Here is a 57,117-nt window from a genome sequence, read left to right as displayed (position 1 = left end):
AGCGTGGTCAGAACGGTCAAAGCCGTGACTGTACGGGCAAACGCGGTAAAGACGTGACCATTAAGGTTCCGGTCGGTACGCGTGTGATTGACCAGGGGACGGGCGAAACCATGGGCGATATGACCAAACACGGTCAGCGTCTGATGGTGGCGAAAGGCGGCTGGCACGGTCTGGGTAACAGCCGTTTCAAATCGTCCGTAAACCGTACCCCGCGTCAGAAAACGATGGGTACGCCGGGCGACAAGCGCGATCTGCAGCTGGAGCTAATGCTTCTGGCCGATGTCGGGATGCTGGGTATGCCAAACGCCGGTAAATCGACGTTTATTCGCGCGGTCTCTGCAGCCAAGCCAAAAGTGGCGGATTATCCGTTTACCACGCTGGTACCAAGCCTGGGCGTTGTCCGTATGGATAACGAGAAGAGCTTTGTGGTTGCTGATATCCCGGGTCTGATTGAAGGTGCTGCAGAAGGTGCCGGTCTGGGTATCCGCTTCCTGAAACACCTTGAGCGCTGCCGCGTACTGCTGCATCTCATCGATATCGATCCAATCGACGGTTCCGATCCGGTAGAAAATGCCCGCATCATTATCGGCGAGCTGGAAAAATACAGCGAAAAACTGGCGAACAAGCCGCGCTGGCTGGTCTTTAACAAGATCGATCTGATGGATAAAGCCGAAGCGGAAGCGAAAGCGAAAGCCATTGCTGAAGCGATGGGCTGGGAAGATAAATACTACCTGATCTCCGCGGCAAGCCAGGTTGGCGTGAAAGATCTGTGCTGGGATGTGATGACCTTTATCATCGAAAACCCGGTTGTTCAGGCTGAAGAAGCGAAACAGCCAGAAAAAGTCGAATTCATGTGGGATGACTACCACCGCCAACAGCTCGAAGAGCTGGAAGTGGAAGAGGAAGAAGACTGGGACGACGACTGGGATGAAGACGACGAAGAAGGTGTCGAGTTCATCTACAAGCACTAATCGCAGTTTAAAGCCCCCGGAAGGGGGCTTTTTTATTGCAGGCTGGACGGCAACCAGCAGCTGGCGATTAAGCCGCCCTCAGCACCATTCTCCAGCGTCAGCTTGCCGTGGTGGAGCTGCACGATACGTTGCACAATGCTCAGCCCCAGGCCGCTGCCACCGTAGCGCTGGTCAAGACGACGGAACGGTTCAGTAATCGACTGGCGGTGCGCTTCATCTATCCCCGGCCCCTGATCGATAACGCTGACCTGTGTCCCCCCGTCAACGTCGGCCAGAGTCACGCGAATCGTTGTGCCTGACGGACTGTAGCGCCCGGCGTTCTCAAGCAGATTGCGCAGCATCAAACGCAGAAGCACCGCATCTCCCTGCACCGTGAGCGGACTTTTGTCCGGCCATATTACCGTATGCTCTTTGGCTTCATGTCCAAGACCGAGCGGCATGATGATATCGTCTGTCCAGTTGACGGTTTCATAGTGACCGCTCGCCATCGCCTGTCCGGCACGGGACAACATCAGCAGTTGCTCAACCGTGTGCATCAGCTGATCGATACGGGTAATTAACGTCGTGGCCTGTGGAGAGCCAGACTGTGCCATCAGTTCCAGATGCAGCCTGATCCCCGCAAGCGGCGTTCGCAGCTCGTGAGCGGCGTCCGCGGTGAAGAGACGTTCCTGTTGAATGGTGTGATCCAAACGGGCGAGGAGCTGGTTGAGCGAGGTTGTGACGGCACCAATTTCTTCCATGTCGGAATAGACAGGGAGTGGGGTTAAGTTATCCGCCGAGCGGTTCGCCAGGCTGACGCGCAGTTGATTCAGCGGCCGGGTTATCCAGGTGACCGCCCAGAATGAGAAGCACAGCGTAAAACCGACCATCACCAGAGAGGGGACCAGCAGCGAGGCAATCGCTTCACGGATCTCTTTCTCGACATGATTATTGCGCGATTTCGCCGAGAGCGTTTCGTTGACCAGAAAACCAATCTGTTCACGGCTTTCATGCCAGAGCCAGATCACGCTTATCAGCTGGAAAAATAACAGAATGACCGCCAGCAGAACCATCAATCGCCGACGCATGCTGTTCATTTCTGGCTCTCCAGACGATAGCCTACGCCACGGACAGTTTTAATCCGGTCTTTACCCAGTTTGCGACGCAGATTGTGAATATGCACTTCGAGGGTATTTGAGCCGGGATCGTCCTGCCAGGAATAAATATCCTGCTGCAGGGTTTCGCGGTGTACCGTTTGTCCGCTGCGCATAATCAGGCGCGTCAGCAGCGCGAACTCTTTAGGGGTTACTTCAACCGGCAGGGACTGGCACAGCACCTGCTGGGTTTGCAGATTCAGCGTAATATCGCCGTCGGTCAGTAAGTTATCGCTGTGTCCCTGATAACGACGAATCAACGCCCGTACCCGCGCCTGAAGCTCCGCAAGGGCAAACGGTTTCACCAGGTAATCATCAGCGCCAGAATCGAGGCCGTTGATACGATCTTCAATGGCATCCCGTGCCGTCAGGATCAATACTGGATTGGCGATACCCCGGCGGCGCCACTGACTTAGCTGCGTAGCGCCGTCTTTATCCGGTAAGCCTAAATCGAGGATCACCAGACTGTATTCGCCGCTCTGGATCAGGGCATCCGCCTCAGCCGCCGTGGCGGCGCAGTCGAGGGCATATCCTTCATTGGCCAGCGCCAGAGCCAGCCCTTCCTGCAATAACAGATCGTCTTCAACTATGAGTAGTTTCATCGCTAGTTATTCTGGTAGATGTCCTTATAAAGCCTGCTTTCGAAGCGAACCAGTGGAATACGACGATTACGCTGGTCGGTCGGTTCGACGGCATAGCCGGAAAGATACTGCACGAATGCCATGCGTTGCCCGCTGGCGGTAGTGATGAAGCCTGCAAGGTTATAAACCCCCTGCAGTGAACCTGTCTTGGCTGAAACTTTTCCATCCACCCCGGCCGCATGAAGGCCGGCACGGTACTGGAGTGAACCGTCATGCCCGGCGAGTGGCAGCATCGAAATAAAGTTTAGCTCAGTGTCATGTTGTGCAATGTACTGAAGTACTTGCATCATCGTTGCCGGGGAGATCAAATTATGTCGCGATAACCCGGAGCCATCGACGGCAATGGTGTTGCCAAGATCGATCCCCGCCTGTTGGCGCAGGATCTGACGCACGGCGTCGGAACCCGCACGCCAGGTTCCTGGTACGCCGAAACGCGCGTGACCAATCATGCGGAACACCGTGTCAGCAATCATGTTGTCAGACTTTTTCAGCATAATCCGTAGCAAATCGTGCAGCGGCGCAGATTGTTTGCTGGCGATGACCGTACCGGGTTGATTAACCTGCGTCTGGCGCAGCAGGGTACCGGAATAGGTTATTCCCGCCTGCTTCAGTTCATCCTTGAGAATGGCACCCGCATAGCTTGCGCCATCCTGTATCGCAAAGGCCAGCGGCAGCGGGTCGGCGCGCTGTGTCAGGCACCCGGTCAGCGTGAAGCGGTTGAGATCGCCTGGCACCACGTCCAGCTCGCAATACTGCGCATCCGGGGAGCCTTTTGCGAGGGTACGAACCTGGCTGAACATCGTCACCGGGTAGTAAGACGCCACGCGAATAAACGCTAAGTCATCCGGTTTTGGCGCGCTGTAAAGTGAAATGGAGAAGCAGTTACGATCCACAATCGCGGCGGCTGGCGGAGCGCTAAAGCACTGCGTCATGTCGTTCCACGGCCATCCTGGTGCTTTATCGTGGCTGGCAAAAATAGAGGTGTCGATTAACACATTGCCATCAATCTTCTGCACGCCAGATTTTTTCAGCGACGCGACCATGTTGCGGATATCCTGGCGTTTAAACGTAGGATCTCCCCCGAAACGAGCGATAAGATCGCCTTTCAGTTCGCCACCCTCGATGTTGCCTTTGGTCTCGAGCGTGGTGGTAAAACGGAAGTCAGGTCCAAGCTGAAGCAGGGCGGCGAGTGCGGTGATCACCTTCTGGGTACTGGCAGGCAGCGCCATCTGTTGACTGTGATAGTCAATCTCTGGCGACTGCGCCCCGACCTTCTGCACCATCAAGGCAAGGTTGGCACCTGCGGGTAGCTGATTAATGTACTCATCAACATTCGCGGCCTGAACGCTGAACGCTATACTGGTAGTCAATCCGATGATAAATCTGGAAAATCGCATAATCTCGCGCTAACAACCCGAAAACAAACCGTCATACTACGGTGCATAGCACTGCAAAGTAAACGATGACCCATAGTGAACTTCGCGGTAAAATGCGTATCAAATTGAAAATTGTTGCTGACCTGGGGCTTCGCTCCCGGGTCGGTTTTCTTTTTGCTTCTGGCCCGCTCATGGGGGCCGGGGCAGGGAACACTGCTCCCAACAGGAATGTTTAAGAGGTATAACAAATGCAAGCTATTCCGATGACCTTACGTGGTGCCGAAAAACTGCGCGAAGAGCTGGATTTTCTGAAATCCGTTCGTCGCCCTGAAATCATCGCCGCTATCGCGGATGCGCGTGAGCATGGCGACCTGAAAGAGAATGCTGAATACCACGCGGCGCGTGAGCAGCAGGGCTTCTGTGAAGGGCGTATTAAAGATATCGAAGCAAAACTGTCCAATGCGCAGGTTATCGATATCACCAAAATGCCTAACAATGGCCGCGTCATTTTTGGTTCAACGGTTACCGTGCTGAACCTGGACAATGACGAAGAGCAGACTTATCGCATTGTGGGTGATGATGAAGCGGACTTTAAACAGAATCTGATTTCGGTGAACTCCCCGATTGCTCGCGGCCTGATTGGCAAAGAGCAGGATGATGTTGTCACTATCCGCACCCCGGGTGGCGAAGTGGAATACGAAATTATTAAGGTTGAATACCTGTAATTCGCATCTCGACTAAGATGTTGATACATTGTAAAGAAAAGAAAAAGGCCGCATAGCGGCCTTTTATCAACTCAAGGAGCGTGGCATTTTGCTCACCTGCTGACAGAAATCCCTCGTTTTACACAGAAAATGTGTTCGATTCAGGATATCCTTAGCGTGGCAGCGAGATTTTACGCTCTTTAGATGGGCGATAGAGCACCAGCGTTTTACCGATGACCTGTACATTACAGGCACCCGTTTCACGCACGATGGCTTCCACGATCAGGTTTTTAGTGTCTCGGTCTTCAGAGGCGATTTTCACCTTGATCAGCTCGTGGTGTTCCAGCGCTTGTTCAATCTCGGCAAGCACCCCTTCGGTCAAACCATTGTTGCCAAGCATGACTACAGGCTTGAGCGGATGTGCCAGACCTTTAAGGTGCTGTTTTTGTTTAGTACTCAGATTCATCGTATATTTTTGCTTACGTTGGGATTGAAAACGGTTCATTCTACCGCCATCTCCCTTATATCGCCAAATAGCTGCGTAGAAATTTACGTCACAGGCAAGTAACGATGAACCAGGACGGAAATGTTAAATGACAGGTAAAAAGCGTTCTGCCAGCTCCAGCCGCTGGCTTCAGGAACACTTTAGCGATAAATATGTTCAACAGGCACAGAAAAAGGGGTTGCGTTCCCGTGCCTGGTTTAAACTTGATGAAATACAGCAAAGTGACAAACTTTTTAAGCCGGGAATGACGGTTGTCGATCTCGGTGCAGCACCTGGCGGATGGTCCCAGTATGCGGTTACGCAGATCGGCGGAACGGGCCGAATCATCGCATGCGACCTTTTACCAATGGATCCCATCGTCGGTGTCGACTTCCTTCAGGGCGACTTTCGTGATGAATTAGTGCTGAAAGCGCTACTTGAGCGTGTAGGTGATAGTAAGGTCCAGGTTGTCATGTCAGATATGGCACCAAATATGTGTGGAACACCGGCGGTGGATATCCCCCGCGCCATGTATTTGGTGGAGCTAGCGTTAGAAATGTGTCGTGATGTACTAGCGCCTGGTGGTAGTTTTGTTGTGAAGGTGTTTCAGGGCGAAGGTTTCGAGGAGTATCTTAAGGAAATTCGCTCCCTGTTTGCGAAGGTTAAAGTTCGTAAGCCGGACTCTTCCCGGGCCCGTTCCCGAGAAGTGTATATTGTAGCGACCGGGCGAAAATGATAACCCGCGTCTTTCAGACGAAAGTTTGAATGACACGGGATATAGAGTATCCTGACGCTGTTTTTAACACAGTTGTAATATGAGGTTAATCCCTTGAGTGACATGGCGAAAAACCTAATACTCTGGCTGGTCATTGCCGTTGTGCTGATGTCAGTATTCCAGAGCTTTGGGCCCAGCGAGTCGAATGGCCGCAAGGTGGATTATTCTACCTTCCTGCAGGAGGTCAATCAGGACCAGGTTCGCGAAGCGCGTATCAACGGACGTGAGATCAACGTTACCAAGAAAGATAGTAACCGTTACACGACTTACATCCCGGTGAACGATCCTAAGCTGCTTGATAACCTTCTGACCAAAAACGTCAAGGTGGTAGGCGAGCCGCCAGAAGAACCAAGCCTGCTGGCTTCTATCTTCATCTCCTGGTTCCCGATGCTGCTTCTTATTGGCGTCTGGATCTTCTTTATGCGCCAGATGCAGGGCGGCGGTGGCAAAGGTGCCATGTCGTTCGGTAAGAGCAAGGCGCGTATGCTAACGGAAGATCAGATCAAGACCACATTTGCCGACGTTGCAGGTTGCGACGAAGCAAAAGAAGAAGTGGGCGAACTGGTTGAATACCTGCGCGAGCCGAGCCGTTTCCAGAAACTGGGCGGTAAGATCCCGAAAGGCGTTCTGATGGTGGGGCCTCCGGGTACCGGTAAAACCCTGCTGGCGAAAGCCATCGCGGGTGAAGCGAAGGTGCCGTTCTTTACTATTTCAGGTTCTGACTTCGTTGAAATGTTCGTGGGTGTTGGTGCATCTCGTGTGCGTGACATGTTCGAGCAGGCCAAGAAGGCAGCACCGTGCATTATCTTCATCGATGAAATCGACGCCGTAGGCCGCCAGCGTGGCGCAGGCCTGGGCGGTGGTCACGATGAACGTGAACAGACGCTGAACCAGATGCTGGTTGAGATGGATGGCTTCGAAGGTAACGAAGGTATTATTGTTATCGCGGCGACTAACCGTCCGGACGTTCTTGACCCTGCGCTGCTGCGTCCAGGCCGTTTCGACCGTCAGGTTGTGGTTGGTCTTCCGGATGTACGTGGTCGTGAACAGATTCTGAAAGTTCACATGCGTCGCGTACCGCTGGCACCTGATGTCGACGCGGCAATCATCGCGCGTGGTACGCCGGGCTTCTCCGGTGCTGACCTGGCAAACCTGGTCAACGAAGCTGCACTGTTCGCTGCTCGCGGTAACAAACGCGTTGTGTCGATGGTGGAGTTCGAGAAAGCGAAAGACAAAATCATGATGGGTGCGGAACGTCGCTCCATGGTGATGACGGAAGCGCAGAAAGAGTCCACGGCTTACCACGAAGCCGGTCACGCGATTATCGGTCGCCTGGTGCCGGAACACGATCCGGTGCATAAAGTGACGATTATTCCGCGCGGTCGTGCGCTGGGTGTGACGTTCTTCCTGCCGGAAGGCGATGCCATCAGCGCCAGTCGTCAGAAGCTGGAAAGTCAGATTTCAACCCTTTACGGCGGTCGTCTGGCTGAAGAGATTATTTACGGCGCGGAGCATGTTTCGACCGGTGCGTCCAACGACATTAAAGTCGCGACCAACCTGGCGCGTAACATGGTGACCCAATGGGGCTTCTCCGAGAAGCTGGGTCCCCTGCTGTATGCGGAAGAAGAAGGCGAAGTGTTCCTGGGCCGCTCCGTGGCGAAAGCGAAACACATGTCCGATGAAACCGCACGTATCATTGACCAGGAAGTGAAGCTGCTGATCGAGCGTAACTACAATCGCGCCCGTCAGATCCTGAACGATAACCTGGACATTCTGCATTCGATGAAAGATGCGCTCATGAAATATGAGACCATCGATGCTCCGCAGATTGACGACTTGATGGCTCGCCGCGAAGTGCGTCCGCCAGCGGGTTGGGAAGACCCAGGCGCTTCCAACAATTCTGACAACAATGGCACACCGCGTGCGCCGCGTCCGGTCGATGAACCGCGTACGCCGAACCCGGGCAACACCATGTCAGAACAGTTGGGCGACAAGTAAGTCACTGCTGTTGAAATCTATGTTTGCACCTCAAACCCTGGAGCTTGCTCCGGGGTTTTTCTTTTCTGTAAAACCATATTGATACCAGGGATTTGACCATGAAACTATTCGCCCAGGACTCGCATCTCGATCTCTCACATCCGCATGTGATGGGTATCCTGAATGTCACGCCTGACTCCTTCTCTGACGGCGGCACGCATAACACGCTTATCGAGGCTGTGAAGCACGCAAATTTGATGATTAACGCGGGCGCCACCATCATTGACGTAGGCGGGGAATCGACGCGCCCTGGGGCGGCAGACGTTTCGGTGGAAGAAGAACTGGCGCGCGTGGTGCCTGTGGTTGAAGCTATCGCACAGCGGTTCGAGGTGTGGATCTCCGTCGATACGTCTAAACCTGAAGTGATCCGTGAAGTCGCGAGAGTGGGTGCTCACATCATCAATGATATTCGCTCGCTGACGGAGCCTGGCGCACTGGAGGCGGCCGCGGAGACCGGGCTACCGGTTTGCCTGATGCACATGCAAGGACAGCCGAAAACCATGCAGGAAGCGCCAAAGTATGACGATGTTTATGCCGACGTAAATCGCTTCTTTATTGAGCATATTGCACGTTGTGAACGTGCGGGTATCGCAAAAGAGAAATTGCTGCTCGACCCGGGGTTCGGTTTCGGTAAAAATCTCTCTCACAATTATGAGCTGCTTGCGCGCTTATCGGAATTCCATCATTTCGACCTGCCATTGCTGGTTGGTATGTCGAGAAAGTCGATGATTGGTCAGTTACTGAATGTAGGGCCGAGCGAACGTCTGAGCGGAAGTCTGGCCTGCGCTGTAATTGCGGCGATGCAGGGCGCGCACATTATTCGTGTCCATGACGTTAAAGAAACAGTAGAAGCCATGCGTGTAGTGGAAGCTACACTGGCAGCGAAGGAAAACAAACGCTATGAGTAATCGTAAATATTTTGGTACCGATGGTATTCGTGGGCGCGTGGGTGATGCGCCAATCACCCCTGATTTTGTACTGAAACTGGGCTGGGCAGCGGGTAAAGTCCTTGCGCGTCATGGCTCCCGTAAAATCATCATTGGTAAAGATACCCGTATCTCCGGGTATATGCTGGAGTCAGCGCTGGAGGCCGGTCTGGCTGCCGCGGGGCTTTCCGCTTCCTTCACTGGCCCAATGCCAACGCCTGCTGTGGCATATCTGACGCGTACTTTCCGTGCTGAAGCAGGGATTGTGATTTCGGCCTCGCATAACCCGTTTTATGACAACGGCATTAAATTCTTCTCCATCGACGGCACTAAGCTGCCGGATGAAGTGGAAGAGGCGATCGAAGCGGAGATGGAAAAAGAGATCACCTGTGTCGACTCCGCCGAGCTGGGTAAAGCGAACCGCATTGTCGATGCCGCGGGTCGTTACATCGAATTCTGCAAAGGTACTTTCCCGAACGAACTGAGCCTGGCCCATCTTAAAATTGTGGTGGACTGCGCCAACGGTGCGACCTATCACATTGCGCCGAATGTTTTCCGCGAACTGGGTGCGAACGTGATTACCATCGGCTGCGAGCCTGATGGCCTGAATATTAACGAACAGGTGGGTGCGACTGACGTTCGTGCTCTGCAGGCGCGCGTTCTGGCGGAAAAAGCCGATCTGGGCATCGCACTGGATGGCGACGGCGATCGCGTGATCATGGTCGATCACGAAGGTAATAAGGTCGACGGCGACCAGATCCTCTATATCATTGCGCGTGAAGGTCTGCGTCAGGGCCAGTTGCGCGGCGGTGCAGTAGGCACGCTGATGAGCAACATGGGTCTCGAGCTGGCGCTGAAACAGCTGGGTATTCCGTTTGTCCGTGCAAAAGTGGGCGACCGCTATGTTCTGGAAAAACTGCAGGAAAAAGGCTGGCGCATCGGGGCTGAAAACTCAGGCCACGTGATCCTGCTGGATAAAACCACCACCGGAGACGGTATCGTCGCTGCGCTGCAGGTTGTTGCCGCCATGGCGCGCAACCATATGAGCCTGCACGATCTCTGCAGCGGCATGAAAATGTTCCCGCAGATCCTGGTGAATGTGCGTTTCACCGCCGGTAAAGGCGATCCGCTGGAAAATGAAAATGTGAAAGCGGTGATGGCTGACGTTGAAGCAGCCCTGGGCAACCGTGGGCGTGTGCTGCTGCGTAAGTCTGGAACTGAACCGCTGATCCGCGTAATGGTGGAAGGCGAAGACGAGGCGCAGGTGAATGAATTTGCGCACCGTATTGCGGATGCCGTAAAAGCTGCATAGTTTTTCACGTTAAGTGATTAAAAAGGCGGCGCTTGCCGCCTTTGTTTTAAGCAATTGATGGCTTTTTGCTGTTTTTTTCCGCAGTTGATACAATGCGTCAAAATTGCCCTTGCGAAGCACATTCGCTTTGGTTAGTATTCACACCCGCTTCAGTGGGAAACAAAAATCCTGCTAATTGGTCGAAGCATTGGTATGCGGCAAATCCGCAAGGAACAGGTTGATTATGTACGAAGCTCTTTTAGTTATTTTCCTTATTGTAGCCATCGCTCTCGTAGCGCTGATCATGCTGCAGCAAGGTAAAGGCGCTGATATGGGAGCCTCCTTCGGAGCAGGCGCTTCCGGTACGCTGTTCGGTTCAAGTGGTTCTGCGAACTTCATGACCCGCACAACGGCGATTCTGGCTACGCTGTTCTTCATCATCAGTCTGGCGCTTGGCAATATCAACAGCAACAAGACCAGCAAAGGAAGCGAGTGGGAAAATCTGAGCGCGCCAGCGAAAACTGAGCAGACTCAGCCAGCTGCACCGGCTAAGCCGACCAGCGATATCCCGCACTAAGTATTCAGTACCGAGGTGGTGGAATTGGTAGACACGCTACCTTGAGGTGGTAGTGCCCTAACGGGCTTGTGGGTTCGAGTCCCATCCTCGGTACCAATATTCCAGAAGAAAGACGTCGAAAGACGTCTTTTTTTTCGTCTGTAGATTTCGTCTGTAGAAGGAGCGTTTTCGTCGGCAGGTACGTTCGTGCCAGCGGGACCGGTTCTGCAGCGATCGTAAAAAAGGCGCCCACTGGGCGCCTTTTGCATTTCTGCGTAAGCCTTACTTCTTAACGCTGTGCTCCAGGTTTTCAACCTGCGGCAGGCCATTACCGGCGCTTGCGGAGAGCAGGCCATTCTCAACGTAGTTGAACAGCTTCTCACGGGTATCGGTGATGTCCAGGTTACGCATGGTCAGCTGGCCAATACGATCGTCCGGAGAGAACACGGATTCACCTTTCTCCATGGTCAGACGCTCTGCTTTATAAGTCAGGTTGTCGGACACGGTGTTCAGAATCGAGTAGTCATTCCCGCGACGCAGCTCCAGCGTCACTTCGCCGGTGATCGCGCTTGCCACCCAACGTTGCAGTGCATCACGCAGCATCAGGGCCTGTGGGTCGAACCAACGGCCCTGGTACAGCAGTTTACCCAGCTGACGACCATGGGAGTGATACTGCTCGATGGTGTCTTCATTGTGAATACCGGTCAGCAGACGCTCATAAGCGATGTGCAGCAGCGCCATCCCTGGGGCTTCATAGATGCCACGGCTTTTTGCTTCAATAATACGGTTTTCAATTTGGTCGCTCATGCCCAGACCGTGACGGCCACCGATACGGTTAGCTTCCAGCATCAGTTCCACATCGTCAGAGAAGGTCTTGCCGTTCAGGGCAACCGGATGGCCGCGCTCGAAACGCACAGTAACTTCTTCCGCCTGGATTTTGACGTTTTCGTCCCAGAACTTCACGCCCATGATCGGGTTAACGATCTTCACGCTGGAGTTCAGGAATTCCAGGTCCTTCGCTTCGTGCGTCGCACCCAGCATATTGGAATCGGTAGAGTAGGCTTTCTCAACGGACATCTTATAGTCGAAGCCACAGGCGATCATAAACTCGGACATTTCATGACGGCCGCCCAGCTCGTCGATAAAGTCGGTATCGAGCCACGGTTTATAAATCTGCAGCTCGGCGTTGGTCAGCAGGCCATAACGATAGAAACGTTCGATATCGTTTCCTTTATACGTACTGCCATCACCCCAGATGTTTACGCCATCTTCTTTCATGGCGGCAACCAGCATGGTACCGGTCACTGCACGGCCCAGCGGGGTGGTATTGAAATAGGTCAGGCCGCCGGTAGTGTTATGGAAAGCACCACACTGAATAGCAGCAATGCCTTCAGCGACCAGTTGCTTACGGCAGTCAATCAGGCGCGCGTTCTCTGCGCCATACTCTTTAGCGCGACGAGGGATTGCATCATAATCGTCCTCATCCGGCTGACCCAGGTTCGCAGTATATGCATACGGAACCGCTCCCTTCTGGCGCATCCACAGCAGTGCAGCGCTGGTATCCAGGCCGCCTGAAAAAGCGATGCCAATACGTTGTCCTACCGGAAGATGCTTGAGAATCGTCGTCATAAAATAAAACCCTGCTTGATTGACTGATTAAGAGACCGCTTTCGCTCTCGATGCATGTTTATGCAAAATAAGTGAGTATTCATTTAATCATCTTTTGTCGATGACCGGAAGAGACTCGTGCGTTTTTTGTAAAATTTTCCCTTTGTTTGACCTGGCGGAAACTGGCTTGACAGGTGGGGTTCACTATCAATATACTAAACGCCGATTTTACGTCCCGTCTTCGGTACCAAATCCCAGCATTATTTGCAAATTCTCTCCAAAACGCGTAGAATTTGCCACGTTTCAGGCGCGGGGTGGAGCAGCCTGGTAGCTCGTCGGGCTCATAACCCGAAGGTCGTCGGTTCAAATCCGGCCCCCGCAACCACTTTCCCATAAAGTTCTTTTTCAAATATACTGTGAAGACTTAGAGCCTTCGTAGCTGGATTTGAAAAAATTCTTTCGGAGAGTGCTCCAGGCCGCAGTTGCGGCTATAGGGTTCAGTTATCTAAAGCCCCGATTTATCGGGGTTTTTTGTTATCTGACTACAGAATAACTGGGCTTTACGCCCTTTTTTTATGTCTTGGGGGTGGGCTTGTCCACATTAGAGCAAAAATTAACAGAGATGATTACTGCACCGGTCGAAGCACTGGGCTACGAACTGGTCGGCATCGAATTCGTTCGCGGCCGTACATCGACGCTGCGCATCTATATTGATAGTGAAGATGGCATCAATGTTGATGATTGTGCTGATGTTAGCCACCAGGTGAGTGCGGTTCTTGATGTTGAAGACCCGATTACCGTTGCGTACAACCTGGAAGTTTCCTCACCCGGCCTCGATCGCCCGATGTTCACGGCCGAGCACTATGTGCGCTTTACCGGTGAAGAAGTGGCTCTCGTTCTGCGTATGGCCGTACAGAACCGCCGTAAATGGCAGGGAATTATCAAAGCCGTTGATGGTGAAATGATCACGGTTACAGTCGAAGGCAAAGATGAAGTGTTCGCGCTGAGTAATATCCAGAAGGCGAACCTGGTTCCCCACTTTTAACAGTCTGGATTGAGGTGAAAAGCCCGCGATGAACAAAGAAATTTTGGCTGTTGTTGAAGCCGTCTCCAACGAGAAATCACTGCCGCGTGAGAAGATTTTCGAAGCGCTGGAAAGTGCACTGGCTACAGCAACCAAGAAAAAATACGAACAAGAGATCGATGTTCGCGTAGAAATCGATCGTAAAAGCGGTGACTTCGATACATTCCGTCGTTGGGTAATCGTTGAAGAGGTGACCCAGCCGACGAAAGAGATCACCCTGGAAGCGGCGCGTTTTGAAGACGAAAGCCTGAACGTGGGTGACTATGTTGAAGATCAGATTGAATCTGTCACCTTCGACCGTATCACCACGCAAACCGCAAAACAGGTTATCGTCCAGAAAGTCCGTGAAGCTGAGCGCGCGCTGGTTGTCGATCAGTTCCGCGATCAGGAAGGTGAGATCATTACCGGCGTGGTGAAGAAAGTAAACCGCGACAACATCTCTCTGGAAATCAAATCTGAAGGGCTGCCAGGTAACGCTGAAGCCGTTATCCTGCGTGAAGACATGCTGCCGCGTGAAAACTTCCGCCCGGGTGACCGTATTCGTGGCGTTCTGTATGCCGTACGCCCTGAAGCGCGTGGTGCACAGCTGTTTGTGACCCGTTCCAAGCCAGAGATGCTGATTGAACTGTTCCGTATCGAAGTACCGGAAATCGGCGAAGAAGTTATCGAGATTAAAGCGGCTGCCCGCGATCCGGGTTCACGCGCGAAAATCGCGGTGAAAACCAACGACAAGCGTATCGACCCGGTCGGTGCTTGCGTAGGTATGCGCGGTGCGCGTGTTCAGGCGGTTTCTACCGAACTGGGCGGCGAGCGTATCGATATCGTCCTGTGGGACGACAACCCGGCGCAATTCGTGATTAACGCAATGGCTCCGGCGGATGTGGCGTCTATCGTTGTTGACGAAGACAAACACACCATGGATATCGCTGTTGAAGCGGGCAACCTGGCGCAGGCAATCGGCCGTAACGGTCAGAACGTACGCCTGGCGTCACAGCTGAGCGGCTGGGAACTCAACGTAATGACCGTTGATGACCTGCAGGCTAAGCATCAGGCTGAAGCCCATGCGGCGATCGATACCTTCACGAAATACCTGGATATTGACGAAGATTTCGCCACTGTTCTGGTTGAAGAAGGTTTCTCTACCCTTGAAGAACTGGCCTATGTGCCAATGAAAGAGCTGCTGGAAATCGACGGTCTTGATGAAGCCACCGTTGAAGCCCTGCGTGAACGCGCTAAAAACGCACTGACCACCCTGGCACTGGCTCAGGAAGAAAGCCTTGGCGATAAGAAGCCGGCTGATGACCTGCTGAATCTGGAAGGTCTTGATCGTGCGATTGCGTTCAAGCTGGCTGCCCGTGGTGTTTGTACGCTGGAAGATCTCGCTGAGCAAGGCGTTGATGACCTGGCCGATATCGAAGGTTTAACCGACGAGAAAGCCGGCGAACTCATCATGGCCGCACGTAATATTTGCTGGTTCGGCGACGAAGCGTAATAAACTGTAGCAGGAAGGAACAGCATGACTGATGTAACTGTAAAATCGCTGGCTGCCGAGATTCAGACCTCCGTGGACCGCCTGGTACAGCAATTTGCTGATGCAGGGATCCCGAAGTCCGCTGATGACTCGGTGAACGCGCAAGAAAAACAAACCTTGTTAGCGCACCTGAACCGTGAACACGGATCGACGCCTGACAAGCTGACGCTGCAGCGCAAAACGCGTAGCACGTTGAATATCCCTGGTACCGGTGGTAAAAGCAAATCGGTACAAATTGAAGTCCGCAAGACACGCACCTTTGTAAAACGTGATCCGCAAGAGGCAGAACGCCTTGCTGCGGAAGAGCAGGCACAGCGTGAAGCGGAAGAACAAGCTCAGCGTGAGGCAGAAGCGACTGCCAAACGTGAAGCAGAATTAAAAGCTGAACGTGAGGCCGCAGAAAAAGCGAAACGCGACGCAAGTGATAAAGTGAAGCGTGAAGCTGCGGAAAAAGACAAAGTGAGCAATCAACAGACCGACGAAATGACAAAAACCGCCCAGGCTGAAAAAGCCCGCCGTGAAAATGAAGCTGCCGAGCTGAAGCGTAAAGCGGAAGAAGAAGCCCGCCGCAAGCTTGAAGAAGAAGCTCGCCGTGTAGCTGAAGAAGCGCGCCGTATGGCTGAAGAAAACGAGAAGAACGGTGTGAACCCTGCTGAAGCGTCTGAAGACACCAGCGATTATCACGTCACCACTTCTCAGCATGCGCGCCAGGCAGAAGACGATAACGACCGTGAAGTTGAAGGTGGTCGTGGCCGTACTCGCAGCACCAAAGCTGCTCGCCCAGCCAAAAAAGGCAACAAGCACGCTGAATCTAAAGCTGACCGTGAAGAAGCTCGTGCAGCGATCCGCGGTGGTAAAGGCGGCAAGCGTAAAGGTTCCGCACTGCAGCAGGGCTTCCAGAAGCCAGCTCAGGCTGTTAACCGTGACGTAGTGATTGGTGAAACCATCACCGTTGGCGATCTGGCCAACAAAATGGCGGTTAAAGGCTCTCAGGTCATCAAAGCGATGATGAAACTGGGCGCAATGGCCACCATCAACCAGGTTATCGACCAGGAAACTGCGCAACTGGTAGCCGAAGAGATGGGCCACAAAGTTATCCTGCGTCGTGAAAACGAGCTGGAAGAAGCAGTAATGAGCGACCGTGACACCGGTGCAGCGGCAGAACCGCGCGCGCCTGTAGTGACCATCATGGGTCACGTTGACCACGGTAAAACCTCTCTGCTCGACTACATTCGTTCGACGAAAGTGGCCTCCGGTGAAGCGGGTGGTATTACCCAGCACATCGGTGCGTACCACGTAGAAACCGACAACGGCATGATCACCTTCCTGGATACCCCGGGCCACGCAGCGTTTACCTCTATGCGTGCTCGTGGTGCTCAGGCAACGGATATCGTTGTACTGGTTGTTGCTGCAGATGACGGCGTGATGCCACAGACCATTGAAGCTATTCAGCACGCGAAAGCGGCGCAGGTGCCTCTGGTGGTTGCAGTGAACAAGATCGATAAGCCAGAAGCTGACATGGATCGCGTTAAAAACGAACTCTCCCAGTACGGTGTTATGCCGGAAGAGTGGGGCGGTGAAGCGCAGTTCATCCCAGTATCTGCGAAAGCCGGTACCGGTATCGACGACCTGCTGAACGCTATCCTGCTGCAGGCTGAAGTTCTGGAGCTGAAAGCGGTTCGTAAAGGTATGGCGAGCGGCGCGGTTATCGAATCCTTCCTGGATAAAGGTCGTGGTCCGGTTGCAACCGTTCTGGTTCGTGAAGGTACGCTGCATAAAGGCGATATCGTTCTGTGTGGTTTCGAATACGGTCGTGTTCGTGCGATGCGTAACGAACTGGGTCAGGAAGTTCTGGAAGCAGGTCCGTCCATTCCAGTGGAAATCCTGGGCCTGTCCGGTGTGCCGGCTGCGGGTGATGAAGTGACCGTCGTACGTGACGAGAAGAAAGCGCGTGAAGTTGCACTGTATCGTCAGGGCAAATTCCGTGAAGTTAAACTGGCTCGTCAGCAGAAATCTAAACTCGAGAACATGTTTGCGAACATGACCGAAGGCGAAGTTCACGAAGTGAACATCGTTCTGAAAGCCGACGTTCAGGGTTCTGTGGAAGCGATCTCCGACTCCTTGCTGAAACTGTCTACTGACGAAGTTAAAGTGAAGATCATCGGTTCTGGCGTAGGGGGTATCACCGAAACCGACGCCACCCTGGCTGCTGCATCCAATGCAATCCTGGTCGGCTTCAACGTACGTGCTGACGCGTCTGCACGTAAAGTGATTGATGCTGAAAGTCTGGATCTGCGTTACTACTCCGTCATCTATAACCTGATCGACGAAGTGAAAGCTGCGATGAGCGGCATGCTGTCTCCAGAGCTGAAACAGCAGATCATCGGTCTGGCTGAAGTGCGTGACGTGTTCAAATCACCGAAATTTGGTGCGATCGCGGGCTGTATGGTTACCGAAGGTATCATCAAACGTCACAACCCAATCCGCGTACTGCGTGACAACGTGGTTATCTACGAAGGCGAGCTGGAATCCCTGCGCCGCTTCAAAGATGACGTTAACGAAGTCCGTAACGGCATGGAATGTGGTATCGGCGTGAAGAACTACAACGACGTTCGCGTTGGCGACATGATCGAAGTGTTCGAGATCATCGAAATTCAGCGTACGATTGCTTAATCATCGATGCAGGCCGGGTAAGCAAAGCGCCACCCGGTAATAATTTTAAAAGGGGCTTTTTGCCCCTTTTTTGTCTGGAGAATTTATTATGGCGAAAGAATTTGGTCGCCCGCAGCGCGTAGCGCAAGAAATGCAGAAAGAGATCGCCCTCATCCTGCAACGTGAAATTAAAGATCCACGCGTGGGTGTGATGACCACCGTGTCCGGCGTGGAAATGTCCCGCGACCTGGCGTATGCCAAAGTGTTCGTGACTTTCCTGAACGATCAGGACGAAGCCGCGGTAAAAAACGGCATTAAAGCGCTGCAGGAAGCCTCTGGCTACATCCGCTCTCTGCTCGGCAAAGCGATGCGTCTGCGTATCGTGCCTGAGCTGACCTTCTTCTACGACAACTCTCTGGTCGAAGGTATGCGCATGTCCAACCTGGTGACCAGCGTGGTGAAACATGACGACGAACGTCGTGTTAACCCAACGGACGACAGCAAGGAGGACTAATGAGTCGTCCTCGTCGTCGCGGTCGCGACGTGCATGGTGTGCTGCTGCTGGATAAACCCCAGGGCGCTTCCAGCAACGACGTGCTGCAAAAAGTTAAGCGTATTTTTAACGCCAACCGTGCGGGCCACACGGGCGCGCTCGATCCGCTGGCGACCGGCATGCTGCCGATCTGCCTGGGGGAAGCGACAAAGTTTTCCCAGTACCTGCTGGACTCCGATAAGCGCTATCGGGTCATCGCCCGACTAGGCCAGCGCACGGACACCTCCGATGCCGATGGTCAGGTGGTAGAAGAGCGTCCGGTGACCTTCAGCGCGGAGCAACTTGATGCCGCGCTGGAAAGTTTCCGTGGCGACACGCTGCAGGTACCGTCAATGTATTCGGCGCTGAAGTACCAGGGTAAAAAACTGTACGAATATGCACGCCAGGGCATTGACGTTCCTCGTGAACCCCGTCCGATTACCGTGTACGAACTGCTCTTTATTCGTCACGAAGGCGATGAGCTGGAGCTGGAAGTACACTGTTCGAAAGGCACCTATATTCGTACCATCATTGACGACCTGGGTGAAAAACTGGGCTGCGGTGCGCACGTGATTTACCTGCGTCGCCTGGCTGTCAGCACGTACCCGGTTGAGCGAATGGTCACCCTTGAACATCTGCGCGAGTTGGTTGAGCAGGCGGAAGCGCAGGAGATTGCGCCGGCCGATTTGCTCGATCCGCTGCTGATGCCAATGGACAGCCCAGCGGCCGATTTCCCGGTTGTTAATCTTCCTTTAACATCCTCCGTTTACTTTAAGAACGGAAACCCGGTTCGTACCACCAGTGCTCCTTCTGAAGGTCTGGTACGCGTGACCGAGGGGGATGAAGGTAAGTTTATCGGCATGGGTGAAATGGATGGCGAAGGGCGCGTCGCGCCGCGTCGCCTGGTCGTTGAGTATCCGGTTGAAGCCTGATAGCGATAACGGCTCGCCTTGCGATAAGCAGGTGAGACGAGTAGAATATCGCGGCTTAACGTTCGGCAAATTGTTTAACATATTGCGGGACGTATACTGGGATTGCTGAATTAGAGATCGGCATCCTTACATTCTTTATATTCTGGAGTTTGAAAATGTCTCTAAGCGTTGAAGCTAAAGCTAAAATCGTTTCTGAGTTTGGTCGTGGTACTAACGACAGCGGTTCTACCGAAGTTCAGGTTGCACTGCTGACTGCACAGATTAACCACCTGCAGGGTCACTTTGCAGAGCACAAAAAAGATCACCACAGCCGTCGTGGTCTGCTGCGTATGGTTTCTCAGCGTCGTAAACTGCTCGACTACCTGAAACGTAAAGATGTTGCACGTTACTCCGCGCTGATCGAGCGTCTGGGTCTGCGTCGCTAAGTCTTGCGAGTTTCAGAAAAGGGGGCCTGATGGCCCCTTTTTTCAACCAGACGGCAGCAATTCACTGGAAACTATTGTATTGTTGCTATAAATGATCTTCATTGCAGAGGTTCGCGCGGCTAATGAGAGGCTTCACCCATGGGGGTGTTGGTTGTCATTAGTCGCGAGGATGCGAAGAAGGTCGGGTTAAATCGTCAGCACACCGGTGGTGTGCTGTCATACATTTAAGAAAGGACAGAACTTTGCTGAATCCGATCGTTCGTAAATTCCAGTATGGTCAACACACCGTCACGCTGGAAACCGGCATGATGGCACGTCAGGCTACTGCTGCCGTTATGGTAAGCATGGATGACACTGCGGTATTCGTAACCGTAGTTGGCCAGAAAAAAGCAAAACCAGGTCAGGACTTCTTCCCACTGACCGTTAACTACCAGGAGCGTACCTACGCTGCCGGTAAAATTCCGGGTGGCTTCTTCCGTCGTGAAGGCCGTCCAAGCGAAGGCGAAACCCTGATTGCGCGTCTGATTGACCGCCCGGTTCGTCCGCTGTTCCCGGAAGGCTTCGTGAACGAAGTGCAGGTTATCGCGACCGTTGTTTCCGTTAACCCACAGGTTAACCCGGATATCGTTGCGATGATCGGTGCTTCCGCAGCCCTGTCACTGTCTGGTATTCCATTCAATGGCCCAATCGGTGCTGCACGCGTTGGTTACATCAACGACCAGTACGTGCTGAACCCAACGCAGGAAGAGCTGAAAGAAAGTAAGCTGGACTTGGTTGTTGCTGGTACTGAAGCGGCTGTGCTGATGGTTGAATCCGAAGCGGAACTGCTGAGCGAAGACCAGATGCTGGGCGCGGTGGTCTTTGGCCACGATCAGCAGCAGATCGTTATTCAGAACATCAACGATCTGGTTAAAGAAGCGGGCAAACCACGTTGGGACTGGCAGCCTGAAGCCGTCAACGACGCGCTGAATGCACGCGTTGCTGCGCTGGCTGAATCTCGTCTGAGCGATGCTTATCGCATCACCGACAAACAGGAGCGTTATGCTCAGGTTGACGTGATCAAAGACGAAACTATCGCAACGCTGATTGCTGAAGACGAAACGCTGGATGCTAACGAGCTGAGCGAAATTCTGCACGCTATCGAGAAAAACGTGGTTCGTAGCCGCGTCCTGGCGGGTGAGCCGCGTATCGATGGCCGCGAAAAAGACATGATCCGTGGTCTGGACGTGCGTACTGGCGTTCTGCCACGTACTCACGGTTCTGCACTGTTCACCCGTGGCGAAACGCAGGCGCTGGTTACCGCGACCCTGGGGACAGCACGTGACGCGCAGAACATCGACGAACTGATGGGCGAGCGTACTGACAGCTTCCTGTTCCACTACAACTTCCCTCCATACTCCGTAGGTGAAACCGGTATGGTGGGTTCGCCTAAGCGTCGTGAAATTGGTCACGGTCGTCTGGCGAAGCGTGGTGTGCTGGCAGTGATGCCGGATGCTGACAAATTCCCGTACACCGTTCGTGTGGTTTCTGAAATCACCGAATCTAACGGTTCTTCTTCCATGGCTTCCGTGTGTGGCGCATCTCTGGCGCTGATGGATGCAGGCGTGCCAATCAAAGCCGCCGTTGCGGGTATCGCAATGGGCCTGGTGAAAGAAGGCGAGAACTTTGTTGTTCTGTCTGACATTCTGGGCGACGAAGACCACCTGGGCGATATGGACTTCAAAGTTGCGGGTTCCCGCGACGGTATCTCTGCGCTGCAGATGGATATCAAAATTGAAGGTATCACCAAAGAGATCATGCAGGTTGCGCTGAACCAGGCTAAAGGTGCTCGTCTGCACATCCTGGGCGTGATGGAACAGGCGATCAACGCGCCACGTGGCGACATTTCTCAGTTCGCTCCGCGTATCCACACCATCAAGATCAATCCAGACAAGATCAAAGATGTTATCGGTAAGGGCGGTTCCGTTATCCGTGCTCTGACCGAAGAGACTGGCACCACTATCGAAATCGAAGATGACGGTACGGTGAAAATTGCAGCGACCGACGGCGAGAAAGCGAAATTTGCTATTCGTCGCATCGAAGAAATTACTGCAGAAATCGAAGTGGGCCGTATCTACAATGGTAAAGTGACCCGTATCGTTGACTTTGGCGCGTTCGTTGCCATCGGTGGCGGTAAAGAAGGTCTGGTTCACATCTCTCAAATCGCTGACAAGCGCGTTGAGAAAGTGACCGATTACCTGCAGATGGGTCAGGAAGTCCCGGTTAAAGTTCTGGAAGTTGACCGCCAGGGCCGTATCCGTCTGAGCATTAAAGAAGCAACCGAGCAGTCTCAGCCGGCTGCTGCGCCAGAAGCATCGGCAGCAGAACAGCAAGGCGAGTAAGTTGCATTTGCCCTCCGCTTCGGCGGAGGGCCTATTATCAGGCAGGACGCCTTGTTAAGCCGCCGGGGGACAGGACGTTCATCCAATAGTTGTCTTCGGGAGTGGGAAATGAAGCCTTTTTTGCGCTGGTGTTTCGTTGCGACAGCTTTAACGCTGGCAGGATGCAGCAACTCTGCCTGGCGTAAGAGCGAAGTCCTCGCAGTGCCATTGCAACCGACTTTGCAGCAGGAAGTGATTCTGGCACGCATGGAACAAATTCTTGCCAGTCGGGCTTTAACCGATGACGAACGCGCACAGCTTTTATATGAGCGCGGAGTGTTGTATGATAGTCTCGGTCTGAGGGCATTAGCGCGGAATGATTTTTCACAAGCGCTGGCAATCCGACCTGATATGCCTGAAGTATTCAATTACTTAGGCATTTATTTAACGCAGGCAGGCAATTTTGATGCTGCCTATGAAGCGTTTGATTCTGTACTTGAGCTTGATCCAACTTACAACTACGCGCACTTGAATCGCGGTATCGCCCTGTATTACGGCGGTCGTGATAAGTTAGCGCAAGATGATCTGCTGGCGTTTTATCAAGACGATCCTAATGATCCTTTCCGCAGTCTGTGGTTATACATCGTTGAGCAGAAGCTCGATGAGAAGCAGGCAAAAGAAGCACTGAAACAGCGCTTCGATAAATCGGACAAGGAACAGTGGGGATGGAACATTGTCGAGTTCTACCTGGGCAACATTAGCGAAGCAACGCTGATGGAACGCCTCAAGGCGGACGCAACGGATAACACCTCGCTCGCTGAGCATCTCAGTGAAACCAACTTCTATTTAGGTAAGTACTACCTAAGTCTGGGGGATAAGGACAGCGCTACGGCACTGTTCAAATTAGCGGTTGCTAACAACGTACACAACTTCGTTGAGCACCGTTATGCATTGTTGGAATTATCGCTCTTGGGCCAGGAGCAAGACGACCTGGCAGAATCGGACCAGCAATAGCTGACGACATAAACATCAGCCCGTAATCTTTTGATTGCCATCACCTTAACTGGTGAGGGCGTTGTTGTTCGTCAATACATCTACTTTGAGCCGGTTCACACTTTTCAATGAAAATTGCTAATCATTTTCACGATGAGCTAAGTAGACTGGCCGCCATTGACATTGAGGCACTCGTACTACATGGCTGAATTCGAAACCACTTTTGCAGATCTGGGCCTGAAGGCTCCTATCCTTGAAGCCCTTACCGATCTGGGTTACGAAAAACCATCTCCGATCCAGGCAGAATGTATCCCACATCTGTTGTCTGGTCGTGACGTGCTGGGCATGGCCCAGACTGGTAGCGGCAAAACCGCAGCGTTCTCGCTGCCGCTGCTGCACAACATCGATCCGGAACTGCGTGCACCGCAGATCCTCGTCCTGGCTCCAACCCGTGAACTGGCTGTTCAGGTTGCAGAAGCTATGACTGATTTCTCTAAACATATGCGCGGCGTAAACGTGGTGGCCCTGTACGGTGGCCAGCGTTATGACGTGCAGTTACGTGCCCTGCGCCAGGGTCCACAGATTGTTGTCGGTACGCCGGGCCGTCTGCTGGATCACCTGAAGCGCGGTACTCTTGACCTCTCTAAACTGAGCGGTCTGGTACTGGATGAAGCAGATGAAATGCTGCGTATGGGCTTCATCGAAGACGTAGAAACGATTATGGCGCAGATCCCGGAAGGTCATCAGACCGCTCTGTTCTCTGCAACCATGCCAGAAGCGATTCGTCGCATTACCCGCCGCTTCATGAAAGAGCCGCAGGAAGTGCGCATTCAGTCCAGCGTGACCACTCGCCCGGACATCAGCCAGAGCTACTGGTCTGTATACGGTATGCGTAAAAACGAAGCGCTGGTTCGTTTCCTGGAAGCGGAAGATTTTGATGCGGCGATTATCTTCGTTCGTACCAAAAACGCGACCCTGGAAGTGGCTGAAGCGCTGGAGCGTAGCGGCTACAACAGCGCAGCGCTGAACGGTGACATGAACCAGGCTCTGCGTGAGCAGACGCTGGAGCGCCTGAAAGACGGTCGTCTGGATATCCTGATTGCAACCGACGTGGCAGCACGTGGTCTGGACGTTGAGCGTATCAGCCTGGTTGTGAACTACGATATTCCAATGGACTCCGAGTCCTACGTTCACCGTATCGGTCGTACCGGTCGTGCGGGTCGTGCAGGTCGTGCGCTGCTGTTCGTTGAGAACCGCGAGCGTCGTCTGCTGCGTAACATTGAACGCACCATGAAGCTGACCATTCCAGAAGCGGAACTGCCAAATGCAGAACTGCTGGGCAAACGCCGTCTGGAAAAATTCGCTGCGAAAGTACAGCAGCAGCTGGAAAGCAGCGACCTGGACCAGTATCGTGCACTGCTGGCACAGATTCAGCCTACCGCTGAAGGCGAAGAGCTGGATATGGAAACGCTGGCCGCAGCACTGCTGAAAATGGCTCAGGGCGAACGTACCCTGATCGTGCCACCAGATGCACCGATGCGTCCTAAGCGTGAGTTCCGTGACCGTGACGAGCGTTTCGAACGTCGTGGCGATCGTAACGATCGTGGTCCACGTGCTGACCGTCCAGAGCGCAGTGGCGAAGAGCGTCCACGTCGTGAACGTCGTGACGCTGGCGAAATGGAACTGTACCGCATTGAAGTGGGCCGTGATGATGGTGTTGAAGTTCGTCATATCGTTGGCGCGATCGCTAACGAAGGCGACATCAGCAGCCGTTACATCGGTAACATCAAGCTGTTCGCATCTCACTCTACTATCGAGCTGCCAAAAGGCATGCCGGGCGAAGTACTGCAGCACTTTACTCGCACCCGCATCCTGAACAAGCCGATGAACATGCAGCTGATGGGCGATGCCCAGCCACGTACTGACCGTGGTGGCGAACGTCGTGGCGGTGGTCGTGGTTTCGGTGGCGAACGTCGTGAAGGCGGTCGTAGCGAAGGCAACCGCGCTGGCGCAGGCGAAGGTCGTCGTTTCTCTGGCGAGCGTCGCGAAAGCCGTGCCCCACGTCGTGAAGAAGGTACCGCTCGTCGTCGTTTCGGTGACGCGTAAGTCTTTCGTTTCTGACGTAAAGTAATCTATACAGCCCCGATAAACACTGTCGGGGCTTTTTTTATTCCTTTTGTACTCTTGTACTGGTACAGTGCTGCACACTAACATGCATAACCGCATTATTGACTGGAGAAAAGGCTGTATGGCGACACTTACCACCACCCAAACGTCACCTTCGCTGCTTGGCGGCGTGGTGATCATCGGCGGAACCATCATTGGTGCCGGGATGTTCTCCCTGCCTGTGGTTATGTCCGGTGCGTGGTTCTTCTGGTCGCTGGCGGCACTGGTGTTTACCTGGTTCTGTATGCTTCATTCCGGGCTGATGATCCTCGAAGCCAACCTGAACTACCGCATTGGCTCCAGCTTCGACACCATCACTAAAGACCTGTTAGGCAAAGGCTGGAACCTGATAAACGGCCTCTCCATTGCCTTTGTGCTCTACATCCTGACTTACGCGTACATCTCAGCGAGCGGCTCCATTCTGCATCACACATTCTCGGAGTTGTCGCTGAACGTGCCAGCAAGAGTGGCGGGCTTGTGCTTCGCGCTGGGCGTCGCGTTTATCGTCTGGATGAGCACCAAAGCGGTGAGCCGCATGACGGCGATTGTGCTGGGCGCGAAGGTGATCACCTTCTTCCTGACCTTCGGCAGCCTGCTTGGGCACGTTACGCCGGCCACGCTGTTCAACGTGGCGGAGACGAATACCGCTTACACGCCGTACCTGCTGATGACCCTGCCGTTCTGTCTGGCATCATTTGGTTACCACGGTAATGTGCCGAGCCTGATGAAGTATTACGGTAAAGATCCCCGCACGATTGTGAAGTGCCTGATCTACGGCACGCTGCTGGCGCTGGCGCTGTACGTGATTTGGCTGCTGGGGACGATGGGCAATATCCCGCGTCCTGAATTTATCGGCATTGCGCAGAAGGGCGGTAACATTGATGTGCTGGTACAGGCGTTGAGCGGCGTACTGAACAGCCGCAGTCTGGATCTGCTGCTGGTGGTGTTCTCTAACTTTGCCGTCGCGAGCTCTTTCCTCGGCGTGACGCTGGGCCTGTTTGACTACCTGGCCGATCTGTTTGGTTTTGATGATTCTGCTATGGGGCGCTTTAAAACCGCGCTGCTGACTTTCCTGCCACCGATTGTTGGCGGTCTGCTGTGGCCGAATGGTTTCCTCTATGCCATCGGCTATGCCGGGCTGGCGGCGACCATCTGGGCGGCGATTGTGCCTGCGCTGCTGGCACGCAAATCACGTAAACGCTTCGGCAGCCCGAAATTCCGCGTCTGGGGTGGAAAGCCGATGATTGCGCTGATTCTGGTGTTCGGTATTGGCAACGCGCTGGTGCATGTCCTGTCGAGTTTTAACCTGCTGCCGGTGTATCAGTAACACCACCTGTCACCCTCTCCCGACGGGAGAGGGGAACAAACCGCGCTAACCTGACACTTCCTCTTTCACCTGCATCGCCAGGTCAAACGAATGCAAGCGTGCCTGATGATCGAAAATCTGGCCGTTAACCATAATTTCATCCGCCTGTGTCTCACGCAGCACCGCCTCCAGCCCGTGACGCACTTTTGCCTTATCCCCCACCAGCGACATGCTCAGCGCCTGCTGAACGCCATACTGTTCGGATGCCGACCACAGCTGATGCATATTCTCCACCGGCGGCGGCAGCTGGCCGGTCTCACCGCGACGCAGCTTCACAAAAGCCTGTTGCATGGAGGTGAACAGGAATTCCGCATCGCGATTGCTGTCGGCGGCAACGATGTTAATGCACACCATCGCATACGGTTTTTCCAGACGCTCTGAAGGTTTGAAATTTGTGCGATAGAGATGAAGCGCCTGGTGGAGCATATCTGGCGCGAAGTGTGAGGCAAAGGCGAACGGCAGCCCCAGCTGCGCGGCAAGCTGCGCGCTGTACAGGCTTGAGCCCAACAGCCACACCGGGATCTTCTCACCGTAGCCTGGCACCGGGCGCACGTGCGGGTTAGGGTCACGCGCGTCAAACCAGTCCACCAGTTCAGCCACATCGCGCGGGAAGTTATCGATGTCGCCGCTCATATGGCGACGCAGGGCGCGCATGGTCGGCTGGTCGCTGCCCGGCGCACGGCCAAGACCCAGGTCGATACGGCCAGGATAGAGGGTATTCAGCGTACCAAACTGCTCGGCAATCACCAGCGGGGCGTGGTTTGGCAGCATCACGCCACCGGAGCCAAGGTGCAGCGTGGTGGTGTTCGCCGCCAGGTAACCAATCAGCACGGAGGTCGCCGCACTGGCGATACCAACCATATTGTGGTGCTCAGCCAGCCAGTAACGGTGATAACCACGTTTTTCTGCCAGGCGAGCGAGATCGAGAGAGTGGGTAAAGGCTTCTCGTGCTGAGGAGCCTTGAGGGATCGGCGCCAGGTCCAGCACCGAAAACGGAATGGTTTTATCAGTCATAACAGCTCACTTTGTCGACGGTGAATCTTTTAATAGTGCATTAAAATTTAATAACCGTTGTTAACAAAGTGAGCTTTTACATTTCTTCTTCAGCCCTGTAACACCAGCCCGGGGAGGCGTTTCCAGTAGCCGTTACAGTCGCTGCTAGCGGTTAACGGCAGCGGAGCGTCACCGTTTTCATTGGCGCGGAAGGCATCCAGCATGGCGAATACGCCCGTATCCACCGGTGACAGGCGCACCATGTCGACCAGACCGTTCATCGACGCCAGTTCATTGCCGAGGTTATACACATAGCCGCTCATGGTCTGGATACCGTTCAGGACGAACACCTGCTGATTTTCCTGCGACAGCATGCTGCGCCCGTTCGGGTACTTGATGCAGCAGGTTTCACACTCGTCTTTCGGGCGGTCTTCAGAGCGGGCGGTGAAGCAGCGGGCAGAATAGGCCAGCGGCAGATGACCATAGCTCAGCACTTCCACCTCAAACTGATTGCGAATGCCCAGCGTTTCGCACTGGTTGAGCAGGTTAGCCAGCCAGTCGCGCGAGAGTTCGACCGGCATGCACCAGCGCGTCATCCCCTGTTTAAGCAGCAGGCGCAGCGTCACGGCGTTATAGCAGTTCAGCGCATGGCCTGCGACAAACGGCAGCCTGCGTTCGGCGCACATGTTCACTACGCCCAGATCGCTGGCTTCCAGCAGGAATTCACCGTTCTCTACGTAGCGTTTGAGTTCACCCAGTTCGGAGGAGGCCTGGACGAGGGCGAGCGTTGAGAGCACCACCTGTTTACCGCTTCCGGCGAGGCTTTTCGCCATATCCAGCCAGTCGCCCACTTTGGTGGCGCGGCGTTTGCTGCATACCGCTTCACCGATGTAAATCACATCTGCGCTGCTGGTCGCGGCCTGGTGGTAAAAATCTTCCAGCGTCTCTTTTGGCCAGTAGTAGAGCACCGGCCCTAATGAATATTTCATGATTATCTCACTGCCATTTACGGTGATACGCGCCAAGCGTGGTTTGTGTACCCTCGGACATCGCACCGAGTGTCTCCATCCACGCCGGTTGCGGTGCGTAGTTCTGCGGGTCTGCCATGCAGCGATCGATAGCCTGGCGCCAGACTTTCGCCACCTGGCTTACGTACGCCGGGCTGCGCTGGCGGCCCTCAATTTTCACCGAGGCGATATTGGCGGCCAGCAGTTCTGGCAGCAGTTCCAGCGTATTAAGGCTGGTTGGCTCTTCCAGCGCGTGGTAACGCTCGCCGTCTACCAGATAGCGGCCTTTGCACAGCGTCGGGTAACCGGCATTTTCGCCGTCCTGATAGCGGTCAATCAGCACGTCGTTCAGGCGCGATTCCAGCCCCTGCGGCGTCTGTTGCCAGCGAACAAAGCGGGCGGGTGAGCAGGCCCCAACGGTATTGGGGGACTCGCCGGTTAAATAGGAGGAGAGATAGCAACGGCCTTCGGCCATGATACACAGGCTGCCAAAGGCAAAAACTTCCAGTGGTACTGGCGTGACGCGCGCGAGTTGCTTAACCTGATGAATAGAGAGCACGCGTGGCAGCACCACGCGGGCAACATCAAAGTGACGATGATAAAAACGCACCGCCTCTTCGTTAGTGGCAGATGCCTGAACGGAGACGTGACGCTCAATATGGGGATAGCGTTCTGCCGCATACTCAAGCATAGCGAGGTCGGCGAGGATCAGCGCATCGGCGCCCAGCTGTGCTGCCATATCCACCGCGCGTTGCCAACGGGCGTAGCCATCAGGATGGGCGAAGGTATTGATGGCGATATGCAGTTTGCGGCGGTGCTGGTGGACGAAGGTAACGGCTTCCTGAAGCTTTTTCTCCGTAAAGTTGAGGCCAGCAAAATGGCGGGCGTTGGTATCATCTTTCAGCCCGATATAGACCGCATCGGCCCCATTTTCGATGGCCGCCTTAAGCGCCGGAAGATTTCCGGCTGGGCAGAGCAGCTCCATAATTTATCCTGATGTAGTCGATCGCAAATTTGTTAACGAGCTGGGATTTTAATTAACCCATACGCGACAATTTTTGATTTAAGGCAGCTAATGGCGTATTGATGGCACCAATAATGAGGTATACCTGACGACAGTTTGTTGATTTACGCCGCTATGTTGTGCTTCGGATATGGCAAAATAGCAGGACTATAGCTATCAGGGAGTAAAGCTCGTGCTGGATAAACTGCGTTCACGTCTCGTACAATTTGGTCCATCAATGCTGAGCGTGCCGGTAAAACTGGCCCCGTTCGCGCTTAAACGCCAGGTGCTGGAGCAGGTGCTGAGCTGGCAATTCCGCCAGGCACTGCAGGACGGTGAGCTGGCGTTCCTGGAAGGGCGCTGGTTAAGCATTGACGTCCACGATATCGGGCTGCGCTGGTTTACCTCTGTTGAGAATGACCAACTGATCGTCCGTGAGTCCGCCGAGGCGGATGTGAGCTTTAGCGCCAGCGCCAGCGATCTGCTGATGATCGCCGCGCGTAAGCAGGATCCGGACACACTCTTCTTCCAGCGCCGACTGGTTATCGAAGGCGATACGGAACTTGGTCTGTACGTAAAGAATTTAATGGATGCCATTGAGCTGGAGCAGATGCCGAAAGCGCTGCGTGTGATGTTGATGCAAATGGCAGATTTCGTTGAGGCGGGGCTGAAAACCCCGCCGGAAAGTAAACACACTTCAGTAGGTGAGCCATGCTGATTCGAGTCGAAATTGGGATTGATGCACCGGGAATCGATGCGTTGTTACGCCGCTCTTTTGCGCGGGATGACGAAGCGCAACTGGTCCACGATCTCCGCGAAGACGGCCTGATTACGCTGGGGCTGGTTGCCACCGATGACGAAGGTCAGGTGGTGGGCTACGTTGCCTTCAGCCCGGTTACCGTTCAGGGCGAAGAGCTACAGTGGGTAGGAATGGCACCGCTGGCGGTTGATGAACACTATCGCGGCCAGGGGCTGGCGCGCCAGCTGGTTTACGAAGGGCTGGACTCGCTCAACGAATTTGGCTATGCCGCCGTGGTGACGCTGGGAGATGCTACGTTCTATGGCCGTTTAGGCTTCGAACCGGCAGCGCATTACGATCTCCGCTGCCGCTGGCCGGGAACGGAATCCGCCTTCCAGGTGCACCGTCTGGCGGATGACGCACTTAATGGCGTGAACGGTCTGGTTGAGTATCACGACCATTTCAATCGCTTTTAATCAGGCTCTCGCGAAGCGCCTCAAAGGAGCCGTCTCCGGTGACGAGGCGCTCTTTCTGACGCTTCGTCAGCTGCTTAATGCGGTATTCCATTCTGAGCGCCAGCGATTTGTCGCCAACGGGCGCCGAAAAGGCGAGCTGTAATTCCCCTTTCCCCCGCAGCGCTTTGGCACCTTTCCCCGTTTGATGTTGCAGAAAACGCCGCGCCACATCGGTAGTGATCCCGGTGTACAGGGCGTTATCGGCGGTACGAACAAGATAGAGAAACCAGCACACGGTAAACAGATTCAGTATGTTAAGGTGAACGCACCTTAGCATGAGAGAGAGCGAAAATGGAAACTCTGACCACCATTAACCGCTGGCTGGCAAAACAGCATGTCGTCACCTGGTGCGTGTATGACGAAGGTGAAATGTGGTGTGCAAACGCGTTTTATTACTACGATCCAGAGCGCGTCGCCTTTTATGTCCTGAGCGAGGATAAAACCCGTCATGCGCAAATGTCGGGTCCGCAGGCGAAGGTGGCGGGCACGGTGAACGGCCAGCCTAAAACGGTCGCGCTGATTCGGGGCCTGCAGTTTAAAGGGGAGATCCGCCGCCTGGACGGAGAAGAGAGCGACGCGCAGCGAAAACGCTACACGCGCCGCTTTCCGGTTGCCATTGCGCTAAAAGCTCCGGTGTGGGAAATCCGCCTTGATGAGCTGAAATTTACCGACAACACCCTGGGCTTTGGCACAAAGCTTCACTGGCTACGCGCCGAGCAGGCGTAGCGCTTCACGGTTAAACGCGGGCAGATCGTCCGGGGTCCTGCTGGTGATCAGCTGGTCTTTGTCGTTCACAACCTCCTGATCGTAAAACTCAGCCCCCGCATTTTTCAGATCGATAACGATCGGTTTTACGGCCGTGAGTTTACGCCCGCGCACGACATCTGCGCTGATGAGCAGCTGCGGACCGTGGCAGATGGCAAAGACCGGTTTGCCCGTCGAGACAAAGTCTCGCGTGAAGGTCACGAACCGTTCATCCCCGCGCAGGGAATCCGGTGAATGACCGCCGGGTAACAGCAGGGCATCGAAATCTGAAGGGCTGACGTTATCGATGGTTTCATCGATGGTCACGCTGGCTTCGCCCTTATGGCCTTTCACCGTTTTACCCGCCTCTTTCTCAATGGTGATGACCTCATGTCCTGCCTTGCGAAATGCCTCGGCTGGCGAGGTGAATTCTGAATCTTCAAACTCGTCGGTGATCAAGACTGCGATTTTCTTGCCCATGCTTCCTCCGTTGTTTTGGCTTCAGACAGATTTTTCTCCGCTTGTGGTAAATACTTATCTGTAACAGACTTCTAAGTGTGGTCGACGACGCTGAGTTCGCAAACGGACAATTCTGTAAAGGGGAGATGAAATGAGTCAGGTACTGATTACCGGCGCGACCGGGCTGGTGGGCGGACATCTGCTGCGGCTGCTGCTTCAGGAGCACCGGGTTAACTATATTGCCGCCCCGACACGTCGGCCTCTCGCGGATATCTCCGGCGTCTTTAACCCCCACGACCCGCAGCTTACCGATGCACTGGCGCAGGTGCAGGATCCTGTGAATATCGCCTTTTGCTGCCTCGGTACAACGCTGCGTGAAGCGGGCAGTAAAGAGGCGTTTGTGCATGCGGACTACACGCTGGTGGTCGATACGGCGCTGACGGCTAAAAAGCTGGGGGCAACACATTTTGTGGTGGTCAGTTCGCTCGGTGCCAATGCCGGGTCACCTTTTTTCTACAACAAGGTGAAGGGCAAAATGGAAGAGGCGCTGATTGCCCAGAAGTGGGAGCAACTGACCATTGTTCGCCCCTCCATGCTGCTCGGGCACCGGGATGAACGCCGTTTTAACGAATCGTTTTTCGCGCCTCTGTTCCGCATCCTGCCGGGTAACTGGAAATCCATTGAGGCAGCGGACGTGGCGCGTGCGATGCTAAAAGAAGGGCTCTCGCCATCGCAGGAGGGCGTGAATATCATCCCGTCGGCAAAACTGCGTGAAATCGCACAGGGCGAGGCGTAAACTCCCCCGGCTAATAACCTACTACTCTCCGGGGAATGCTATGACTGGTCAGTCTTCATCTCAGGCGGCTTCACCTGTTCAATGGTGGAAGCCCGCGCTCTTCTTTCTCGTGGTCATCATCGGCCTCTGGTATGTGAAATGGCAGCCGTACTACGGTAAAGCCTTCACGGCCGCCGAAACGCACACTATCGGAAAATCTATTCTCGCTCAGGCTGATTCCAGCCCGCTTCAGGCGGCGTGGGATTACGCCATGGTCTATTTCCTTGCCGTCTGGAAAGCCGCGGTACTGGGCGTCCTGCTGGGCTCGCTGATTCAGGTGCTTATCCCGCGTCACTGGCTGGTGAAAACCCTCGGTCAGCCCCGCTTTCAGGGTACGCTGCTGGGGACGATTTTCTCCCTGCCGGGCATGATGTGCTCGTGCTGTGCGGCGCCTGTGGCCGCCGGGATGCGTCGTCAGCGCGTCTCGATGGGCGGTGCGCTTGCTTTCTGGATGGGGAACCCGTTGTTAAACCCGGCGACGCTGGTGTTTATGGGCTTTGTGCTGGGCTGGCATTTCGCCTTTATTCGTCTGGTGGCCGGGCTGCTGACGGTGCTGGTCGTGGCGACCCTGGTGCAACATCTGGTGAAAGACAAAACCGTAGCGCCTGCATCAGTTGACGTGGATATCAGCGAACCGCAGGGCGGCTTCTTCGCGCGCTGGGGCAGGGCGCTGTGGCAACTTTTCTGGAGCACCATCCCGGTCTATATCCTGGCGGTTCTGGTGCTGGGCGCGGCGCGCGTCTGGCTGTTCCCGCATGCGGACGGGGCTATCGACAACACGCTGCTGTGGGTCGTTGCAATGGCCGTTGCCGGTTGCCTGTTCGTGATCCCAACGGCCGCTGAAATTCCCATTGTTCAGACCATGATGCTGGCCGGGATGGGCACCGCGCCTGCACTGGCGCTGCTGATTACCTTGCCTGCAATCAGCCTGCCGTCGCTTGTCATGTTGCGTAAGTCATTCCCGGCGAAAGCGCTGTGGCTGACCGCGGGGCTAGTGGCGTTGAGCGGAGTGATGGTAGGAAGTATTGCACTGGTATAAAAAAAGCCCGGTAGCGTTACCGCTTACCGGGCTTTCTGTCAGACGTTCTGGTTACTTGATGTAGGTGAAGGCGGTGGTGACGTGTTTCACGCCGCTCACCCGGCTGGCGATATCGGCCGCCGCTTTCCCTTCACGGTCGGTGACCAGACCCAGCAGGAACACTTCGCCGTTTTCCGTTGTCACTTTCACGTTTGAGGATTTCACCTGGTCCGAGCCCAGCAGCTGGGAGCGTACTTTGGTGGTTATCCAGGTATCAGACGACGCGGTACCCAGGCTGATTGGCTGCCCCTGACGGATTTCATTGAAGACTTCCGTGGTGCCCTCAACGCCCATTGCGATCTGTTTTGCGCGGCTGGAGAGTTCGGTATTCGGCGACTGGCCCGTCAGCAACACTTTGCCCTGATAGGCCGTGACGTTGATACGCGCTTCTTTCTTGATTTGTTCGTCTTTCGACAGCGCACTGTTGACGCGCAGCTCCAGCGTACCGTCATCGACCTGTGTCCCTACGGAACGCGGGTCGGTTGCCGCTTTAGTACCAACCGCGGCGGTACCCACGACAGCCGCAGCGATACATCCCTGAAGCAGTAATGCAGACATAAGGACTGCGAGGGTCGATAAAGCCTTCATAAGAACTCCTTAATCATCCTGGTGAGGGAAAAGCGTGTTATCGATCAAATCGCATAAGCAGTTCACCGTGAGCATATGCATCTCCTGAATGCGCGCGCTACGGTGAGAGGGAATGCGGATTTCCACATCCTGCGGCCCAAGCAAACCCGCCAGCTCACCACCGTCATAGCCTGTTAAGGCAACGATAGTCATGTCGCGGGTGACGGCGGCTTCAACGGCTTTGACAATGTCCCGGCTGTTGCCGCGCGTGGAGATTGCCAGCAGAACATCTCCGGCATGACCCAGGGCTCGCACCTGCTTTGCGTAAATCTCATCATGCAGACGATCGTTAGCAATCGCTGTTAAGACCACATTATCGGTATTAAGTGCAATGGCGGGTAAACTCGGTCGTTCTGTTTCAAAACGATTGATCATGCTGGCAGCAAAATGCTGTGCGTTGGCGGCTGAAGTGCCATTGCCACAACAGAGGATTTTGTTGCCGTTGAGCAGGGATTGCACCAGCGTCATGGCGGCACGAGAGATAGCGTCCGGAAGGGCTTCCGCCGCTGCAATCTGAGTCTGGATGCTTTCAGTGAAGCACACTTTAATTCTTTCGAGCACGTTATCCCTTTTAAATCTTAATTATGCGTCTTCGCCAAAAGCGTTTTTCAGCCATTCGATCGCATTGCCGGTGAAGGCTACCACATCGAACCGGCAATCCACAGTATCAAAACTCCCATTATGGCGGGCAAGCCACAAGTGGGCAGTCTGTAATAATTTATGTTGTTTGGCGAACGTCACGCTGGCGGCAGCGCCGCCAAAACGGGAAGACTGTCGGTAGCGAACCTCTACAAACACGATGACCTCACCGTCTTTCATGATGAGGTCGATTTCGCCGCCACGTCCGCGAACGTTAGCGGCGATAAAGTGCAGTCCTTTGCCTTCAAGCCAGCGACGCGCTTTTAATTCCCACGCGTCACCGGTCTCTTTACGGCTTAACTGGCCGGGACGATTTGCCCCTGCTGGTATTTGAGCCATGATAACTTCCTGTTAATCACACAATCCTGAGTGGCCGTCAGATCGCCGGTATTGCCGTTAAGCTCAAAGCCCGGCACCTGACGCATCTGGGTAAAGTGGTTCGCCAGCGCCCAGGCATCGACACCCATGGCATACAGACGTGCCAGAGAGTAGTCGTTGCGGACGGTGCTCAGCGCCTGCTGCATCAGTGCCGGGTTGCTGCCTGCGAGCATGGGAATCTCGCTGTACTGCAGGCCGTCCATCTCCAGACGGAAATCCGGGCCGGCGGTACCTTGCGCGCTGCGTGAACTGGCGTACAGCGTTGCGCCGCTCTGGCTACCGTTACGCATTGCAATCATCGGTTTGATGAAGGCGATTTCCTGCGGGGTGGCAACGATATACGCTGCATCCACTTTACCGCCACCGCTGATCTGCGCGTCGGTAGGTGGCGCAGGGATCGACAGACCGCCAATGGTCACACTCTGCTGCTGCGGCAGGCTTGCGCTGACCGGGCTGCCGTTGAGGGCAATGCCCGCTCCGCCATTGACGCCCGCGCGCAGTTCAGACGCGGAGCCGAATTTCTGCTGTAGCACAATGCCGCCGCCCAACTTCTGCCACTCATCGGCAAAAGCATTAGCAACGCGATCCCCCAGCGTACTGCGTGGGATGAGCAACAGCGGAGCCTGTTTACCCTGCTCGTGAATATGACGCGCCGCATCGCGGGCTTCATCTTCCGGCGACAGCGCGAAGTAGCAAATATTGGCACGGTTCTGAACCTGCTCTGGCTGGTTGAGTGCCAGCACGTTCAGCGTGGTATTGCTCTTCATCAACTCTTCGACATTGTTTTTCAGCAGCGGGCCGACAACGATGCTCGCACTATCCTGTTGAACCTGCGCCAGTACCTGGTCAAGCGGCTTCGAGCTGGTGTCGTAGATTTTCAGCTCAGCACCCGGGTTCGCGCTGGTGGTGGCCACCGACGGTGTTTGCGCGACAGGTTGTGCCGTTTGTTCTGCGGGCGGTGCAGGCTGAACGTTCTGCGGTTGAGGTTGTTCAGACGCGGTGTCAGCCGCAGGGGCTGCTTGAGTTTCAGCCGGCGCCGGCGTGGCAGGCGCTGGCGCCGCAGGCGTCGTAGGGGCCGTTACCGGGTTCTGCATCGTCCCCTGTGCCGGCGTCTGCGCGGTGGTCAGGTCACTGGTTTCAGCGGCGGAAGGGCTGACCACATCGTTCACGTTTGCCGCCTGTGCCGCCTGGGTCGGTACTGCGCTGCCCGTCACTGGCGTCGTGCCGTTTTTCGCGGCTTCAAAACCCTGTTGAATAGTGCGACCGAATACCGCCGCCTGACCGTTTAAAGGCAGAAGGAGTGCAATCTTGCTGGTCGAGGCCGGCTTAAAGTTCTGCACGTTTACCAGCTGCGTCGGCAGCATTTTCGCGCCCGGATTCTGCGGGTAGCGGGTCTGCCAGTCAGTGATACCAGCTTTCAGCATCTTCGGATCGTTGCGGTTGTTAAACCACATCTGCTGCAGATCCAGCCAGCCCTGCAGGACGTTTTCATCAGCATTGATCACCAGTGCACGCGCCTGTTCCTGCGTCATAGAGGCCAGCGCCTGCCACGTGGCATCGATATTTTTCTGCTTATCAGCACCGCCGAGCAAAGGCTCCTGGGCGATCAGCGCACGGAGCAGCGTCAGGGAAGGGCGGCCCTGTTCAGCGGTAATGCCCGCCTGCCAGAAGCGAGCCTGCTGATTTTTGTCCAGCGCGCTCACGTCGATATCCCCGAGTATCTTTTTCGCGGCATCATAATCTTTCAGCGCGACTTTCAGCTCGGCAGAGAGCAGGCTCTGCTCACGACGCTGAATATCATTCAGATCTTTTGGCAACTGGTTGAACAATTCGGCAGCCTGCTGGGTTTTACCCTCTTTCAGCAGTGCACGAATGGCGAGTAATTGCCAGTTGGTCTTGGTATCATTTGAGCTCTGCGACATTTGTTGCAGATAAAAGCCAGAGTCAGCCTGAGCAGAACCCTGCAAATGGGCGGTGCTCTGGTCGGGTGCCTGGGTGCCACAGCCTGCAAAGATCAGGGCTGCCAGCAGGAGCGGCACGCTGCGCGTGGCTTTTTTTCGAAGAAACGTTAACGGTACCATACTGTATCCAGTGATTTTTTTTACGCAATGCTCAATATTAAATCGGCAATACGGACGAAACAATGAAACAACACGAAACGGCAGATAATTCTCAAGGCCAGCTCTATATTGTACCTACTCCTATCGGGAATTTATCTGATATTACCCAACGTGCGCTTACCGTATTGCAGGCTGTTGATTTAATTGCCGCTGAAGATACCCGACACACAGGCTTACTGCTCCAGCACTTCGCCATTAGCGCGCGTTTGTTCGCGTTACACGATCACAATGAGCAACAAAAAGCCGAAACGCTGGTGGCGAAGCTGAAAGAGGGGCAGAACATTGCCCTGGTCTCCGATGCGGGTACGCCGCTGATTAACGACCCCGGCTACCATCTGGTGCGTACCTGCCGTGAAGCCGGGATCCGCGTGGTGCCGCTGCCTGGCCCATGTGCGGCTATCGCGGCGCTGAGCGCTGCGGGTCTGCCTTCCGACCGCTTCTGCTATGAAGGTTTCCTGCCTGCCAAATCCAAAGGCCGCCGCGACGTGTTAAAAGCGCTGGAAGCTGAACCGCGCACCCTGATTTTCTACGAATCTACGCATCGCCTGCTGGAAAGCCTGGAAGATATGGTGACCGTCTGGGGGGAAGCCCGCTACGTGGTGCTGGCACGCGAGCTGACCAAAACCTGGGAAACCATTCACGGCGCACCGGTAGGAGAACTGCTGGCGTGGGTGAAGGAAGACGAAAACCGCCGCAAGGGCGAGATGGTGCTGATTGTCGAAGGACATAAGGCGCAGGAGGACGCATTGCCTGCCGATGCGCTTCGTACACTTGCGCTGCTGCAGGCTGAACTGCCGCTCAAGAAAGCGGCTGCGCTGGCGGCAGAGATCCACGGCGTGAAGAAAAACGCACTGTATAAATATGCGCTGGAGCAGCAGGGGTAATATATCGGCCCGGCAATCACGCCGGGCCAGTTTATTTTACTTCGCGGGAATGGCCTCGTACACCAGCGTTTCCAGCGGCTGCAGCGTAATCACCACGGCCTTTTGATACTCTCCTGGTACGCTTGTGTTACTGCCGTACACGGCGTTCAGACTGAACTGCGTCATGCCCCCTGTCGGGATTTCAAAGTCTTTTGCCAAATCCAGATAATAGCTTTGCGGCTTATCTGACGGGTTTCGCAAGCCCAGAATGGCTTTGTCTTTGCTCCAGGAGGCCCAGCCGTAAACCTCAAGCGCCGTCGGGTCACCACCGATCCAATGCGTATCCACCAGCACGCTGGCGTTATTTCGCGCCCATTTTGCTGCCTGCGCCAGGGTGTCCCATTTCACCTTATTCAGCATTGATGGCGTGATATATAACTCCTGCAGTTGCGTCCCTGTGGCGAAGTAGCTCCAGACCTGATCGGCAAAATCGCTGTCCGTTTGCACCTTCTCCAGTCCGTGATAGGCATTTTCCGCGCTAACTATCCCGTGGTACATCAGCGAGTTCAGCGGGAACAGTGGGCCTTTACGCACAATAGAGCGGTATGTTTCAGCATCGCGGTAGGTCATCCACTGCTGTACCGGCGTGCCGGGGCCGTAAAGGTTGATGTCATCCCCCTGACGCCAGATGGAGTCGGCATAGAACAGCCAGGACGGGCTGGCGTCGGTACCGGTTGTCAGGTTGATAAACAGATTGGGGTTTGCGCTGCGCATGTTATGCAGCAGGGCGATAGACGCATCAAAATCGGACGCGAACTGGCTGCCAGTAATATGCGAGTTGGCGTTACCCATCCCGTCGAGCTTAAACGAGGTGATATGTTCGTTTTTAATCAGCTTGATGATCTGCTCATTGAAGTTTTTGAAGTAGCGCGGGCCCGAGAGAGCCAGCTTCCCGTCTACCGTTTCGAAGCCGTATTCTTTGGCGTGGGAGACGCGAATATCGCGCGGCTTATTATAACCTCCCCACGGTGAGAGCCACAGCCCGACGGAGCTGTGCAGACTGTCCGCTTTTTCCCTGACCTTACCAAAGCCGTGGCTGAAGGCCGGGCCAAACAGCCAGCGTCCGGTACGATCGTCCCAGCCATCGTCCAGCAGGAATGCATCCAGCGCCACGCCGCGTCCGGTGGTAAATTCTTTATTCCACTCATCCATCCGCCCCAGCACATCCTGTTCGGTGTAGGGGTTAAAGAAGCCGATATCCATCCAGCTGTTGTAGTGCAGATAGGGTTTGTACGCCCGTGGACGCACGGCGTCGATAAACTGGTTTACGCTACGGCGCAGCTGGCTGGTTTCCGGGAACGTGCCAAAGTAGGTGGTAAAGCTGACCGGCGCGTCAGGCTGAACCGGCGTTTTCAGCTCCACGTTCAGATTGGTCGTCGCTTCATAGGCATACGTATTAACGATTGGCTTATCCGGCAGGATAAAGAACGAATCAGCAATAATGGGCGAGCTGTTGATGGCGCCATCAACGTACGGTGCCTGAGACTGTTTTTTCGTCGGGAAGAAGGTGATTTTCGCCACCTCTCGCGGCTGGCTGACGGCCGCAATGGTGTAATCAATACTGGCGTATTTCCCCTTCACCAGATTCAGCTTCACCGTCACGTTAAAATCCGGACGGGTGAAATCAATGACAATCGCGTTGTCCTGTTTTTCTACATGCTTAATTGTAAAATCTGCGGTGTGAATTTTGGTCTCATCCGGCAGGGTCAGAAAGAACAGCTCCTGCGGCGTAAGCGGATGGTTAGCCGTTTTGTCTTTCACTACCACCGTTGAACTGGCGTCATCAAACGAGAGGGCAATGGAGTCATTATCGAGCGCGTATTGCGCTGCCGCCGCGCCATGAGAAACACACAAGGCAAGCATCGAGAGTGTGAGCACTTTTTTCATCAGGGTAAGATCCTTATTAGTAATGCTTCAGCATTCGGGTGATGGACTGCTCCAGCCAGTGGCGCTGGGTGCCGAAATTAATGCGCAGGTAGTGTTCGCCGTTTTGGACGTAGTGGCTGCCATCTTCGAGGACGACGCCAGCCTGATGGGCGAAATGTCGGGTCAATTCAGTGGCGCTACGTTCATCTGCGCTGACGTCAACCCAGGCCAGATACGATGATTCCGGGTTCATCATTTTCCAGGCCGGGAAGTGGGTCTGGATGGCCTCTGCCAGATAGCCAGCGTTACGGCGCAGATAGACGTTCAGCGCGTCGAGCCACGGCAAACCATGCTGGTAGGCAAGAATAATTCCCCATATCCCGAATATATTGGGTGAGGTGATGGCGTTCTTCTCAAGCTGGTGGCGAAAGCGCTGGCGCAGGGTGGCATCCGGAATGATGGCGTAGGAGGTTTTCAGGCCGCCAAGGTTGAACGCTTTATTCGGGGAGGTCAGCAGGATCAGATTGTCCTTCGCCGCGCAGCCGGATGCCAGACAGCTGACGAAATGACCGTCCAGAATATGTTCGGCGTGGACCTCATCAACCATCAGAAGGGTGCCGTAGCGTTGACAGAGGTCTGAAACCTGGCGTATCTCATCGGCGTGCCAGATCCTGCCGGAAGGGTTATGCGGCGAGCAGAAGAACCACAGTTTTGGACGGTATGTTCTGAGCTGTTCTTCCACCAGATTAAAATCAAGCTGGTAGCGATTTTCCCTCACGCTCAGTGGGTTTGCCAGTATCGCTACCCCCTGACGCTGGGCGGCCATGGCAAACGGATCGTACACCGGTGTGTTCATCATCACCGTGTCGCCAGGTTTACAAAACGCCTGAACCGTATAATGCAGCGTGGAGACAGTACCGTACGTCAGCGTGATCCACGATTCATCGACGTCAACATGATGTCGTTCGCGCTGGAAGGCGATAACCGCATCGTAAAATTCGTCAAAGCACCAGGTGTAGCCGAAGGTGCCATGCTCCACGATGCGCTGGAAACCTTCTGTCACGGCAGGTGGGGAGGTGAAATCCATATCGGCAATCCACAGCGGGATAAAACCTTCAGGCACATCACCAAAGCGCGAGCGGACAAAGGCGTGATCCCATTTTCGACACCGGTCGCTTTTACGCTCAATGATTTCGTCAAAATTAAACACCACAACCCCCTGTTAAATTAAGGCTTCAATGCCGGTTTTTACGCTTTGCACCTGCGGGCCGATGATCACCTGGACGCTGTGCGCATCCAGCACCACAACCGACAATGCACCGGCCTCTTTTAACGCCTGCTGGTCGATGAGACTCATGTCTTTCACCACCAGACGCAGCCGGGTAATGCAATTATCAAGCGACTCGATGTTCTCTTTACCGCCGAGCGCACGCAGGATAAGCCCATGATCGTATTTCGATTTTCCGCGTGCCCGGGTATTGGCCTCGACGGCCTGCTGTGCACCCTGGGTGTCCACTTCACGGCCCGGCGTTTTAATATCGTGTTTGAGGATGTACCAGCGGAAGACGAAGAAGTAGAGGGCAAACCAGGCAATGCCTACCGGGAATACCAGATACCATTTGGTCGACATCCCTTGCATGACCCCGAAGATAAGCAGGTCCAGAATGCCGCCGTCGGTGTTGCCGATGGTCACCCCCAGCAGAGCCATGACCATCAGGGCCAGGCCCGACATCACAATATGGAAGGCGTAAAGGGCAGGAGCGATAAACAGGAACAGGAATTCAATTGGCTCGGAGATCCCGGTGACGACGGAGACCAGCACGCCGGAGAGCAGCAGGCCTTTAATCACCGGGCGGTTTTCCGGGCGGGCCGTGCGATAGATGGCGTATGCCACCGCCGGTAAGCCGAAGATAAAGGTCGGCATAAAGCCCTGCGACAGGAACGCGGTAACGTGCGGGCTGAACGGCAGACCCGCTTTCAGTTCGGCGTAGAAAATGTTCAGCGCCCCGGCGACTTCATGACCATTGACCATTTCAATACCGCCCGCGGGCGTGAAGCGCACCATCGCCAGCAAAATATGGTGCAGGCCAAAGGGTTTGAGCAGTAGTACCCCCACGCCGTAGAGGAACGGGCCGAACACGCTGGTGCTCTGGATAATATGGCCAATCCCGGTAATGCCCAGCGCAACGTACTCCCACAGCAGGGGAATAAACAGCCCCACCAGTGAGAGGGTGAGGGCGGTGATAATCGGCACAAAACGAATGCCGCTAAAGAAGGCGAACGCGTCGTGTAAAACGGTGTCCTGAAAACGTTCGTGCAGGAAAAAGGTAATGACCCCAACCACGATACCGCCCAGCACACCCATCTCCAGGGTTTGAATGCCCAGCACCATCGATTGCCCGACTTGTCTCATGGAGGCGGCATCGGCAAGCTGGTGGGTCGCAATCAGGTAATAATTGATGCTCATGTTCATCAGCATATAGCCAACAAACCCGGCAAAAGCGCCCACTGCTTTGTTGCGTCTGGCCAGCCCCATTGGGATCGCCATGGCAAACATGAGGGGAAGATAGGTAAAGGCGAAGCCGCCAACCATGGCAATAAAGCCAAAGGTGAGCTGAGTTAATTCGCCGCCCAGAAAGGGGAAACTTTTGAGGGTGGAGGGGCTGGTAACAGAACTACCGATACCCAGCAATAACCCCATAAAGGCCAGAAGGGAGACCGGGAACATAAAGGTCTTTCCCAGGCTCTGAAAAAACTCCCACGCTTTCGATTTAAACGACTTTTCCTGTGTCATGTAGGGACTCCTCGGAATTATTTATCGTAATGGAAGGCGCTGTCTGGCTTAAGGACGCGCCTTCATATTTGCGAGGCTTATAGTTATTTTTGAGTTATTGATGTTCTATGCGATGAGATCAGGCTTCCGCCGGGAGCAGCAATCGATTCGCCGAGCCGCACACGGTGATTTTGCTTCTGACCACGTCTTTCATGGCATCCATGCCAACCCGCATGTAGAAACGCGGATCGTTGCCCTGCGGGTTCTCAGCAAACCAGGCCTTAACGGCGCCAGAGAACGCAATTTTTAGCTCGGTTGCCACGTTCACTTTGCAAACGCCCAGCTCTATGGTGCGGCGAACATCGTCATCCGGCACATCACTCGCCCCGTGCAGCACCAGCGGTACGCTCACCACGTCGCGGATTTCAGCCAGCCGCCGGAAGTCGATTTTCGGACGTTTGGTATAAAGACCGTGGGCGGTTCCGATGGCCACGGCCAGGCTGTCGACGCCGGTCAGCGCAACGAAGCGTTTCGCTTCCTGCGGGTCGGTCAGAAACGCGCTTTCAGCGTCCACGCTCATGTCATCCTCCACGCCGCCCAGGCGGCCCAGTTCGGCTTCAACGCTGCAATCGTTGAGGTGGCAGAAGTCGACCACTGATTTCACCAGCTTTACGTTTTGCTCAAACGGATAGTGGCTGCCGTCGATCATCGCGCTGCGCACTCCCGCGTTAACTTTGCGACGAATGTCGTCGAGCGATTCATGATGATCGAGGTGCAGCGCCAGCGGCATGTCGTAAGTGGTGGAGTACGCGCTGCACAGAGCGTAGATCTCTTCCAGGGCAATGTGCTTAAAGGTGCCCGGCGTGCCCGCGAGGATCACCGGCGATCGCATTTCACTACACACTTCGAGGATCGCCTGGATCGTCTCCGCGTTATGGATGTTGAACGCCGGTACGGCGTAGCCTTTCGCCTGGGCGTCCAGCAGAAGATATTTTGTCGAAATAATACTCATGATCGGATCCTCTTAAGCCTGCCACGGATGAATAACGACGCCCTGCACGACACGGTTAACCGTGCCGCTGGCGGACGGTGTATCCGGGGTATTGCCCACACGAAGTGACTGAGACAGGGCAAAGACCTGGGCGTACATCAGGAAGCAGAAAGCCTGCTCCATATCGATAAACGTGCGGGCAGGGGGCAGCAGGATATGCGGGCCAGCCTCAATGACCGGATCGGTTTCGGCGGCAATGGCCACCACGCGCATGGCCTGACGATCGCGGCGCAGCTCAGCAAGCAGATCCAGATCGTACTGCCGCGTATAGGGGTGGCTGGAGACAAACACGACCACCAGCGTTTCGCGATCCACCAGCGATTTAGGGCCATGACGGAAACCGGTTGGGGAATCGTAGAACGCCGCCAGCTTGCCTGCCGTCAGCTCCAGCACCTTCAGCGCCGATTCACGAGCGGCCCCCTGCAGCCCCCCGCTTCCCAGATAGACGATCCTTTTCCACGGATCGTTGCCAAAGACGCTCTGGCTGAAATCGCCCAGTGACGTGAGGATCGTCTGGCAGCGATCGGCCACATCTCGGAAGGTGTGGCTGTTGATCGTTTCCGGGGCGAAGACTGCCAGGCAGCTTGCCATCATGGTGGTAATGCTGCTGGTCATCGCGAACCCGCGATCGTGTGTTTCGGCAGGCATCAGCAGCGCATATGCGTTATCGCTGTTTACCGCGGTCTGATAAAGGCTTCCCGCCTCATTACAGGTGATCGACAGGTGGTAGCACTCCGGCACACACTGGTTTGCCAGTTCAACGGCGGCTACGCTTTCCGGACTATTGCCGGAACGGGCAAACGACACCAGCAGCAGCGGGTGTGCGGCGCTCAGGTAGTCCATCGGATTCGTGACCAGATCGGTCGTTGGTACGGCGGTAATGTTTTTCCCGGTGTGGCTGGCGAGCCAGGGCGCAATGATGTCGCCGATAAAGGCCGAGGTGCCTGCCCCCGTCAACACGATCCGTAGCTCGTGCTTGCGCAGCAGCGGCGTCAGGAAGTTATCGATCGACGCGCGCAGGTTATCGATATTGTTGAGTGAGCGGATCCAGCTGGCAGGTTGCTGGCGGATCTCTTCTTCGGTCCATGTGCCGGTGGTGGCGGTAGTGTTGGTTTCTGACATAACTCAGTCCTTAGTCGTGTGAATTCCACATCAGACGCTGGCAAACGTGTCGCTATCTTTCGTTTCGTTTCACTTGTTCACTTAAGCAGTTAAATAAAATCTATAGAAAAGAAATCGAAAGTTCAATGAAAGAAAAGAAATAAAACGAAAAGTGTGATCGGCAAAGAAAAGGCAATGATTAAGGAAAGGAAAAGAAAGACCTTGCGATCGCTTGCCGCAAGGCCCAATAACGAGATAATGAAAGGTCTAAAGGGGGAGAGCCAAACCCTGGATCCAGATCTGCTGAAGGTGGAAACCTTCATCCAGCGCAATCATATTGGCACGCTTGCCCGGTTTTAATGAACCGAGCTGGCGATCAATACCCAGCAAGCGGGCAGGGTGCAGCGAGGCCATATGGATCGCATCCGCTGGCGTTATTCCCGCCTGCGCCACCATATTGCGCACGGCGGCATCGAGAGACAGCGTGCTGCCTGCAAGCCCACCGGAAGCGGTGCGTACCACCCCACCGTGCATGTTGACCTCGTCGCCACATAGCCTGTAACGTCCGTCGGGCATCCCTGCGGCCTGCATGGCATCGGTAATCAGAACGATCCGCTCTTTGGCACAGCAGGCGCACAGCCGCAAAGCACCCGGGTGAACGTGATGCCCGTCGGCAATCAGTTCCAGCCATGCCCGCGGGTCCGTCAAGCCTGCACCGACCATACCGGGTTCACGATGATGGAGCCCGGTCATGCCGTTATAACAGTGCACCAGCCCATCAGCGCCCGCCTCAAAAGCGGCAAGCGTTTGATCGTACGTCGCGGCGCTGTGACCCAGCATGACCCGTATCCCACGCTGCGTAAGGTGGCGGATGGCCTGCAACGCACCGGGTTTCTCCGGTGCCAGAGCGACAACCCTGAGGGTGTGTCGCGATACTTCAATCAGCGAGTCCAGTTCGCTGACATCCAGTTCACGAAACAACGCCGGCGGATGTGCCCCTTTGTTCTGTGGCGTAAAATAGGGACCTTCAAGATAGCTGCCCAGTATCTGCGCGCCGGGACCCCCGGACATACAGCGCCGGGCGATGCGTGCGAGCGCCCGGTGGACAGTCTCCAGCGGTGCGGTGACGGTCGTCGGTAAAAAAGCCCCTGTGCCTTCACGCGCTTTATGCATCGCCAGCGTGTCCAGCACCTCTGGGGCATCATCCATCACGTCCACACCCGCGCCACCGTGAACGTGGGTATCAATATACGCCGGGCAAAGCTGGTCGGCATCCCGGGCATGCACGCCAGCTGGGATCGGCTCGATGGCGGTGATAATTCCGCTCTCCATGCGTAGCTGATGATCGTCCAGCCAGCCCTGCTCGGTCAGCAGACGACGCGCGCGCAGTACTTGGCTCATATCCCTTCCTCAGCGGGGGCTTCCTCACGACAGCGCCCCAGCTCATCCACCAGGCTGGTCAGGCCGCGATGCCCGCATTCCAGTGCCTGCAGACGAAAAGCTTCGCTGCTTAACCCGTCGCGCTCCAGTACCATCTCAAGTAACAGCTGCAGGTTTGTACCGGTAATCACTTCGCTGCCGGGTCTTTTCATGGCGAGTGTTGATGCCACCCGGAACGGCGTCCCCCCGAGCAGATCGGTGAGAAACACAATATCGTGCTGCCCGTCCAGTTCACTGACTGCCTGTTCAAGCTGCGCGGTCAGCCGCGCGGTGGTGGAGCTTTCAGGAAAATCGATGGCGATAAACTGCGGCTGCTCGCCGAGGATTTGTTTCATCGCCTGTTCAAGCCCACTGGCAAACCCGCCGTGACCCGTCAAAATAATGCCTAACATTGCGACCTCTTTGCTTTACAGGAAGTGACAGAACTTACCGACAACCCCCAGCACAACGGTGATACCGATCAGGCGCAGTGGGGTCCAGCCGCGACGAACCAGCCAGAACATGGTCAGGGTATAGACCAGCGGCAGGAAAGCGGGCATCAGTTTGTCGATAACATCGGCTTGCAGCTTGACCACCGCATCCCCGGCCTTGATTTCAAGCGTGGTGTTGAGACGTACGTAGGTTGCCACCAGCGCGCCAATGACCGTCATCCCCACGATGGAAGCCGCGTGGCCGACCTTTTTGGTATTGGCTTTAATCAGCGGGATGGCTGCCACACCCATCCGGTAGGCGTAATGTGCCAGGCCAAAACGCAGGCCAAGATGCACTACGTTAAACAGCACAATAAAGACCACCGCACCCAGTATGGAGCCTTGCAGGGCAAGGCTTGCGCCGATCCCGCCGCAAATTGGCAATAGCGTTAGCCAGAACATGGCATCGCCAATGCCGCCAAGCGGTGCCCCCACGGCGATCTTGGTGCTCTGGATACTGTTGACATCCTGCTTGGAGCGCTCCATCGCCAGGATGATCCCAATGACAAATGTCACCAGAAACGGATGCGTATTGAAGAAGCCCATATGGCCTTTCATGGCGCGGGCCAGATCCCGCTTGTTGGTATGGATCTTTTTCAGCGCGGGCAGCAAGCCATACAGCCAGCCGGAAGCCTGCATACGTTCATAGTTAAACGAGGCCTGCAGCAGCATCGAACGCCAGGCGACACGGTTAATATCCTTTTTCGTCAGCTCGGCACCAATATGTTGATCTTCATAGACGTTTTCATTCACGCCCGTGAGCAGCGTCTCTTCGTGGTCAGAAACGCCAGGCAGCGTAGTTTGATTAGATGCCATCTTCGAATTCCTCTTTCTGGGCTGCAGGTGTCGCCGGTTCAGGCGATTTACGCATCAGGTCAATCAGCGCCATTGCCAGCGCGGCCGCGGCAATCGCCAGCACCGGCAGTTTCAACCAGGCTGCGGCAACAAAGCCGATGATAAAGTAAGGGATATAGACGTTTTTCATCATGATTTTCAGCAATACGGCGAAGCCAATTGCGGGCATGATGCCGCCGGCGACGCCGAGGCCGTCAATCAGACGTTCCGGCAGCACATCAATGGCGGTTTTCGCGTGTTCAGCGCCAAAGTAGATCGGCAGGAAGGCACACAGAAAATAGAAGATACCGAGCGCCAGCAGTGCCAGATAGTTGACCCTTTCGATGCCGTTCGTGTCCGCATTGGCTGCCATGCGGTCACAGCGGGACATCACCCCGGACATGACGGAGAACAGGAAAGTGATCCCCATCTGTACCGCAACCGCAAACGGGACGGCGACCCCAACGGCGACATCCGGCTTCACACCGGTGCTGATCGCGAAAGTAGTGCCGACAATCGTGCCAATAATGACGTTTGGCGGTTGCGCGCCGGCCAGCGGAGCCAGCCCCATCCAGACCAGCTCCAGCGTACCGCCCGTTAAAATACCGGTGTGCAGATCGCCCAGAATGAGGCCAACCAGCGGCCCGAGCACCACCGGGCGGTGCATGTGTGTTAACCCGTTAAACATATCCAGGCCCGCGATAAAGGCGAGAATGCCCAGCGCGAATGCCTGCAAGAGACTAATTTCCATTGTGAATCCCTCAGAGCAGTTTAAAGAGATCCAAAGCAGTCTCAGTTGGAACACCCTGAACGAAGCATTCCACTCCGGTGGCTTTCAGGCCGTTAAATGCGGCGATATCGTTCGCATCGACAGAGACCGTTTTGGCAATTTGTTTTTTGCCACTGGCGTAATGCAGGTTTCCTACGTTGATACGGGTGATGGGCACGCCGCCTTCGACCAGCGTCAGAAAATCCGCGGGTGATTTGCAGACCAGCAGAATTTTCTGGCGCTCGGCAGCGCGATGAATGTTGTCGATCACTTTTTGCAGCGACCAGAAACGCACGGCGATCCCTTCTGCGAGCACCATTTCCATCAGGTTTTGTTGAACCGGATCCTCAGCGACTTCATCATTAGCGACCAGCACCAGGTTGGCCCCCGCAAACCCAACCCATTGCACACCTACCTGACCGTGGATCAGGCGTTCATCGATGCGGCATAAGACAATGTTTGGCATAGCGCTTTCCTCTTTTTAATTATGCGTTTTGAGTCGTTACGCCTTCGCAGGCGGCATGGTACTGCTGGAGTATGTCCTGAATGTGGTCGAGGATGAGGTCCCGTGGTGTCGACTTGAGAGCACCCTCGCGAACTTTGCTGTACTGCAACGGCAGGTACTGGCTGATCAGCGGCAGCGGGATCGGTTCGTCTGCCAGGTTGCGTACCAGTCGCGCAAAGGCTTCGTCGATCTGGCTGTCCGGCCAGTAATAGCGCACCCGATCGGAGTAGCTATACCCGCGTGCCAGGCGTCGCGCATTGCCATCACCGTGATAATGGCTTTGCCAGTATTCGGGGCGATCGAGCATCACGTTTTCCAGGACATGACGCAGGCCCGAACAGGCTTTTGCAGGCAGCAACTCTTCTTCAATGGCGGCCAGCGAGAACAACGCTTCACGCAGGGCAAAGGTCAGTGCCGGGCCAACTTTGAGGATGGCGAAGTGATCTTTCACCAGCTGGCGCAGCGCCTGCGGTGTCTGGTAGTCGGTAGAGTGCGCTTCAAATATCAGCGTGTCGTAAGCTTCAACCATATGGCTCAGGGCGACGGCGTTTTGGGGTTGATAGTCACACACATGTGCGTGGTCAAACTCAACGCCAGGCTGAACCACCAGGCCAATAATGCGTGGCCAGATGTCGCTTAACCCTTCTTTCTCGAACGCGTGGCGGTGAGCTTCAAGGGTGGCACGCGCGGCTTCTGGGGTCGTGACGGAAAGCTCGGTGAGCGTTTCATGCGCGCCGCCCGGAACCGGCACTTCCGTACCGATGACATAGACCAGGTCAGAGACATCAGCGTGCGCCAGGCTGGTTTTCTCCGCAATTTTCGCCAGGCGCGCCGCGCGTTCGGCAACGATGGCGTCGGTTAACGGTACTGGATCGTCTTCGCAGGACATGCTGCAGTCGAGGTGGATCTTTTTAAACCCGGCAGCGACATAGCTTCTGATCAGATCTTCGGCATTCGCCATCGCCTGCCGGGCAGGCAGGTTTTGCCAGCGGTTTGGCCCTAAATGATCGCCGCCGAGGATCAGTTGCGATGTCGGGAAACCAAGGGATTCCGCCAGCTTACAGACGAACCCGTGAAAATCGGCGGGTGTCATACCGGTGTAACCGCCAAATTGATCCACCTGATTAGAGGTGGCTTCAATCAGCAGCGGCGTGTGATGCAGTTGGGCGTAGCGAATTGCGGCTTCAAGTACCAGTGGATGTGCGGAACAAACGGCATAAATCCCGTTCGCATTCCCCCGTTTATGTTGTTCCACCATTTCTGTCAGATGTTTCACTTTCCTCTCCATTTCGGATGGTGATGGTTTTCATCTTTCGTTTTGTTTCATTTAATCCTGCATCATGGTGGTATAAAAATAAAACGAAAGATAATAGTTTTCCGATCTGTTTCACAAAAGAAACATAATGAAAGGTTTCAGCGACGAGAGAGTGCGCTGACTGGAAGCAGGCAGGGCTTGCATTCCCATAAAAGAAAGGCGTTAATAGACAAAACGAAATGAAACGAAAGACCATTTATTAAGGAGCTCGCATGAGCAGCACCGATTCATCCGCGGAGAAGCGCGTCACCGGCACCAGTGAAAGGCGAGAGCAGATCATTCAGCGGTTGCGGGCACAGGGAAGCGTGCAGGTTAACGATCTTTCTCATTTATATGGCGTTTCCACGGTGACGATCCGTAACGACCTGGCGTTTCTTGAGAAGCAGGGCATTGCCGTTCGTGCTTATGGCGGAGCGCTGATTTGTGAAGGCAATGCGCCTGGCACTGAACCCTCCGTGGAGGACAAAAGTTCGCTCAATACTGCAGTTAAGCGCAGTATCGCGCAGGCGGCCGCCGCGCTGGTGAAGCCGGGTCATCGCATCATTCTGGATTCCGGAACCACGACGTTTGAAATCGCCCGTATGCTGCGTCAGCACACGGATGTGATTGCAATGACCAACGGAATGAACGTGGCGAATGCATTACTGGAAGCGGAAGGGGTGGAGCTGCTGATGACCGGTGGGCACTTGCGCCGCCAGTCGCAATCCTTTTACGGCGATCAGGCTGAGCAGTCCTTACAGAATTACCACTTTGATCTGCTTTTTCTGGGGGTCGACGCCATAGACCTCGATCGCGGCGTCAGTACCCACAATGAAGATGAAGCCCGACTGAACCGACGGATGTGCGAGGTGGCAGAGCGTATTATCGTGGTCACTGACTCCAGCAAATTCAACCGTTCGAGCCTGCATAAAATCATCGATACCCAGAGAATCGACATGATTATCGTCGATGAAGGGATTCCGCCTGAGAGCCTGGAAGGGTTGCGTAAGAGCGGGATAGATGTAGTGTTGGTGAAGGGATAAGTTGCCCCCCTCTCTTTGGGAGAGGGGGAAAACGATCACGTCACCGGTGCCGGGTTAAACACCGCCAGCTGGTTATGTAACCCCCATTGATCGGAGAACGTCTTCTTACGGCCGCTTGCCACGTCCAGAATGAAGTGGAACAGCTTCCAGCCGACATCCTCAATACTCTCTTCGCCAGTGGCAATGGTGCCTGCGTTGATGTCCATTAGGTCATACCAGCGGTTTGCCAGCTCGGTACGGGTGGCCATTTTAATCACCGGTACCGCCATCAGCCCGTACGGCGTGCCGCGCCCGGTGGTAAAGACCTGCACCGTAATGCCGGATGCCACCTGCTGTGTGCCACAGACGAAGTCGCTGGCAGGGGTCGCGGCGTAAATCAGGCCGCGTCTGGTGGGGCGCTGGCCCGGGGAGAGCACTTCAACAATGGCGCTCTGGCCGGATTTGGCAATCGAGCCGAGGGCTTTTTCCACCACGTTCGCCAGACCGCCTTTTTTATTGCCCGGAGAGGGGTTGGCGCTGCGATCGGTTTGTCCCATGTCGAGATAGTTATCGTACCAGGCCATCTCCTCAAGCAGGCGTTTGCCCACCTCTTCATTGATGGCGCGTGGGGTGAGCAGATGGATGGCATCACGCACTTCGGTCACTTCGGAGAACATCACCGTGGCGCCACAACGGACAAACAGATCCGAGGCATAGCCCACCGCCGGGTTCGCCGTGACGCCTGAAAACGCATCGCTGCCGCCGCACTGAGTGCCTATCACCAGCTCTGACGCCGGGCAGGTCTCGCGCTGGCGCTGGTTCAGTTTTTCCAGATGGCGCTCCGCCACCTGAAGGATATCGTCAACCATTGAACGGAATCCGACGTGATGCGCATCCTGTAAACGAACAATGCTGGCCTCGTCGACCGGAATGGCATTCACATCTTCGGTGCCCTGCAGCAGACGCTCTGGCTGCAGCTTTTCGCAACCGAGACCAATGACCATCACTTCGCCACCGAAATTCGGGTTCAGCGCGATGTTATGGATGGTACGAATCGGTACCACGGCCGCCGGAGCATTGATGGCCACACCGCAGCCGTACAGATGGTTCAGACCTACCACGCCGTCGACATTCGGGTATTTCGGCAGCAGGTCGCGCTCAATGATTTTCACCACGTAATCCACCACGCCTGCCACACAGTGCACGCTGGTGGTGATACCGAGCAGATTCTTGGTGCCTACGCTGCCGTCCGCATTCCTGTACCCTTCGAATGTGTACCCTTCCAGCGGGGGCAGTGGCTCAGGAACCCGGGTGGCCAGGGGTAGCGTGTTCAGCGGCGGCGCTTCGGGTAGCTCAACCAGCGACTCCTCAATCCAGCTCCCCTGAGGAATAGCGCGAACCGCATACCCGATAACTTCGCCATACCGCACGATTTCACCGTGGGCCGGGATATCCACCAGGGCGACTTTATGCCCCTGCGGAATATGTTCAGTCAGCTCCAGCCCATCCGGAAAACGGGTTCCCGCTTTTAGACCGTTGTCGTTAACAATTATCGCCACATTATCCGTGTCGTGAACTTTGATATAGAACGCCGTCGGCGACGCTTGTCGAATTTCAATGTCGGCCATTGTTCAATATTCTCCAGCAAAATGTCTGATAGTAAATGCAGCCAGGGGATGTTTATTTTCTTATCGCAGAAATAAAGACGCGGCTTGAGTCAATAAAGAATGTCAGGAGACGAGATATCAAAATGTGATCCCGATCGCTCCTTAAAACCGGCGCAGATGCCACCCGGCCAGCAATGCCTGATTCTGTGCATCAGCGCCCATCGCATTGTGCATATGCTCAAAATATTATCAAAACACGACGCAATGCTTGAGCATTAAAACAATGTGCTGTCATGACGTGAGGATTATACTGAATGACGATTTTATAACGCCTAAATTAAGTCAGGAAATAAATATAACGCTGAGGCTGCGTCTGAAAATATAAATATGAACCTGAATAAGACTGCGGAATTAAAAAGGTAAACGTGATGAATAATGATATCTTCCCGAATAAGTTTAAAGCGGCCCTCGCGGCGCACCAGATCCAGATTGGTTGCTGGTCCGCGCTGGCAAGCCCCATCAGCACCGAAGTACTGGGCCTGGCCGGTTTCGACTGGCTGGTGCTGGACGGCGAACATGCGCCGAACGATATCAGCACCTTTATTCCGCAGTTAATGGCGCTCAAAGGGAGCCATAGCGCGCCGGTGGTTCGCGTCCCGACCAACGAGCCGGTAATCATCAAACGTCTGCTGGATATTGGGTTCTACAACTTCCTGATCCCGTTTGTGGAAACGGAAGAGCAGGCGGTGCAGGCCGTGGCGTCAACACGTTATCCGCCGGAAGGGATCCGCGGGGTCTCCGTTTCCCATCGTGCCAACATGTTTGGCACCGTCCCGGACTACTTCACACAGTCCAACAGCAACATCACCATCCTGGTACAGATTGAGAGCCAGCAGGGGGTCGATAACGTCGACGCTATCGCTGCCACCGACGGTGTGGATGGCATCTTCGTTGGCCCAAGCGATCTTGCTGCGGCATTCGGCCATCTGGGCAATGCGGGTCATCCGGAGGTGCAGCGCGCTATTCAGCACATCTTTGCCCGTGCCAACGCGCACGGCAAACCGTGCGGCATTCTGGCGCCGGTTGAGGCTGATGCCCGTCGCTATCTGGAGTGGGGCGCGACCTTCGTTGCCGTCGGTAGCGACCTCGGCGTATTCCGCTCGGCCACGCAGAAGTTAGCGGACGCCTTTAAAAAATAACCATCATTGAGGAAACGAATTATGACGCTGAAAGTGGGTTTTATTGGCCTTGGGATCATGGGTAAACCCATGAGTAAAAACCTCATCAAAGCAGGTTACTCCCTGGTGGTTGCAGACCATAATCCGCAAGCCGTGGCCGAGGTGATTGCCGCAGGCGCAGAAACCGCAACACACGCCAAAGCGATTGCTGAGCAGTGCGATGTCATTATCACCATGCTGCCAAACTCCCCGCATGTGAAAGAGGTGGCCCTGGGGGAGAACGGCATCATTGACGGTGCCAAACCCGGCCTGGTGGTGATTGACATGAGTTCTATCGCGCCGCTGGCAAGCCGTGAAATCAGTGAGGCGCTAAACGCGAAGGGCGTCGATATGCTGGATGCCCCGGTCAGCGGCGGAGAGCCCAAAGCCATCGACGGCACCCTGTCGGTGATGGTTGGCGGCGACAAAGCTGTTTTCGACAAATACTACGACCTGATGAAAGCCATGGCGGGATCCGTGGTGCATACCGGCGATATCGGGGCGGGTAACGTCACCAAGCTGGCAAACCAGGTGATTGTGGCGCTGAACATTGCCGCAATGTCGGAAGCGCTGACGCTGGCCACCAAAGCGGGCGTTAACCCTGATCTGGTGTATCAGGCGATCCGTGGCGGCCTGGCGGGCAGCACCGTGCTGGATGCTAAAGCGCCCATGGTGATGGATCGTAACTTCAAGCCCGGTTTTAGAATCGACCTGCACATTAAAGATCTGGCGAATGCCCTGGATACCTCCCACGGCGTGGGCGCGCAGCTGCCGCTGACCGCCGCCGTCATGGAGATGATGCAGGCCCTGCGCGCGGATGGTCTGGGCACTGCCGACCACAGCGCGATTGCGTGCTACTACGAAAAACTGGCGAAGGTGGAAGTCTCTCGCTAATAAAAACGGACGCGGGAACGCGTCCGCTATTTTTGCCGAGTGCGGTAACAGGCGACAACTATGAAAATCGTAATCGCGCCAGATTCCTGGAAAGAAAGCCTTTCTGCCTCCGGGGTTGCTCAGGCGATTGAAAAAGGATTTCGGGAAATTTTCCCCGACGCACTTTATGTTTCGGTGCCGGTTGCTGACGGCGGGGAAGGTACGGTTGACGCGTTGATCGCCGCCACCCAGGGCACAGAACAGCATGCCAGGGTCACGGGCCCGTTGGGTGAACAGGTAAACGCCCGCTGGGGCATGTCCGGCGATGGCCGCACGGCATTTATTGAGATGGCCGCCGCCAGCGGTCTGTCACTGGTCCCGGCCACCCAACGTAACCCGCTCGTCACCACGTCCCGGGGTACCGGGGAGCTTATTCTCAGCGCGCTGGATAAAGGTGCCCGACATATCATTATCGGCATTGGCGGCAGTGCCACCAACGACGGCGGCGCCGGAATGATGCAGGCGCTGGGGGCCACGCTCTGCGACGCCAACGGCACTGAAATGGGTTATGGCGGCGGCAGCCTGATGGCGCTCAACAGCGTCGATCTCTCCGGCCTCGACGCCAGGCTAAAAGATTGCACAATCCACGTCGCATGCGACGTCACGAATCCGCTGGTTGGCGAGAGAGGCGCTTCCCGTATCTTTGGCCCGCAAAAAGGGGCGACAGAGGAGATGATCCTCGCTCTCGACGCTAACCTCAGCCACTATGCCGATGTGATAAAAAAATCTCTGCGAATTGACGTGAAGCAGGTTCCCGGTGCGGGTGCCGCGGGGGGCATGGGGGCGGCCCTGATGGCCTTCCTCGGCGCGGAACTGAAGAGCGGTATTGAGATTGTCACCCAGGCACTTAACCTCGAAGAACATATTCACGACTGCACGCTGGTACTGACGGGCGAAGGGCGCATTGACAGCCAGAGCATTCAGGGCAAAGTGCCCGTCGGTATCGCCCGTATCGCCAAAAAATACCATAAGCCGGTGATCGGCATTGCCGGCAGTCTGACCCGGGATGTGGGGGTCGTGCATCAGTATGGCATCGACGCGGTATTCAGCGTGCTGAGCCGCGTCGAGTCGCTGGAAGAGGCTTACCGTGGGGCGTTTGACAATATTTACCGCGCCTCGCGCAATATCGCCGCCACTTTGCAGATAGGGATGCACACCCAAAGGTGACAGCGGGGCACAAACCCTCTATACTGCGCGCCGAAGCTGACCAGACAGTCGCCGCTTCGTCGTCGTCCCCTTTCGGGGGGAGACGGGCGGAGGGGAGGAAAGTCCGGGCTCCATAGGGCAGGGTGCCAGGTAACGCCTGGGGGGGAAACCCACGACCAGTGCAACAGAGAGCAAACCGCCGATGGCCCGCGCAAGCGGGATCAGGTAAGGGTGAAAGGGTGCGGTAAGAGCGCACCGCGCGGCTGGCAACAGTCCGTGGCACGGTAAACTCCACCCGGAGCAAGGCCAAATAGGGGTTCACATGGTACGGCCCGTACTGAACCCGGGTAGGCTGCTTGAGCCAGTGAGCGATTGCTGGCCTAGATGAATGACTGTCCACGACAGAACCCGGCTTATCGGTCAGCTTCACCTTCTTACAAAACCCCGCTACGGCGGGGTTTTTGCTATCTGCACTAAATGAGATGA

Annotated in this window: 54 protein-coding genes, 2 tRNA genes and 1 other RNA gene (1 of these 57 only partly in view); 31 read left to right on the top strand and 26 right to left on the bottom strand. The window is 55.1% G+C overall.

The window, feature by feature from the left end; translation table 11 throughout:
- Window positions 1–971: the 3' portion of an Obg family GTPase CgtA gene (cgtA, locus tag QMG44_RS20980; protein ID WP_014171797.1), read on the top strand. 202 nt of this gene lie to the left of the window's left edge; 971 of the gene's 1,173 nt are visible here — the last part of the coding sequence; the start codon falls outside the window, past its left edge; it ends in the stop codon at window positions 969–971.
- 32 nt (window positions 972–1,003) lie between these two features.
- Here the strand turns inward: cgtA and pmrB are convergent, their stop codons facing one another.
- From pmrB to dacB, 3 genes are read right to left on the bottom strand one after another with little or no spacing between them, the layout of a single operon-like run.
- Window positions 1,004–2,047 carry a two-component system sensor histidine kinase PmrB gene (gene pmrB, locus QMG44_RS20975; RefSeq protein WP_014171796.1) on the bottom strand — a complete coding sequence of 348 codons (1,044 nt, stop codon included), beginning with the start codon at window positions 2,045–2,047 and terminating at the stop codon, window positions 1,004–1,006.
- The gene (gene pmrA, locus QMG44_RS20970) at window positions 2,044–2,706 is read right to left on the bottom strand and encodes a two-component system response regulator PmrA (protein WP_014171795.1); all 663 of its coding nucleotides are present in this window, start codon (window positions 2,704–2,706) and stop codon (window positions 2,044–2,046) included. Before pmrA ends, pmrB begins: the two co-directional genes overlap by 4 nt.
- Window positions 2,707–2,708: 2 nt before the next feature.
- The gene (gene dacB, locus QMG44_RS20965) at window positions 2,709–4,142 is read right to left on the bottom strand and encodes a serine-type D-Ala-D-Ala carboxypeptidase (protein WP_025202924.1); all 1,434 of its coding nucleotides are present in this window, start codon (window positions 4,140–4,142) and stop codon (window positions 2,709–2,711) included.
- 227 nt (window positions 4,143–4,369) lie between these two features.
- Between dacB and greA the strand changes: the two genes are divergently transcribed.
- Window positions 4,370–4,846 carry a transcription elongation factor GreA gene (gene greA / locus QMG44_RS20960; RefSeq protein ID WP_014171793.1) on the top strand — a complete coding sequence of 159 codons (477 nt, stop codon included), beginning with the start codon at window positions 4,370–4,372 and terminating at the stop codon, window positions 4,844–4,846.
- A 151-nt stretch (window positions 4,847–4,997) separates the two neighbouring features.
- On the opposite strand, the gene yhbY is transcribed toward greA, so the two are convergent.
- On the bottom strand, window positions 4,998–5,291 hold the full coding sequence (yhbY, locus tag QMG44_RS20955) for a ribosome assembly RNA-binding protein YhbY (protein ID WP_003861814.1): 294 nt from the start codon (window positions 5,289–5,291) through the stop codon (window positions 4,998–5,000).
- A gap of 127 nt (window positions 5,292–5,418) precedes the next feature.
- Between yhbY and rlmE the strand changes: the two genes are divergently transcribed.
- From rlmE to QMG44_RS20925, 6 genes are all read left to right on the top strand, one after another.
- Window positions 5,419–6,045: a 23S rRNA (uridine(2552)-2'-O)-methyltransferase RlmE gene (rlmE, locus tag QMG44_RS20950; protein ID WP_014171792.1), complete on the top strand. Its 627-nt coding sequence runs from the start codon at window positions 5,419–5,421 to the stop codon at window positions 6,043–6,045.
- 102 nt (window positions 6,046–6,147) lie between these two features.
- The gene (ftsH, locus tag QMG44_RS20945) at window positions 6,148–8,082 is read left to right on the top strand and encodes an ATP-dependent zinc metalloprotease FtsH (RefSeq protein WP_025202925.1); all 1,935 of its coding nucleotides are present in this window, start codon (window positions 6,148–6,150) and stop codon (window positions 8,080–8,082) included.
- A gap of 98 nt (window positions 8,083–8,180) precedes the next feature.
- Entirely contained in the window at window positions 8,181–9,029 is an 849-nt protein-coding gene (gene folP / locus QMG44_RS20940; protein WP_020883535.1) for a dihydropteroate synthase, read from the top strand.
- On the top strand, window positions 9,022–10,359 hold the full coding sequence (gene glmM, locus QMG44_RS20935; protein WP_014171789.1) for a phosphoglucosamine mutase: 1,338 nt from the start codon (window positions 9,022–9,024) through the stop codon (window positions 10,357–10,359). Before folP ends, glmM begins: the two co-directional genes overlap by 8 nt.
- Before the next feature lie 223 nt (window positions 10,360–10,582).
- Window positions 10,583–10,915 carry a preprotein translocase subunit SecG gene (gene secG, locus QMG44_RS20930; protein ID WP_020883537.1) on the top strand — a complete coding sequence of 111 codons (333 nt, stop codon included), beginning with the start codon at window positions 10,583–10,585 and terminating at the stop codon, window positions 10,913–10,915.
- A gap of 9 nt (window positions 10,916–10,924) precedes the next feature.
- Window positions 10,925–11,011: transfer RNA gene (locus tag QMG44_RS20925), tRNA-Leu, on the top strand.
- A 165-nt stretch (window positions 11,012–11,176) separates the two neighbouring features.
- On the opposite strand, the gene argG is transcribed toward QMG44_RS20925, so the two are convergent.
- Complete coding sequence (gene argG / locus QMG44_RS20920) at window positions 11,177–12,523, bottom strand: argininosuccinate synthase (protein ID WP_020883538.1); 1,347 nt, start codon at window positions 12,521–12,523, stop codon at window positions 11,177–11,179.
- Window positions 12,524–12,810: 287 nt separating this feature from the next.
- Between argG and QMG44_RS20915 the strand changes: the two genes are divergently transcribed.
- The 12 genes from QMG44_RS20915 to mtr all read left to right on the top strand — a co-directional run bounded on the left by QMG44_RS20915 (window position 12,811) and on the right by mtr (window position 26,504).
- Window positions 12,811–12,887 (top strand) — tRNA-Met (locus tag QMG44_RS20915).
- A 207-nt stretch (window positions 12,888–13,094) separates the two neighbouring features.
- Window positions 13,095–13,547 (top strand): ribosome maturation factor RimP, encoded by a 453-nt coding sequence (rimP, locus tag QMG44_RS20910; RefSeq protein ID WP_014833432.1) that lies wholly within the window; start codon window positions 13,095–13,097, stop codon window positions 13,545–13,547.
- Window positions 13,548–13,575: 28 nt separating this feature from the next.
- Entirely contained in the window at window positions 13,576–15,078 is a 1,503-nt protein-coding gene (gene nusA / locus QMG44_RS20905; protein ID WP_014171785.1) for a transcription termination factor NusA, read from the top strand.
- 24 nt (window positions 15,079–15,102) lie between these two features.
- Window positions 15,103–17,790, top strand: a complete 2,688-nt coding sequence (infB, locus tag QMG44_RS20900) for a translation initiation factor IF-2 (protein WP_014171784.1) — start codon at window positions 15,103–15,105, stop codon at window positions 17,788–17,790.
- An 88-nt stretch (window positions 17,791–17,878) separates the two neighbouring features.
- Entirely contained in the window at window positions 17,879–18,283 is a 405-nt protein-coding gene (rbfA, locus tag QMG44_RS20895; protein WP_014171783.1) for a 30S ribosome-binding factor RbfA, read from the top strand.
- A complete protein-coding gene (truB, locus tag QMG44_RS20890; protein ID WP_014171782.1) occupies window positions 18,283–19,233 on the top strand; it encodes a tRNA pseudouridine(55) synthase TruB in 951 nt (316 codons plus the stop codon). Before rbfA ends, truB begins: the two co-directional genes overlap by 1 nt.
- Window positions 19,234–19,388: 155 nt before the next feature.
- Window positions 19,389–19,658, top strand: a complete 270-nt coding sequence (gene rpsO, locus QMG44_RS20885) for a 30S ribosomal protein S15 (protein WP_013098914.1) — start codon at window positions 19,389–19,391, stop codon at window positions 19,656–19,658.
- A gap of 242 nt (window positions 19,659–19,900) precedes the next feature.
- Complete coding sequence (gene pnp / locus QMG44_RS20880) at window positions 19,901–22,039, top strand: polyribonucleotide nucleotidyltransferase (protein WP_014171780.1); 2,139 nt, start codon at window positions 19,901–19,903, stop codon at window positions 22,037–22,039.
- A 108-nt stretch (window positions 22,040–22,147) separates the two neighbouring features.
- Window positions 22,148–23,032: a lipoprotein NlpI gene (nlpI, locus tag QMG44_RS20875; RefSeq protein ID WP_013098912.1), complete on the top strand. Its 885-nt coding sequence runs from the start codon at window positions 22,148–22,150 to the stop codon at window positions 23,030–23,032.
- A gap of 107 nt (window positions 23,033–23,139) precedes the next feature.
- On the top strand, window positions 23,140–23,220 hold the full coding sequence (gene yrbN, locus QMG44_RS24335) for a protein YrbN (RefSeq protein ID WP_100122156.1): 81 nt from the start codon (window positions 23,140–23,142) through the stop codon (window positions 23,218–23,220).
- Window positions 23,213–25,117: a DEAD/DEAH family ATP-dependent RNA helicase gene (locus QMG44_RS20870; RefSeq protein WP_281853269.1), complete on the top strand. Its 1,905-nt coding sequence runs from the start codon at window positions 23,213–23,215 to the stop codon at window positions 25,115–25,117. Before yrbN ends, QMG44_RS20870 begins: the two co-directional genes overlap by 8 nt.
- A gap of 142 nt (window positions 25,118–25,259) precedes the next feature.
- A complete protein-coding gene (mtr, locus tag QMG44_RS20865; RefSeq protein ID WP_025202927.1) occupies window positions 25,260–26,504 on the top strand; it encodes a tryptophan permease in 1,245 nt (414 codons plus the stop codon).
- Between the two features lie 45 nt (window positions 26,505–26,549).
- Here the strand turns inward: mtr and QMG44_RS20860 are convergent, their stop codons facing one another.
- From QMG44_RS20860 to QMG44_RS20850, 3 genes are all read right to left on the bottom strand, one after another.
- A complete protein-coding gene (locus tag QMG44_RS20860; protein ID WP_032679044.1) occupies window positions 26,550–27,557 on the bottom strand; it encodes an LLM class flavin-dependent oxidoreductase in 1,008 nt (335 codons plus the stop codon).
- A gap of 89 nt (window positions 27,558–27,646) precedes the next feature.
- Entirely contained in the window at window positions 27,647–28,525 is an 879-nt protein-coding gene (locus QMG44_RS20855) for a U32 family peptidase (protein ID WP_086532065.1), read from the bottom strand.
- Window positions 28,526–28,532: 7 nt separating this feature from the next.
- Window positions 28,533–29,528 (bottom strand): peptidase U32 family protein, encoded by a 996-nt coding sequence (locus QMG44_RS20850; protein WP_020883543.1) that lies wholly within the window; start codon window positions 29,526–29,528, stop codon window positions 28,533–28,535.
- A gap of 211 nt (window positions 29,529–29,739) precedes the next feature.
- Here QMG44_RS20850 and QMG44_RS20845 point away from each other — a divergent pair, with 211 nt between their 5' ends.
- Both QMG44_RS20845 and QMG44_RS20840 read left to right on the top strand, forming a co-directional pair.
- On the top strand, window positions 29,740–30,264 hold the full coding sequence (locus tag QMG44_RS20845; protein WP_032679042.1) for an SCP2 domain-containing protein: 525 nt from the start codon (window positions 29,740–29,742) through the stop codon (window positions 30,262–30,264).
- Window positions 30,258–30,761: a GNAT family N-acetyltransferase gene (locus QMG44_RS20840; protein ID WP_020883545.1), complete on the top strand. Its 504-nt coding sequence runs from the start codon at window positions 30,258–30,260 to the stop codon at window positions 30,759–30,761. Before QMG44_RS20845 ends, QMG44_RS20840 begins: the two co-directional genes overlap by 7 nt.
- Here the strand turns inward: QMG44_RS20840 and QMG44_RS20835 are convergent.
- Window positions 30,748–31,077, bottom strand: a complete 330-nt coding sequence (locus tag QMG44_RS20835; RefSeq protein ID WP_123266833.1) for a GIY-YIG nuclease family protein — start codon at window positions 31,075–31,077, stop codon at window positions 30,748–30,750. The genes QMG44_RS20840 and QMG44_RS20835 overlap by 14 nt on opposite strands.
- 14 nt (window positions 31,078–31,091) lie before the next feature.
- Here QMG44_RS20835 and QMG44_RS20830 point away from each other — a divergent pair, with 14 nt between their 5' ends.
- A complete protein-coding gene (locus QMG44_RS20830; protein WP_020883546.1) occupies window positions 31,092–31,526 on the top strand; it encodes a YhbP family protein in 435 nt (144 codons plus the stop codon).
- Here the strand turns inward: QMG44_RS20830 and QMG44_RS20825 are convergent.
- Window positions 31,506–32,024: a type 1 glutamine amidotransferase domain-containing protein gene (locus QMG44_RS20825; RefSeq protein ID WP_014171767.1), complete on the bottom strand. Its 519-nt coding sequence runs from the start codon at window positions 32,022–32,024 to the stop codon at window positions 31,506–31,508. The two genes, QMG44_RS20830 and QMG44_RS20825, sit on opposite strands and share 21 nt — an antisense overlap.
- A 130-nt stretch (window positions 32,025–32,154) precedes the next feature.
- Between QMG44_RS20825 and QMG44_RS20820 the strand changes: the two genes are divergently transcribed.
- Both QMG44_RS20820 and QMG44_RS20815 read left to right on the top strand, forming a co-directional pair.
- On the top strand, window positions 32,155–32,799 hold the full coding sequence (locus QMG44_RS20820) for an NAD(P)H-binding protein (RefSeq protein WP_086532067.1): 645 nt from the start codon (window positions 32,155–32,157) through the stop codon (window positions 32,797–32,799).
- Between the two features lie 40 nt (window positions 32,800–32,839).
- On the top strand, window positions 32,840–33,877 hold the full coding sequence (locus QMG44_RS20815) for a permease (RefSeq protein ID WP_086532068.1): 1,038 nt from the start codon (window positions 32,840–32,842) through the stop codon (window positions 33,875–33,877).
- A 51-nt stretch (window positions 33,878–33,928) separates the two neighbouring features.
- Here the strand turns inward: QMG44_RS20815 and dolP are convergent, their stop codons facing one another.
- Genes dolP through QMG44_RS20795 form a run of 4 tightly spaced genes read right to left on the bottom strand, consistent with a single transcriptional unit; the run spans window position 33,929 to window position 37,641 of the window.
- On the bottom strand, window positions 33,929–34,504 hold the full coding sequence (gene dolP, locus QMG44_RS20810; protein ID WP_014171764.1) for a division/outer membrane stress-associated lipid-binding lipoprotein: 576 nt from the start codon (window positions 34,502–34,504) through the stop codon (window positions 33,929–33,931).
- 9 nt (window positions 34,505–34,513) lie between these two features.
- Entirely contained in the window at window positions 34,514–35,104 is a 591-nt protein-coding gene (diaA, locus tag QMG44_RS20805; RefSeq protein ID WP_003861754.1) for a DnaA initiator-associating protein DiaA, read from the bottom strand.
- A gap of 21 nt (window positions 35,105–35,125) precedes the next feature.
- A complete protein-coding gene (locus tag QMG44_RS20800) occupies window positions 35,126–35,521 on the bottom strand; it encodes a YraN family protein (protein WP_020883549.1) in 396 nt (131 codons plus the stop codon).
- Window positions 35,479–37,641 carry a penicillin-binding protein activator gene (locus tag QMG44_RS20795; protein ID WP_086532069.1) on the bottom strand — a complete coding sequence of 721 codons (2,163 nt, stop codon included), beginning with the start codon at window positions 37,639–37,641 and terminating at the stop codon, window positions 35,479–35,481. Before QMG44_RS20795 ends, QMG44_RS20800 begins: the two co-directional genes overlap by 43 nt.
- A 62-nt stretch (window positions 37,642–37,703) precedes the next feature.
- Here QMG44_RS20795 and rsmI point away from each other — a divergent pair, with 62 nt between their 5' ends.
- Window positions 37,704–38,564, top strand: a complete 861-nt coding sequence (gene rsmI / locus QMG44_RS20790) for a 16S rRNA (cytidine(1402)-2'-O)-methyltransferase (protein WP_014171761.1) — start codon at window positions 37,704–37,706, stop codon at window positions 38,562–38,564.
- 36 nt (window positions 38,565–38,600) lie between these two features.
- Here the strand turns inward: rsmI and QMG44_RS20785 are convergent, their stop codons facing one another.
- The 11 genes from QMG44_RS20785 to kbaZ all read right to left on the bottom strand — a co-directional run bounded on the left by QMG44_RS20785 (window position 38,601) and on the right by kbaZ (window position 50,688).
- Window positions 38,601–40,490 carry an enterotoxin gene (locus QMG44_RS20785; RefSeq protein ID WP_281853268.1) on the bottom strand — a complete coding sequence of 630 codons (1,890 nt, stop codon included), beginning with the start codon at window positions 40,488–40,490 and terminating at the stop codon, window positions 38,601–38,603.
- 16 nt (window positions 40,491–40,506) lie between these two features.
- A complete protein-coding gene (locus tag QMG44_RS20780; RefSeq protein ID WP_232937753.1) occupies window positions 40,507–41,679 on the bottom strand; it encodes a MalY/PatB family protein in 1,173 nt (390 codons plus the stop codon).
- Between the two features lie 12 nt (window positions 41,680–41,691).
- The gene (gene malX, locus QMG44_RS20775) at window positions 41,692–43,263 is read right to left on the bottom strand and encodes a maltose/glucose-specific PTS transporter subunit IIBC (protein WP_020883553.1); all 1,572 of its coding nucleotides are present in this window, start codon (window positions 43,261–43,263) and stop codon (window positions 41,692–41,694) included.
- A gap of 118 nt (window positions 43,264–43,381) precedes the next feature.
- Complete coding sequence (kbaY, locus tag QMG44_RS20770) at window positions 43,382–44,254, bottom strand: tagatose-bisphosphate aldolase subunit KbaY (protein ID WP_014171757.1); 873 nt, start codon at window positions 44,252–44,254, stop codon at window positions 43,382–43,384.
- A gap of 12 nt (window positions 44,255–44,266) precedes the next feature.
- Window positions 44,267–45,415, bottom strand: coding sequence for an SIS domain-containing protein (locus QMG44_RS20765; protein ID WP_086532072.1), 1,149 nt, complete (start codon window positions 45,413–45,415; stop codon window positions 44,267–44,269).
- A gap of 246 nt (window positions 45,416–45,661) precedes the next feature.
- Complete coding sequence (gene nagA / locus QMG44_RS20760) at window positions 45,662–46,795, bottom strand: N-acetylglucosamine-6-phosphate deacetylase (protein ID WP_086532073.1); 1,134 nt, start codon at window positions 46,793–46,795, stop codon at window positions 45,662–45,664.
- Window positions 46,792–47,226 (bottom strand): PTS galactosamine/N-acetylgalactosamine transporter subunit IIA, encoded by a 435-nt coding sequence (gene agaF / locus QMG44_RS20755; RefSeq protein ID WP_020883557.1) that lies wholly within the window; start codon window positions 47,224–47,226, stop codon window positions 46,792–46,794. The genes nagA and agaF overlap by 4 nt, the downstream gene beginning before the upstream one ends.
- A gap of 15 nt (window positions 47,227–47,241) precedes the next feature.
- Window positions 47,242–48,120, bottom strand: a complete 879-nt coding sequence (gene agaE / locus QMG44_RS20750; RefSeq protein ID WP_025202940.1) for a PTS N-acetylgalactosamine transporter subunit IID — start codon at window positions 48,118–48,120, stop codon at window positions 47,242–47,244.
- Window positions 48,110–48,889 (bottom strand): PTS N-acetylgalactosamine transporter subunit IIC, encoded by a 780-nt coding sequence (gene agaW / locus QMG44_RS20745; protein WP_020883559.1) that lies wholly within the window; start codon window positions 48,887–48,889, stop codon window positions 48,110–48,112. Before agaW ends, agaE begins: the two co-directional genes overlap by 11 nt.
- Before the next feature lie 10 nt (window positions 48,890–48,899).
- On the bottom strand, window positions 48,900–49,373 hold the full coding sequence (gene agaV, locus QMG44_RS20740; RefSeq protein WP_086532074.1) for a PTS N-acetylgalactosamine transporter subunit IIB: 474 nt from the start codon (window positions 49,371–49,373) through the stop codon (window positions 48,900–48,902).
- Between the two features lie 19 nt (window positions 49,374–49,392).
- Complete coding sequence (gene kbaZ, locus QMG44_RS20735; RefSeq protein ID WP_232937751.1) at window positions 49,393–50,688, bottom strand: tagatose-bisphosphate aldolase subunit KbaZ; 1,296 nt, start codon at window positions 50,686–50,688, stop codon at window positions 49,393–49,395.
- 251 nt (window positions 50,689–50,939) lie between these two features.
- Here kbaZ and QMG44_RS20730 point away from each other — a divergent pair, with 251 nt between their 5' ends.
- Window positions 50,940–51,749, top strand: a complete 810-nt coding sequence (locus QMG44_RS20730; RefSeq protein WP_020883561.1) for a DeoR family transcriptional regulator — start codon at window positions 50,940–50,942, stop codon at window positions 51,747–51,749.
- A 35-nt stretch (window positions 51,750–51,784) separates the two neighbouring features.
- Here the strand turns inward: QMG44_RS20730 and garD are convergent, their stop codons facing one another.
- Window positions 51,785–53,356, bottom strand: coding sequence for a galactarate dehydratase (garD, locus tag QMG44_RS20725; RefSeq protein ID WP_014171748.1), 1,572 nt, complete (start codon window positions 53,354–53,356; stop codon window positions 51,785–51,787).
- Window positions 53,357–53,763: 407 nt separating this feature from the next.
- Between garD and garL the strand changes: the two genes are divergently transcribed.
- The 4 genes from garL (at window position 53,764) to rnpB (ending at window position 57,063) form a co-directional block, all read left to right on the top strand.
- Entirely contained in the window at window positions 53,764–54,534 is a 771-nt protein-coding gene (garL, locus tag QMG44_RS20720) for a 2-dehydro-3-deoxyglucarate aldolase (protein WP_040018767.1), read from the top strand.
- 21 nt (window positions 54,535–54,555) lie between these two features.
- Window positions 54,556–55,446 (top strand): 2-hydroxy-3-oxopropionate reductase, encoded by an 891-nt coding sequence (garR, locus tag QMG44_RS20715; RefSeq protein ID WP_086532076.1) that lies wholly within the window; start codon window positions 54,556–54,558, stop codon window positions 55,444–55,446.
- Between the two features lie 60 nt (window positions 55,447–55,506).
- Window positions 55,507–56,652 carry a glycerate 2-kinase gene (gene garK, locus QMG44_RS20710; RefSeq protein WP_086532077.1) on the top strand — a complete coding sequence of 382 codons (1,146 nt, stop codon included), beginning with the start codon at window positions 55,507–55,509 and terminating at the stop codon, window positions 56,650–56,652.
- A gap of 32 nt (window positions 56,653–56,684) precedes the next feature.
- Window positions 56,685–57,063, top strand: an RNA gene (gene rnpB, locus QMG44_RS20705) — RNase P RNA component class A.
- Window positions 57,064–57,117 lie beyond the last annotated feature (54 nt).

Origin of the sequence: Enterobacter sp. 200527-13 (assembly GCF_027924865.1) — a bacterium.
Taxonomy (GTDB): Bacteria; Pseudomonadota; Gammaproteobacteria; order Enterobacterales; family Enterobacteriaceae; genus Enterobacter; species Enterobacter ludwigii.
This window is presented reverse-complemented; position numbering and strand designations above follow the sequence as displayed.

Coding starts and splice junctions, on each gene's coding strand:
- pmrB (WP_014171796.1), bottom strand. CDS start 2,047: ATGAACAGCATGCGTCGGCGATTGATGGTTCTGCTGGCGGTCATTCTG.
- pmrA (WP_014171795.1), bottom strand. CDS start 2,706: ATGAAACTACTCATAGTTGAAGACGATCTGTTATTGCAGGAAGGGCTG.
- dacB (WP_025202924.1), bottom strand. CDS start 4,142: ATGCGATTTTCCAGATTTATCATCGGATTGACTACCAGTATAGCGTTC.
- greA (WP_014171793.1), top strand. CDS start 4,370: ATGCAAGCTATTCCGATGACCTTACGTGGTGCCGAAAAACTGCGCGAA.
- yhbY (WP_003861814.1), bottom strand. CDS start 5,291: ATGAATCTGAGTACTAAACAAAAACAGCACCTTAAAGGTCTGGCACAT.
- rlmE (WP_014171792.1), top strand. CDS start 5,419: ATGACAGGTAAAAAGCGTTCTGCCAGCTCCAGCCGCTGGCTTCAGGAA.
- ftsH (WP_025202925.1), top strand. CDS start 6,148: ATGGCGAAAAACCTAATACTCTGGCTGGTCATTGCCGTTGTGCTGATG.
- folP (WP_020883535.1), top strand. CDS start 8,181: ATGAAACTATTCGCCCAGGACTCGCATCTCGATCTCTCACATCCGCAT.
- glmM (WP_014171789.1), top strand. CDS start 9,022: ATGAGTAATCGTAAATATTTTGGTACCGATGGTATTCGTGGGCGCGTG.
- secG (WP_020883537.1), top strand. CDS start 10,583: ATGTACGAAGCTCTTTTAGTTATTTTCCTTATTGTAGCCATCGCTCTC.
- argG (WP_020883538.1), bottom strand. CDS start 12,523: ATGACGACGATTCTCAAGCATCTTCCGGTAGGACAACGTATTGGCATC.
- nusA (WP_014171785.1), top strand. CDS start 13,576: ATGAACAAAGAAATTTTGGCTGTTGTTGAAGCCGTCTCCAACGAGAAA.
- infB (WP_014171784.1), top strand. CDS start 15,103: ATGACTGATGTAACTGTAAAATCGCTGGCTGCCGAGATTCAGACCTCC.
- rbfA (WP_014171783.1), top strand. CDS start 17,879: ATGGCGAAAGAATTTGGTCGCCCGCAGCGCGTAGCGCAAGAAATGCAG.
- truB (WP_014171782.1), top strand. CDS start 18,283: ATGAGTCGTCCTCGTCGTCGCGGTCGCGACGTGCATGGTGTGCTGCTG.
- rpsO (WP_013098914.1), top strand. CDS start 19,389: ATGTCTCTAAGCGTTGAAGCTAAAGCTAAAATCGTTTCTGAGTTTGGT.
- nlpI (WP_013098912.1), top strand. CDS start 22,148: ATGAAGCCTTTTTTGCGCTGGTGTTTCGTTGCGACAGCTTTAACGCTG.
- yrbN (WP_100122156.1), top strand. CDS start 23,140: ATGAAAATTGCTAATCATTTTCACGATGAGCTAAGTAGACTGGCCGCC.
- QMG44_RS20870 (WP_281853269.1), top strand. CDS start 23,213: ATGGCTGAATTCGAAACCACTTTTGCAGATCTGGGCCTGAAGGCTCCT.
- mtr (WP_025202927.1), top strand. CDS start 25,260: ATGGCGACACTTACCACCACCCAAACGTCACCTTCGCTGCTTGGCGGC.
- QMG44_RS20860 (WP_032679044.1), bottom strand. CDS start 27,557: ATGACTGATAAAACCATTCCGTTTTCGGTGCTGGACCTGGCGCCGATC.
- QMG44_RS20855 (WP_086532065.1), bottom strand. CDS start 28,525: ATGAAATATTCATTAGGGCCGGTGCTCTACTACTGGCCAAAAGAGACG.
- QMG44_RS20850 (WP_020883543.1), bottom strand. CDS start 29,528: ATGGAGCTGCTCTGCCCAGCCGGAAATCTTCCGGCGCTTAAGGCGGCC.
- QMG44_RS20840 (WP_020883545.1), top strand. CDS start 30,258: ATGCTGATTCGAGTCGAAATTGGGATTGATGCACCGGGAATCGATGCG.
- QMG44_RS20835 (WP_123266833.1), bottom strand. CDS start 31,077: ATGCTAAGGTGCGTTCACCTTAACATACTGAATCTGTTTACCGTGTGC.
- QMG44_RS20830 (WP_020883546.1), top strand. CDS start 31,092: ATGGAAACTCTGACCACCATTAACCGCTGGCTGGCAAAACAGCATGTC.
- QMG44_RS20825 (WP_014171767.1), bottom strand. CDS start 32,024: ATGGGCAAGAAAATCGCAGTCTTGATCACCGACGAGTTTGAAGATTCA.
- QMG44_RS20820 (WP_086532067.1), top strand. CDS start 32,155: ATGAGTCAGGTACTGATTACCGGCGCGACCGGGCTGGTGGGCGGACAT.
- QMG44_RS20815 (WP_086532068.1), top strand. CDS start 32,840: ATGACTGGTCAGTCTTCATCTCAGGCGGCTTCACCTGTTCAATGGTGG.
- dolP (WP_014171764.1), bottom strand. CDS start 34,504: ATGAAGGCTTTATCGACCCTCGCAGTCCTTATGTCTGCATTACTGCTT.
- QMG44_RS20800 (WP_020883549.1), bottom strand. CDS start 35,521: ATGGCTCAAATACCAGCAGGGGCAAATCGTCCCGGCCAGTTAAGCCGT.
- QMG44_RS20795 (WP_086532069.1), bottom strand. CDS start 37,641: ATGGTACCGTTAACGTTTCTTCGAAAAAAAGCCACGCGCAGCGTGCCG.
- rsmI (WP_014171761.1), top strand. CDS start 37,704: ATGAAACAACACGAAACGGCAGATAATTCTCAAGGCCAGCTCTATATT.
- QMG44_RS20785 (WP_281853268.1), bottom strand. CDS start 40,490: ATGAAAAAAGTGCTCACACTCTCGATGCTTGCCTTGTGTGTTTCTCAT.
- malX (WP_020883553.1), bottom strand. CDS start 43,263: ATGACACAGGAAAAGTCGTTTAAATCGAAAGCGTGGGAGTTTTTTCAG.
- kbaY (WP_014171757.1), bottom strand. CDS start 44,254: ATGAGTATTATTTCGACAAAATATCTTCTGCTGGACGCCCAGGCGAAA.
- QMG44_RS20765 (WP_086532072.1), bottom strand. CDS start 45,415: ATGTCAGAAACCAACACTACCGCCACCACCGGCACATGGACCGAAGAA.
- nagA (WP_086532073.1), bottom strand. CDS start 46,795: ATGAGCCAAGTACTGCGCGCGCGTCGTCTGCTGACCGAGCAGGGCTGG.
- agaF (WP_020883557.1), bottom strand. CDS start 47,226: ATGTTAGGCATTATTTTGACGGGTCACGGCGGGTTTGCCAGTGGGCTT.
- agaE (WP_025202940.1), bottom strand. CDS start 48,120: ATGGCATCTAATCAAACTACGCTGCCTGGCGTTTCTGACCACGAAGAG.
- agaW (WP_020883559.1), bottom strand. CDS start 48,889: ATGGAAATTAGTCTCTTGCAGGCATTCGCGCTGGGCATTCTCGCCTTT.
- agaV (WP_086532074.1), bottom strand. CDS start 49,373: ATGCCAAACATTGTCTTATGCCGCATCGATGAACGCCTGATCCACGGT.
- QMG44_RS20730 (WP_020883561.1), top strand. CDS start 50,940: ATGAGCAGCACCGATTCATCCGCGGAGAAGCGCGTCACCGGCACCAGT.
- garD (WP_014171748.1), bottom strand. CDS start 53,356: ATGGCCGACATTGAAATTCGACAAGCGTCGCCGACGGCGTTCTATATC.
- garL (WP_040018767.1), top strand. CDS start 53,764: ATGAATAATGATATCTTCCCGAATAAGTTTAAAGCGGCCCTCGCGGCG.
- garR (WP_086532076.1), top strand. CDS start 54,556: ATGACGCTGAAAGTGGGTTTTATTGGCCTTGGGATCATGGGTAAACCC.
- garK (WP_086532077.1), top strand. CDS start 55,507: ATGAAAATCGTAATCGCGCCAGATTCCTGGAAAGAAAGCCTTTCTGCC.